At 55.4% G+C, this 57,671-nt stretch carries 50 protein-coding genes and 1 tRNA gene (2 of these 51 cut by a window edge); 24 read left to right on the forward strand and 27 right to left on the reverse strand.

Going from position 1 to position 57,671, the window contains the following annotated elements:
* Together L1065_RS07215 and L1065_RS07220 are read right to left on the reverse strand one after the other, a co-directional pair.
* Window positions 1-363, reverse strand: the 5' portion of a protein-coding gene (locus tag L1065_RS07215; RefSeq protein ID WP_237095180.1) for a response regulator. Its footprint begins 351 nt before the window's first position; only the first 363 of its 714 coding nucleotides appear in the window; it begins with the start codon at window positions 361-363; its stop codon lies beyond the left edge, outside the window.
* Window positions 360-863 carry a MarR family winged helix-turn-helix transcriptional regulator gene (locus tag L1065_RS07220; RefSeq protein WP_237094791.1) on the reverse strand — a complete coding sequence of 168 codons (504 nt, stop codon included), beginning with the start codon at window positions 861-863 and terminating at the stop codon, window positions 360-362. Before L1065_RS07220 ends, L1065_RS07215 begins: the two co-directional genes overlap by 4 nt.
* A gap of 144 nt (window positions 864-1,007) precedes the next feature.
* On the opposite strand from L1065_RS07220, the gene L1065_RS07225 reads away from it, so the two are divergent.
* Together L1065_RS07225 and L1065_RS07230 are read left to right on the forward strand one after the other, a co-directional pair.
* Window positions 1,008-1,874 carry a branched-chain amino acid aminotransferase gene (locus L1065_RS07225; protein ID WP_237094792.1) on the forward strand — a complete coding sequence of 289 codons (867 nt, stop codon included), beginning with the start codon at window positions 1,008-1,010 and terminating at the stop codon, window positions 1,872-1,874.
* Window positions 1,875-1,935: 61 nt separating this feature from the next.
* Window positions 1,936-2,337 carry a hypothetical protein gene (locus L1065_RS07230; protein ID WP_237094793.1) on the forward strand — a complete coding sequence of 134 codons (402 nt, stop codon included), beginning with the start codon at window positions 1,936-1,938 and terminating at the stop codon, window positions 2,335-2,337.
* On the opposite strand, the gene L1065_RS07235 is transcribed toward L1065_RS07230, so the two are convergent.
* The 8 genes from L1065_RS07235 to L1065_RS07270 form a co-directional block, all read right to left on the reverse strand.
* Window positions 2,334-3,245: a DMT family transporter gene (locus L1065_RS07235; protein WP_237094794.1), complete on the reverse strand. Its 912-nt coding sequence runs from the start codon at window positions 3,243-3,245 to the stop codon at window positions 2,334-2,336. The two genes, L1065_RS07230 and L1065_RS07235, sit on opposite strands and share 4 nt — an antisense overlap.
* Window positions 3,242-4,216 (reverse strand): tRNA epoxyqueuosine(34) reductase QueG, encoded by a 975-nt coding sequence (gene queG / locus L1065_RS07240; RefSeq protein WP_370641156.1) that lies wholly within the window; start codon window positions 4,214-4,216, stop codon window positions 3,242-3,244. The genes L1065_RS07235 and queG overlap by 4 nt, the downstream gene beginning before the upstream one ends.
* Window positions 4,217-4,270: 54 nt before the next feature.
* Window positions 4,271-4,936, reverse strand: a complete 666-nt coding sequence (locus tag L1065_RS07245) for a glutathione S-transferase family protein (RefSeq protein WP_237094795.1) — start codon at window positions 4,934-4,936, stop codon at window positions 4,271-4,273.
* Window positions 4,937-4,988: 52 nt separating this feature from the next.
* A complete protein-coding gene (gene mtgA / locus L1065_RS07250; RefSeq protein WP_237094796.1) occupies window positions 4,989-5,726 on the reverse strand; it encodes a monofunctional biosynthetic peptidoglycan transglycosylase in 738 nt (245 codons plus the stop codon).
* Window positions 5,727-5,764: 38 nt separating this feature from the next.
* Complete coding sequence (locus tag L1065_RS07255) at window positions 5,765-6,685, reverse strand: Hint domain-containing protein (protein WP_237094797.1); 921 nt, start codon at window positions 6,683-6,685, stop codon at window positions 5,765-5,767.
* 151 nt (window positions 6,686-6,836) lie between these two features.
* A complete protein-coding gene (gene gltB, locus L1065_RS07260; RefSeq protein WP_237094798.1) occupies window positions 6,837-11,366 on the reverse strand; it encodes a glutamate synthase large subunit in 4,530 nt (1,509 codons plus the stop codon).
* Window positions 11,367-11,369: 3 nt separating this feature from the next.
* A complete protein-coding gene (locus tag L1065_RS07265; protein WP_237094799.1) occupies window positions 11,370-12,062 on the reverse strand; it encodes a hypothetical protein in 693 nt (230 codons plus the stop codon).
* 116 nt (window positions 12,063-12,178) lie between these two features.
* Entirely contained in the window at window positions 12,179-13,612 is a 1,434-nt protein-coding gene (locus L1065_RS07270; RefSeq protein WP_237094800.1) for an NAD(P)-dependent oxidoreductase, read from the reverse strand.
* Between the two features lie 215 nt (window positions 13,613-13,827).
* Between L1065_RS07270 and L1065_RS07275 the strand changes: the two genes are divergently transcribed.
* Window positions 13,828-14,631, forward strand: a complete 804-nt coding sequence (locus L1065_RS07275) for an undecaprenyl-diphosphate phosphatase (protein WP_237095182.1) — start codon at window positions 13,828-13,830, stop codon at window positions 14,629-14,631.
* On the opposite strand, the gene L1065_RS07280 is transcribed toward L1065_RS07275, so the two are convergent.
* On the reverse strand, window positions 14,628-15,608 hold the full coding sequence (locus L1065_RS07280; RefSeq protein WP_237094801.1) for a complex I NDUFA9 subunit family protein: 981 nt from the start codon (window positions 15,606-15,608) through the stop codon (window positions 14,628-14,630). The two genes, L1065_RS07275 and L1065_RS07280, sit on opposite strands and share 4 nt — an antisense overlap.
* A gap of 153 nt (window positions 15,609-15,761) precedes the next feature.
* Between L1065_RS07280 and L1065_RS07285 the strand changes: the two genes are divergently transcribed.
* A tRNA-Leu gene (locus tag L1065_RS07285) sits at window positions 15,762-15,847 on the forward strand.
* A 13-nt stretch (window positions 15,848-15,860) separates the two neighbouring features.
* On the opposite strand, the gene L1065_RS07290 is transcribed toward L1065_RS07285, so the two are convergent.
* Window positions 15,861-18,248: a heavy metal translocating P-type ATPase gene (locus L1065_RS07290; protein ID WP_237094802.1), complete on the reverse strand. Its 2,388-nt coding sequence runs from the start codon at window positions 18,246-18,248 to the stop codon at window positions 15,861-15,863.
* 178 nt (window positions 18,249-18,426) lie between these two features.
* On the opposite strand from L1065_RS07290, the gene L1065_RS07295 reads away from it, so the two are divergent.
* The 10 genes from L1065_RS07295 to L1065_RS07340 all read left to right on the forward strand — a co-directional run bounded on the left by L1065_RS07295 (window position 18,427) and on the right by L1065_RS07340 (window position 28,678).
* Window positions 18,427-19,116, forward strand: coding sequence for a hypothetical protein (locus tag L1065_RS07295; RefSeq protein ID WP_237094803.1), 690 nt, complete (start codon window positions 18,427-18,429; stop codon window positions 19,114-19,116).
* Between the two features lie 13 nt (window positions 19,117-19,129).
* Window positions 19,130-20,551, forward strand: coding sequence for a DNA polymerase Y family protein (locus L1065_RS07300; protein ID WP_370641157.1), 1,422 nt, complete (start codon window positions 19,130-19,132; stop codon window positions 20,549-20,551).
* Between the two features lie 69 nt (window positions 20,552-20,620).
* On the forward strand, window positions 20,621-23,923 hold the full coding sequence (locus tag L1065_RS07305) for an error-prone DNA polymerase (protein WP_237094805.1): 3,303 nt from the start codon (window positions 20,621-20,623) through the stop codon (window positions 23,921-23,923).
* A gap of 58 nt (window positions 23,924-23,981) precedes the next feature.
* Window positions 23,982-24,596 (forward strand): ribonuclease D, encoded by a 615-nt coding sequence (locus L1065_RS07310; RefSeq protein ID WP_237094806.1) that lies wholly within the window; start codon window positions 23,982-23,984, stop codon window positions 24,594-24,596.
* 9 nt (window positions 24,597-24,605) lie between these two features.
* Complete coding sequence (locus L1065_RS07315; protein WP_237094807.1) at window positions 24,606-25,565, forward strand: SIS domain-containing protein; 960 nt, start codon at window positions 24,606-24,608, stop codon at window positions 25,563-25,565.
* Between the two features lie 43 nt (window positions 25,566-25,608).
* Window positions 25,609-26,163 (forward strand): LPS export ABC transporter periplasmic protein LptC, encoded by a 555-nt coding sequence (gene lptC, locus L1065_RS07320; RefSeq protein ID WP_237094808.1) that lies wholly within the window; start codon window positions 25,609-25,611, stop codon window positions 26,161-26,163.
* A gap of 19 nt (window positions 26,164-26,182) precedes the next feature.
* Window positions 26,183-26,662 (forward strand): lipopolysaccharide transport periplasmic protein LptA, encoded by a 480-nt coding sequence (gene lptA, locus L1065_RS07325; RefSeq protein WP_237094809.1) that lies wholly within the window; start codon window positions 26,183-26,185, stop codon window positions 26,660-26,662.
* A complete protein-coding gene (lptB, locus tag L1065_RS07330) occupies window positions 26,662-27,417 on the forward strand; it encodes an LPS export ABC transporter ATP-binding protein (RefSeq protein ID WP_370641149.1) in 756 nt (251 codons plus the stop codon). Before lptA ends, lptB begins: the two co-directional genes overlap by 1 nt.
* A 194-nt stretch (window positions 27,418-27,611) precedes the next feature.
* The gene (hpf, locus tag L1065_RS07335) at window positions 27,612-28,181 is read left to right on the forward strand and encodes a ribosome hibernation-promoting factor, HPF/YfiA family (protein ID WP_237094811.1); all 570 of its coding nucleotides are present in this window, start codon (window positions 27,612-27,614) and stop codon (window positions 28,179-28,181) included.
* Window positions 28,182-28,213: 32 nt separating this feature from the next.
* Window positions 28,214-28,678, forward strand: coding sequence for a PTS sugar transporter subunit IIA (locus tag L1065_RS07340; RefSeq protein ID WP_237094812.1), 465 nt, complete (start codon window positions 28,214-28,216; stop codon window positions 28,676-28,678).
* Between the two features lies 1 nt (window position 28,679).
* Here the strand turns inward: L1065_RS07340 and L1065_RS07345 are convergent, their stop codons facing one another.
* The 7 genes from L1065_RS07345 to cysQ all read right to left on the reverse strand — a co-directional run bounded on the left by L1065_RS07345 (window position 28,680) and on the right by cysQ (window position 36,590).
* Window positions 28,680-30,101 carry a sulfotransferase family 2 domain-containing protein gene (locus tag L1065_RS07345; RefSeq protein WP_237094813.1) on the reverse strand — a complete coding sequence of 474 codons (1,422 nt, stop codon included), beginning with the start codon at window positions 30,099-30,101 and terminating at the stop codon, window positions 28,680-28,682.
* A 2-nt stretch (window positions 30,102-30,103) separates the two neighbouring features.
* Window positions 30,104-31,801, reverse strand: coding sequence for a beta-1,6-N-acetylglucosaminyltransferase (locus L1065_RS07350; protein WP_237094814.1), 1,698 nt, complete (start codon window positions 31,799-31,801; stop codon window positions 30,104-30,106).
* Window positions 31,798-32,784, reverse strand: a complete 987-nt coding sequence (locus tag L1065_RS07355) for a glycosyltransferase family 2 protein (protein WP_370641150.1) — start codon at window positions 32,782-32,784, stop codon at window positions 31,798-31,800. The genes L1065_RS07350 and L1065_RS07355 overlap by 4 nt, the downstream gene beginning before the upstream one ends.
* A 115-nt stretch (window positions 32,785-32,899) precedes the next feature.
* Window positions 32,900-33,925, reverse strand: coding sequence for a glycosyltransferase family 2 protein (locus L1065_RS07360; RefSeq protein WP_237094816.1), 1,026 nt, complete (start codon window positions 33,923-33,925; stop codon window positions 32,900-32,902).
* A 24-nt stretch (window positions 33,926-33,949) separates the two neighbouring features.
* The gene (gene galU, locus L1065_RS07365) at window positions 33,950-34,843 is read right to left on the reverse strand and encodes a UTP--glucose-1-phosphate uridylyltransferase GalU (RefSeq protein ID WP_237094817.1); all 894 of its coding nucleotides are present in this window, start codon (window positions 34,841-34,843) and stop codon (window positions 33,950-33,952) included.
* A 160-nt stretch (window positions 34,844-35,003) separates the two neighbouring features.
* Window positions 35,004-35,804 (reverse strand): 3-deoxy-manno-octulosonate cytidylyltransferase, encoded by an 801-nt coding sequence (locus L1065_RS07370; RefSeq protein WP_237094818.1) that lies wholly within the window; start codon window positions 35,802-35,804, stop codon window positions 35,004-35,006.
* Between the two features lie 3 nt (window positions 35,805-35,807).
* Complete coding sequence (gene cysQ / locus L1065_RS07375) at window positions 35,808-36,590, reverse strand: 3'(2'),5'-bisphosphate nucleotidase CysQ (protein WP_370641158.1); 783 nt, start codon at window positions 36,588-36,590, stop codon at window positions 35,808-35,810.
* A gap of 164 nt (window positions 36,591-36,754) precedes the next feature.
* On the opposite strand from cysQ, the gene L1065_RS07380 reads away from it, so the two are divergent.
* Together L1065_RS07380 and L1065_RS07385 are read left to right on the forward strand one after the other, a co-directional pair.
* Window positions 36,755-37,576: an ABC transporter permease gene (locus tag L1065_RS07380; RefSeq protein WP_237094820.1), complete on the forward strand. Its 822-nt coding sequence runs from the start codon at window positions 36,755-36,757 to the stop codon at window positions 37,574-37,576.
* On the forward strand, window positions 37,573-38,160 hold the full coding sequence (locus tag L1065_RS07385) for an SH3 domain-containing protein (RefSeq protein WP_237094821.1): 588 nt from the start codon (window positions 37,573-37,575) through the stop codon (window positions 38,158-38,160). Before L1065_RS07380 ends, L1065_RS07385 begins: the two co-directional genes overlap by 4 nt.
* Here L1065_RS07385 and L1065_RS07390 read toward each other — a convergent pair.
* Window positions 38,153-38,731: an alpha-ketoglutarate-dependent dioxygenase AlkB gene (locus L1065_RS07390; RefSeq protein ID WP_237094822.1), complete on the reverse strand. Its 579-nt coding sequence runs from the start codon at window positions 38,729-38,731 to the stop codon at window positions 38,153-38,155. The genes L1065_RS07385 and L1065_RS07390 overlap by 8 nt on opposite strands.
* A gap of 212 nt (window positions 38,732-38,943) precedes the next feature.
* Between L1065_RS07390 and dnaK the strand changes: the two genes are divergently transcribed.
* From dnaK to radC, 3 genes are all read left to right on the forward strand, one after another.
* Window positions 38,944-40,860, forward strand: coding sequence for a molecular chaperone DnaK (dnaK, locus tag L1065_RS07395; RefSeq protein WP_237094823.1), 1,917 nt, complete (start codon window positions 38,944-38,946; stop codon window positions 40,858-40,860).
* An 87-nt stretch (window positions 40,861-40,947) separates the two neighbouring features.
* Window positions 40,948-42,099, forward strand: coding sequence for a molecular chaperone DnaJ (dnaJ, locus tag L1065_RS07400; RefSeq protein ID WP_237094824.1), 1,152 nt, complete (start codon window positions 40,948-40,950; stop codon window positions 42,097-42,099).
* Between the two features lie 36 nt (window positions 42,100-42,135).
* A complete protein-coding gene (gene radC, locus L1065_RS07405) occupies window positions 42,136-42,894 on the forward strand; it encodes a DNA repair protein RadC (protein ID WP_237094825.1) in 759 nt (252 codons plus the stop codon).
* 54 nt (window positions 42,895-42,948) lie between these two features.
* Here radC and L1065_RS07410 read toward each other — a convergent pair whose 3' ends face one another.
* Together L1065_RS07410 and secA are read right to left on the reverse strand one after the other, a co-directional pair.
* Window positions 42,949-43,935: a hypothetical protein gene (locus L1065_RS07410; protein WP_237094826.1), complete on the reverse strand. Its 987-nt coding sequence runs from the start codon at window positions 43,933-43,935 to the stop codon at window positions 42,949-42,951.
* 129 nt (window positions 43,936-44,064) lie between these two features.
* Entirely contained in the window at window positions 44,065-46,758 is a 2,694-nt protein-coding gene (secA, locus tag L1065_RS07415) for a preprotein translocase subunit SecA (protein ID WP_237094827.1), read from the reverse strand.
* A gap of 215 nt (window positions 46,759-46,973) precedes the next feature.
* On the opposite strand from secA, the gene L1065_RS07420 reads away from it, so the two are divergent.
* The 3 genes from L1065_RS07420 to L1065_RS07430 are packed head-to-tail and all read left to right on the forward strand — an operon-like array spanning window position 46,974 to window position 49,435.
* A complete protein-coding gene (locus L1065_RS07420; protein WP_237094828.1) occupies window positions 46,974-47,819 on the forward strand; it encodes a peptidylprolyl isomerase in 846 nt (281 codons plus the stop codon).
* A 6-nt stretch (window positions 47,820-47,825) separates the two neighbouring features.
* Window positions 47,826-49,040 (forward strand): bifunctional glutamate N-acetyltransferase/amino-acid acetyltransferase ArgJ, encoded by a 1,215-nt coding sequence (argJ, locus tag L1065_RS07425; protein WP_237094829.1) that lies wholly within the window; start codon window positions 47,826-47,828, stop codon window positions 49,038-49,040.
* Window positions 49,037-49,435, forward strand: coding sequence for a (deoxy)nucleoside triphosphate pyrophosphohydrolase (locus L1065_RS07430; protein WP_237094830.1), 399 nt, complete (start codon window positions 49,037-49,039; stop codon window positions 49,433-49,435). Before argJ ends, L1065_RS07430 begins: the two co-directional genes overlap by 4 nt.
* A gap of 375 nt (window positions 49,436-49,810) precedes the next feature.
* Here L1065_RS07430 and infB read toward each other — a convergent pair whose 3' ends face one another.
* From infB to rimP, 4 genes are read right to left on the reverse strand one after another with little or no spacing between them, the layout of a single operon-like run.
* On the reverse strand, window positions 49,811-52,288 hold the full coding sequence (gene infB, locus L1065_RS07435) for a translation initiation factor IF-2 (protein ID WP_237094831.1): 2,478 nt from the start codon (window positions 52,286-52,288) through the stop codon (window positions 49,811-49,813).
* The gene (locus tag L1065_RS07440) at window positions 52,281-52,916 is read right to left on the reverse strand and encodes an RNA-binding protein (RefSeq protein ID WP_237094832.1); all 636 of its coding nucleotides are present in this window, start codon (window positions 52,914-52,916) and stop codon (window positions 52,281-52,283) included. Before L1065_RS07440 ends, infB begins: the two co-directional genes overlap by 8 nt.
* A 24-nt stretch (window positions 52,917-52,940) precedes the next feature.
* Window positions 52,941-54,620 carry a transcription termination factor NusA gene (gene nusA, locus L1065_RS07445; protein ID WP_237094833.1) on the reverse strand — a complete coding sequence of 560 codons (1,680 nt, stop codon included), beginning with the start codon at window positions 54,618-54,620 and terminating at the stop codon, window positions 52,941-52,943.
* A complete protein-coding gene (gene rimP, locus L1065_RS07450) occupies window positions 54,621-55,202 on the reverse strand; it encodes a ribosome maturation factor RimP (protein ID WP_237094834.1) in 582 nt (193 codons plus the stop codon).
* A gap of 212 nt (window positions 55,203-55,414) precedes the next feature.
* Between rimP and L1065_RS07455 the strand changes: the two genes are divergently transcribed.
* Window positions 55,415-55,606 (forward strand): hypothetical protein, encoded by a 192-nt coding sequence (locus L1065_RS07455; RefSeq protein WP_237094835.1) that lies wholly within the window; start codon window positions 55,415-55,417, stop codon window positions 55,604-55,606.
* Window positions 55,590-56,498, forward strand: coding sequence for a S49 family peptidase (locus L1065_RS07460; protein ID WP_237094836.1), 909 nt, complete (start codon window positions 55,590-55,592; stop codon window positions 56,496-56,498). The genes L1065_RS07455 and L1065_RS07460 overlap by 17 nt, the downstream gene beginning before the upstream one ends.
* Window positions 56,499-56,693: 195 nt before the next feature.
* Here the strand turns inward: L1065_RS07460 and L1065_RS07465 are convergent, their stop codons facing one another.
* Window positions 56,694-57,671 carry the 3' portion of an ABC transporter substrate-binding protein gene (locus L1065_RS07465; RefSeq protein WP_237094837.1) on the reverse strand. Its footprint extends 576 nt past the window's final position, so the window shows 978 of its 1,554 coding nt (coding positions 577-1,554); its start codon lies beyond the right edge, outside the window; its stop codon occupies window positions 56,694-56,696.

Raw genomic sequence — 57,671 nt, forward strand, 5'->3', positions numbered from 1 at the left:
GCGCAAGATTGCATTTATCCGCAGCAACAGTTCCTTGGGCTCGAACGGTTTGGACAGGTAATCATCTGCCCCCGCTTCAAGGCCCGCAATCCTGTCATCGGTTTCGCCTTTGGCAGTCAGCAGCAAAATGGGCGTTGCCATCGTCTTGCGCAATTCGCGCGTCAGGCTGATCCCGTCTTCCCCGGGCATCATGATGTCCAGCACGATCAGATCAAATTCCAAACCACTCAGAACGCGCCGCGCATGGGCTGCGTCACGCGCTGCACTCACCAAAAAACCGCTTTTCATCAGGAATTTCTGCAACAAGCCGCGGATGCGCTCATCATCATCCACGATCAACAGGTGTGCATCATTTTCCATCAGGTCTTCTCTTTCATTTTCTCGTAGTGGCCGCGCATATCCGCTTCCATCATCGCTTCCAGAACCGTCCGAAAGCCTTGTACCGCCTCGGGGCCCGCAGCACGGTACGCAGTACGCATGCGCCCCCGTTGTGCCTCTGACAGTGCCGCCTCCAGCGCACCACCTTTCTCGGTCAGGAAAAGATGCCGTTCTCGCTTATCTTGCGCGCCGACCCTGCTTTCCACAAGACCGTCATCAATCAGTGTGCGCAACACACGGTTCAGCGATTGCTTTGTGACCCCAAGAATATTCAAAAGGTTGTTCACCGTTGTCCCGGGCGCACGGTGAATGAAATGCACAGCGCGGTGATGGGCACGCCCGTAACCATGTTCTGCCAAAATACGGTCGGGATCAGCGGTAAAGCCACGGTAGGCAAAGAACATCGCCTCAATGCCTTTGCGCAACTGTTCATCTGTCAGGAAAAGCAGGCTCTGGCCTGAGGGGGCGCCACTATTGTCGGGCATATATCATCCTTCACGTCTTTCTGTCACAATACGTCAGTGTTGTTGACATTCCAAGAATCAATTGCTAGCCAAGCACAGTTTTTACGCAACTTTATGTCCGTTTCGGTCATTTTTTGCGCAACATTTGAAAAATAGGAGGCTGATATGGCTGGTTACGACGATCGCGACGGTAAAATCTGGATGGACGGCCAGCTGGTCGAATGGCGTGATGCAAATGTCCACATTCTGACCCATGCCATGCACTATGCCTCCAGCGTGTTTGAGGGCGAACGCTGCTATTCAGGCAAGATCTTCAAATCACGCGAACACTCCGAACGCTTGATCACATCTGGCAAACTGATCGACTTCGACATCCCCTACACAGTTGATGAAATCGAGGCCGCCAAACAAGCTGCACTTGATGCCAACGGTCTGAAAGACGCTTATGTGCGCGCCCTTGCATGGCGCGGCGCGGGCGAGGACATGGGTGTCGCATCTGCACGCAATCCCGTGCATCTGGCCGTTGCTGTCTGGGAATGGGGCAACTACTACGGCGACGCCAAGATGAAAGGCGCCAAGCTGGACATCGCCAAATGGAAACGCCCGTCGCCCGAAACCGCCCCAAGTCAAGCCAAAGCAGCGGGTCTCTATATGATCGCCACAATGTCAAAGCACGCCGCCGAGGCCAAAGGCTGTTCGGACGCGATGATGTTTGACTACCGCGGCTACGTCGCCGAAGCGACAGGGGCCAACATCTTCTTTGTCAAAGACGGTGAAGTGCACACGCCTATCGCAGATGCATTCCTCAATGGCATCACACGCCAAACCGTCATCGGCATGCTCCAAGACAAAGGCATCACCGTGCATGAGCGTGTCATCATGCCGGAAGAGCTTGAAGGCTTCCAGCAATGCTGGCTCACAGGCACCGCCGCCGAGGTCACACCTGTTGGCACCATCGGCGACTATAATTTCGAAGTCGGCGCGCTTACCCGTGATATCTCCGAAAGCTACGAGAAACTGGTCCGCTCTTAACCAGATCGTAAAGATCAGCAGATAGCAGGGGCCTCACCGTTTCAGTCGGGAGGCCCCTTTTTTGCGTCAGTCCATCGTTATCTTCGCTGTCATTCTTACACTTGTCACTGCACCTGCGGCGCTGTCGCTTGGGCATTATCTTATAAGCGATTCTGCCACGCGCCCCTTTGATTTTTACAGACAGGCCGGCGCGCGCATCGGCCTGTTTCGCACATCCGACATTCAGGTCACGCTTTATACCAATCGCACGGACACCAAACGCGCCGCCCTTGAAGGCGTCATTCGCAACGCGTTTGAAGCGCGGGATTATCATATCGATGTGGCCCATGCGCCGCGTCAGGCAGGCAGCCGCGAAACATTGGTGATCAAAGTGGGGGCAAACGCTTACGGCCCCTACAATATCAGTCAGGCAAGCTCGGCCATCATGGCGGCACTCACGGCACAAAACATGCGCAACCGCTAGCGGCTGCTTCCCGTCAAAACGCGTTTGTTTTGCATGCCCAACCTGCGCTCTCGCCAGATGATCAAAACACCCGATGCTATGATCAGCGTGGCCCCCGCCACGACCGACCATGTTGGAACTTCGTTGAACCAGACGTACCCAATCGCCACGGCCAGCAGCATCGCCGAATAGTCAAAAGGCGCAATGATAGAGGCAGGCGCATGGCGATACGCCAGCGTGACCATGATTTGCCCTACGCCGCCGATCAAACCGGCCAAAACCAAAAGGGCAATCACCTGCCCGTCAGGGCGCGTCCAGCCAAACGGAATGGTCAACAACGACAAAACGCATGTGGTCATCATAAAGTAGAAAACGATGGCCGCAGGGTTTTCGGTATCCACCAATTTGCGCACAAACATCTGGGCAAACGCCGCAAGCGCGGCACTGATCAACATCAAGCCCGTGGCCAGCACCTCAATACCTGCGCGCGGCGCACCAGATATCTGGTCCCACAAGATCACCAAAACCCCTGCAAACCCCAAGCACACCATGCTGATCCGAAAGGCGCGCACGGTCTCGCCCAAAAACAAGGCGGCCAAAACGGTCAGGACCAAAGGCGTGGTAAAGCCAAGGGCTGTCACATCAGGAAACGCCAAGACCCCAAGGCAGAAAAACCGCAGACTCATGGATGCCGTGCCCGCCAATCCACGCATCACATGTCCCAACGGGCGCTGTGTCTTTAGCCCCTCGCGCAATTGCCCGTGAAACCAAAGCCAGACAAACAAAACAGGCAGGGCGAAAACCGATCTGAAGAAAACCGCCTGTCCGGGCGGCACGTCATCCGACGTCGCTTTGATAATCGCCATAAGCGCCGTAAACAGGCTCACCGCACCGACCTTCAGACAAATGCCCTTTAGGGTATCGCTCATCCCAAACGCCCGACGGCCCAACGCGCCGCGTCTGCGACTGTTTCATCCCGATCATCGCAAAGCCCCTGCGCAACGGCCCGCAACGTGGCATCGCCGGAATTCCCGATGGCATAGAGCACATTGCGCACAAACCGGTTCCGTCCGATCCGCTTGATGGGCGAGCCCGAAAACAAAGCGCGAAAGCCCGCATCATCCAGCGCAGCAAGCTCGGCCAGCTTTGGCGCAACCAAATCGGGACGGGCCGCATATTTCATCTCACGCGCATCGGCGGCAAATTTGTTCCAAGGACAGGCTGCCAGACAATCGTCGCACCCATAGATGTGGTTGCCCATCTTGGCGCGCAATTCCAGATCAACGGGGCCCTTATGCTCGATCGTCAGATAGGAAATACACCGCCGCGCATCCAGTTGGAACGGCGCGGGAAAAGCATCTGTCGGACACGCATCCAGACACGCCCGGCACGACCCGCAATGCTCGGCTTGGGCTGGATCAGTCTCTAATTCAATTGTTGTAAAAATCGCCCCCAGAAAAAACCAGTTCCCCAAATCACGGCTTAAAAGGTTCGTGTGTTTGCCCTGCCACCCAAGGCCAGCCGCTGCTGCCAACGGCTTTTCCATCACGGGTGCTGTATCCACGAACACCTTGATCTTTGCCTCAGGCACCTGCTCGATCAACCAGCGCCCTACCTTCTTGAGCCGCTTTTTGGCCACGTCGTGATAATCACGGTTCTGCGCATAAACGGAAATCGCCCCGCGATCCGCCTGCTCCAGAACGGCCAGCGGATCATGCGCGGGTGTATAGACCTCGGCCAGCATGATCACCGATTTGCACTCGGGCCACAGCGCCGTCGGATCGCCCCGCCACGCCATGCGTTCGGCCATCCAGCCCATCTGCCCGTGATACCCCGCCTGCACAAACGCGGCCAAGCGTTCGGGCAGCTGAGGCACCGCATCAGGCCGACACACCCCCATCTCCGAAAACCCCGCCTCCAGCGCAAAGGCCCTCAGATCCGCCTTCAAACTCAATTAGAAATCCAGATCGGCATAATGCGCAGGCTGCGGAAACCCCGATACCTGATCAGCCAGAATCGATCGGAACGCAGGCCGCGATTTGATCTTGGCATACCAGTCTTTGACATTGGCCGACCGGTTCCAATCAACATCGCTAATGTAATCAAGCGACGACAGATGCGCAGCAGCCGCAAAATCGGCCAAGGTCATCACATCACCGGCCAACCAGCGCCGCTGATCCAGCAGCCATGTCATGTAATCGAGATGGTATTTGATCGCCTTGGCCCCTGCCTTGATGTTCTTGCTATCAGGATAGCCCACCTTCTGGACCTTCTTGTTCACACGCTCATACAGCAGGTTCGAGGTCACCTCATGATGAAACTTATCGTCAAACCACGACACCAGTCGGCGCACCTCAAACCGCGCCTCTGCACTGCGCGGCATCAACGCAGGTTCGGGATGCTTTTCTTCGATATATTCGCAAATCGCAGCGCTTTCCGACATCAAACGCCCATCCATCTTCAGGATCGGGATCTTGGCGGCAGGGTTGCGACGCAGAAATTCCGGGTTCGCCTCCCAATAGCGCTCTTCCACCAATTCGACTTCCAATTTCTTTTCGGCAAGGCTCAAACGAACTTTGCGACAAAAGGGCGACAGGGGCACGTGGTAAAGACGGTTCATCAAAGACTGCTTTTCTTGGTTTCCCCTGTCATGCCCCAAGAGCCGCGCGCGATCAACTCTGGAAACAGGCCGCGCGGCCATCCGCCTGAATTGTTGCAGCCCCGCCTGCGATGCTTGCTGCACGGTTTCGCACAAATTCAGAAGGGCGGCTGGCGCTGCGCGACTTGGGCGCTGGCAAAACAGCCGCAAGCCGCGCCGCCTGCGTCGATGTCAACGCATCGGGTGCGACGCCAAAGTAATGCTGCGATGCGGCCTCTACGCCAAAGATGCCCTCATCGAATTCTACCATATTCAGATAGACCTCGACGATGCGCCGCTTGGACCAGATCAGCTCAACAACAGGCGTCATAACCGCCTCCAACCCTTTGCGCAGCCAAGAGCGACCATGCCATAAAAACACGTTTTTCACGACCTGCTGGCTGATGGTCGATCCACCGCGGTTGCCATCCTCGGCCGCTTCGACAATCGCATCCAGATCAAGCCCCCAATGAAGGCAGAAATTGGCATCCTCTGCCGCCACAACAGACCGTGCCATGACAGGGGCAATTTCCTCAATCGGCACCCATTCACGATCAATATCGCCCAATCGCACGCCTTCGCTGACGATATAGGGGGTCGTGGGCGGGTTAATCACGGCATAGCTGGCAATCCAAAGCAGCGTCAGCGCGACAACCGCCAAAACCGCCCGCAGCACCCATTTGCGCACCCACAGGATCGGGCGCACCAGAACGGGTGGTTTGCGGTCTTTCGATTTGGCTTTGGATTTTGATTTCACTGCTTTCTTCGCCATGGGGCGACAATGCCAGCCCCGCAGCCATGCGGCAACTGCTAAGCGGCCAGCAATGCGCCTGCCTCATAGGATTTGGCAACCATGCGTGCGGCACACCAGCCGCGTGCATCGGCCTGCGCGACCAATTCGGGGTACAGCGTTGTCAGTTCCGTGCGTGTCTCGGCATCTGCACCGGCCACCACATCGCCCAAAAACAGGCTTTCTGTCTTTGCCCCGTTTGAAAAAATCACCGAATGCTCTGGCAACAGAATATGATGATAGACCACATCGCGCTGCGGCACACGGCAGATGCGGTCACCATCCACAAGATGTTTCGCAGCCACCAGAACCTCGCTCTGGCCCATCAGCAATTCGGCGCGCCACCCTGTGATCAAAACGCGGTGGTTGGGCGACAGCAAAAGAGGCTCTGTATTGCCAATCGCATCCGCAGCAAAGCGGATCGGCGCGAAGTTCGCCGTCGCATCCACACGCTTTTGCGCTGTCCACAATACGGGCGCAGCCGTGCCATCGGCCAGCGTCACCAGATCACCGATTTCAAGGTCCTCAATCCTGCGCTCGCCTTGGGGGGTTGCGATAAATGTGCCAGCCACAAAACACGGCGGCCCCAGATCACCCACATCCAGCGGAATGCTGGTCGGCTCCCAATTTGCATTCACCAGCGTGCCCGTTTGCAAAACCTGCCCGTCTGTCGGCGTAAACGCACGGCCGCCACCTGCCAGATAAAAGGTAATCCCCGTGTAGGTCACATTGCCCACACCAGGCACATTCAACGTCACCGTGTCCCCCGGATACGATGCCGTCACATCCAACCCGTTGACAGAATCGCCACCGGCCGCGCCGATGTCGTTGTCGTCGTCCTGATCGGTCAGGGTGTAATTCACCACATTCATCGTCGTCCCAACGGGGGGCGGCGAAAATGGGTCAATCAATAGGAACTGATCTGTATAATTTGTCGGCATAATCCACGCCTTTTGAAACTTTACGTAGGGGTAAAGTGCGCTCCAAAAGTGGCAGGGATTTGCCTCAATTTGTCAGGATTAAGGGTGTTTTTGTGTCCAACCCGGGCCAAATAGGGCACCAGATTGGACACTGTTTCACATGGGGAAACGCTTATTCCGCTGGGACAGCCGTCTCTTCGATGCCCAAAGGCGCAGGCAAATGCGCCAGCATCTCTGTCGAACACACCTGCAGGAAGTTGCCCTTCTCAAGGTCCCAATGCTGCAAGATATCAGCGGCCTTGCGGCTGCCCGTTTCCGCCAGATGCCGCTCGATCAGACCTTTCATCTGGTCCTCCCAATGCTGCACCGTCACAGGGCATGTCACAAGCGTCTCCATGTTCATCAGCGCAGGCGCCTTGCCCTCAGGGTCATAAAGATAGGCCATACCGCCCGTCATCCCCGCCCCGAAGTTGGCACCGATATCGCCAAGGATCACAGCAACACCGCCGGTCATATACTCACACCCGCAGGCACCACAGCCCTCGATCACGACCTTCGCGCCCGAGTTGCGCACGGCAAAGCGTTCACCCGCACGACCCGCCGCAAACAGATAGCCATCTGTGGCACCATAAAGCACCGTGTTGCCGATGATCGTATTCTCGTCCGCCTTCAGCGGGCTGGCCATCGGCGGGCGCACCACAATCGTGCCGCCCGACAGACCCTTGCCCACGTAATCATTGGCATCACCCGACACCTCGATCTTCAGACCAGGGGCTGCAAAAGCCCCAAGCGATTGTCCCGCAGACCCATTCAGCTTCACCGTCAGATGATCAGGCTGCAACGCATTGCGCATCCCGAAGTTCTTGACGATATGGCTGGACGTCCGTGTGCCAATGGTGCGCAACGTGTTCTGCACCGCATATTGCAACTGCATCTTCTCGCCGTCGTTCAGGAAGCGCGCGGCATCCTTCACGATCTGCGCGTCCAGCGTATCAGGCACCGCGTTGCGCGGCTTGGTGCGGTCGTATTCAATCTCGGACGCGCCATCGACAGTAATCAACAACGGGTTCAAGTCCAGATCATCCAGATGCGCCGAGCCACGGCTGACCTGCGTCAGTAGATCGGCCCGACCGATGATATCATCCATCGACCGCGCCCCGATGCTGGCCAGCCATTCACGCACTTCGGTGGCATAAAAGGTAATCAGATTCACAACCTTATCGGCATTGCCCGTGAACTTGTCGCGCAGCGCTTCGTCTTGCGTGCAGACACCGACAGGGCATGTGTTGCTCTGACACTGACGCACCATGATACAGCCCATCGCGATCAAAGCCGCCGTGCCGATGCCGTATTCTTCGGCCCCAAGCATCGCGGCCATCACAATGTCCTTGCCCGTGCGCAAACCGCCATCGGTGCGCAGGATCACACGATCCCGCAGGTTGTTCATCGACAACACCTGATGCGCTTCGGTCAGACCCATCTCCCACGGCAGACCCGCATATTTGATCGAAGTCGCAGGCGACGCACCTGTGCCACCATTATGACCCGAAATCAAAATGACATCGGCCTTGGCCTTGGCCACACCCGCGGCAATCGTGCCAACACCGCTGCTGGCCACCAGCTTGACTGTCACCTTACAGCGCGGATTGATCTGCTTGAGGTCATAGATCAGCTGCGCCAGATCCTCGATCGAATAGATATCGTGGTGCGGCGGTGGCGAAATCAGCGTCACACCTTTGGTCGAATGACGCAGACGCGCAATCAGGTCTGTCACCTTCATGCCGGGCAACTGCCCGCCTTCACCGGGTTTCGCACCTTGGGCGACCTTGATCTCCAGCTCTTCACAGTGGTTCAGGTATTCGGCTGTCACACCAAAGCGGCCAGACGCCACCTGCTTGATTTTCGCAGACGGGTTATCGCCATTCGGCTCTGGCACGAAATGCGCAGGGTCTTCCCCGCCTTCGCCGCTGTCGGACTTGGCCCCAATACGGTTCATCGCCACGTTCAGCGTCTTATGTGCCTCGGGGCTCAACGCGCCAAGCGACATACCGGGTGTGACAAACCGCTTACGGATGCTTGTAATGCTTTCCACTTCCTCAATCGGAATGGCTTTGCCCATCGGCTTGATTTCCAGCAGGTCGCGCAAATGGATTGGCGGGTTGCTTTGCATCTTCTTGGAATACTGTTTCCACATCTCATACGAGGCACGGTTACAGGCCGACTGCATCATATGCATCGACTGGGCTTCCCACGCATGGGTCTCGCCCGACCGGCGCGCTTTGTAAAATCCACCAATCGGCAACACACCTTCGTTGGCAAAGGCCTGCGCATGCACGGCCTCGGCCTTGCGCTGGATACCAATGGTGCCAATGCCCGAAATACGCGACTGCATGCCGGGGAAGTATTCCGCACACATCGCACGTGACAGGCCCACCGCCTCAAAGTTCAGACCACCGCGATAGCTTGAGATTACGGAAATCCCCATCTTCGCCATGATCTTCAACAGACCTTGGTCAATCGCATTGCGATACCGCGCAATCGCTTCGGTCAGGGTGCAGTCCAGCAGACCCTTCTGGATGCGGTCATTCAGGCTGTCCTCGGCCAGATAGGCGTTCACGGTTGTGGCACCACAGCCGATCAGAACCGCAAAATAATGCGGATCAATGCACTCAGCCGACCGCACATTGATCGAACAGAAGGTGCGCAGACCTTTGCGAGTCAGCCAGCTATGAATGGCACTTGTTGCCAAGATCATCGGCATCGCAACCTTGTCAGCACTCACATGCTGGTCGGTCAAAACGATATGGCCCGCACCACTGCGCACGGCATCCTCGGCCTCGGCGCGGATACGCTCCAACCCTTCGCGCAGCGCGTTCTGGCCCTTGCCAAAGGTGCAATCAATCTCGACCAGCTTGGCGTTGAAGTTGCTTTTCAGCTCCTCCCACTGGGCATTGCCCACAAACGGGCTGTCCAGAACAAGGATTTCGGTCTGGCTGCTGTCCTCATCCAACACGTTCTTGAGGTTTCCAAAACGTGTTTTCAGGCTCATCACGCGGTATTCGCGCAAACTGTCGATGGGCGGGTTGGTGACTTGGCTAAAGTTCTGGCGGAAGAAATGGCTCAGCGGGCGGTATTTTTCCGACAACACCGCGCTGGGGGTGTCGTCGCCCATTGATGCCAGCGCCTCTTTGCCGTCCTCCGCCATTGGCGCAAGAATTTGCTCCAGCTCTTCCACGGTGTAACCCGCCGCAATCTGACGCTGGCGCAGTTCTGCGCCCTCAAACATCGGCTTTTCCGTCACGCCCTGCATCTTGGGTTCCAGATCATTGATCTTGCCCACCCAGTCACTGAACGGCAGCGCACGCGACAGCTTGTCTTTCATCTCTTCATCGTGGAACAGCGTGCCGTTTTTCATATCAACGGCAATCATCTGCCCCGGTCCCAAAGCGCCCTTTTCGATCACGGTCGCTTCATTGACAGGCACCATGCCAGCCTCCGATCCCGCGATCAGCAGGCCCTCACCCGTCACAACATAGCGCATCGGACGTAGACCATTGCGGTCCAAACCCGCGCAGACCCAACGGCCATCAGTCATCGCCAACGCAGCAGGACCATCCCATGGCTCCATCACCGAGTTGCAATAGGAATACATATCGCGCCACGCCTGCGGCAATTCCACCGCCTGCTTGGACCAGCTTTCAGGCACCAGCAACGTCTTGGCCATCGGCGCCGAGCGCCCCGAGCGCACCAGCACCTCAAACACCGCGTCCAGCGCCGCACTGTCGCTCGATCCACCCGGCACAATCGGCTTGATATCGTCCGCCATATCGCCAAACGCACCCGATGCCATGCGGATCTCGTGGCTCTTCATCCAGTTCAGGTTGCCCTTCAGCGTGTTAATCTCGCCGTTATGGGCCAACATTCGGAACGGCTGCGCCAACCACCACTGCGGGAAGGTATTCGTCGAATACCGCTGGTGATAAATCGCAAAAGCGCTTTCAAACCGCTCGTCCTGCAAATCGGGATAGAACTCGGCCACCTGCTCGGCCAGCATCATGCCCTTGTAGATGATCGAACGACACGACAGCGACGCCAGATACAGCTCTTTGACACCCGCAGCAGCCGCCGCCTTCTCAATACGGCGGCGGATCACATAAAGCTCACGCTCAAACGTTTCTTCATCCACGCCCTTGGTGTTCGACAGAATGATCTGCTCAATCTCGGGGCGGGTCGCATTGGCCTTCTCGCCCAGACATGAAATATCCACGGGCACATGGCGCCAGCCATAAATGTAGTAGCCCATGCGCAGCACTTCGGTTTCAACAATCGTGCGGCATGTCTCTTGCGCACCGAAATCCGTGCGCGGCAAAAACACCTGACCCACGGCAACCAATTCATCCTTGCGCGGCTTGTGGCCTGTGCGTTCAATCTGGTCATAGAAAAACGCCACGGGGATTTGCACGTGAATACCCGCACCATCGCCGGTCTTGCCATCGGCATCCACAGCACCGCGGTGCCAGATCGCTTTCAGCGCAGTAATCCCCGCCTCAACAACCGAACGCGACGCAGTGCCATCAACAGACACAACCAGACCAACCCCACACGAAGAATGCTCTTCTTCGGTGGAATAGAGACTGTTCTCGTCCATCCATTTGCGCTTTTCTTCCTCGGCACGCGCCCAAGCAGCATCAAAATTGGTCATGGATTAAGTCTCCTCTAATGGCAGGGACGACAACATCGCCCCGCAGTCATATTTCGGTGCGTCCGCAAAGAACCCCTGGTCCCCCGCACGCAAGATTTCAGCAGGCATATGGCTTGAGGGCGCAGACCCGTCAGGCCCCGCACTTTCACCAAACAAAAAGATACGAAACTCGGGGTGGATAAACTGCCGCCCGCTGCGTTCGTCCAGCAATGTGCCATCAGGCGCAAAACTCTGATAGGCATATTCAGTGTTCAAAAGGGTTTCACCGCTCACAACCGTGGTGGCCCCTGTCAGGCGGTCAAAGCCTTTGTAGCGACGTGGCTCTTGGCCCACGTATTGCTTGGAAAACTCGTAGGTGTCGATTTTGTCGGCCAGCAGGTCCGTCACACTGGCAGGATCAGGCGCTGGCGTCAGCATGATCTCTGGCACAGGGCTTTGCGAATAGTGGGTCTCAAGCCATTGGAATTCGTGGTCCACCTTGCGCAACCGCAGCAGCCCCAAATCCGTAAACAGGGCCATCCATTTGTCACCTTCAGGCTCACCCTGACAGGTCCACAAATTCATCATCAGACAGCCGCGATACTGCACCGTCAGTTGACCTTCGCAGCCCTCGGGCGGGGTGAAATCCCCCGCAACAGCGCCAGCAGGGGCCAAAAGCCCCGCCACAAACGCGCCGATGATGGCTGTTCTGATCATCTGTTAAAACTTCCTTACTCATCCGTTCGGGTCAGAAGGGCTGACCAATCATGCCAGCCCGTGTCTGACGCATTGCCATACGCCCAGCAGACGCTAGGCCATACATCGATTTTCGGTTACTCCGCCGCCACTGTTGCGCTGGAATTTAAATATTCTAGCATCGCTTCGGCCGCATCACGCCCGTCCTTGATAGCCCAGACAACCAGCGACGCACCGCGCACGATATCACCCGCTGCATAGACGCCCTCAAGACTGGTCGCACCTGTCTGGAAATCGGCTTTGATGGTGCCCCAACGGGTCACTTCCAAACCGTCTGTATCCCACAGCTTCGGCAGATCCTCGGGGCTAAAGCCCAGCGCCTTGATGACCAGATCCGCGTCTTCCACGTAATCCGCGCCTTCAATCTCTTCGGGCATCTGACGGCCCGAAGCATCAGGTGCGCCCAGACGCATCTTGCTGACCATCACACCTTCAACCTTGTCGCCCTTGAACCCTTTTGGCGCGCTCAGCCAGACAAATTCAACGCCTTCTTCTTCGGCGTTCTGAACCTCACGTTGCGATCCGGGCATATTGGCGCGGTCGCGGCGATACAGGCATTTGACGCTCTCGGCACCCTGACGAATAGACGTGCGCACACAGTCCATTGCGGTGTCACCGCCACCGATGACAACCACCTTCTTTCCAGCGGCATTCAGCGTGCCATCGTCAAATTCTTCGACGTCATCGCCAAAGCTTTTGCGGTTGCTGGCCGTCAGAAAGTCAATCGCATCCACAATGCCATCGGCACCCACGCCGGGGGCCTGCAAATCCCTTGTTTTATAGACGCCTGTGGCGATCAGAACCGCATCATGCTTGCCGCGAATGGCGTCAAAGCTGATGTCCTCGCCGACCTTGCAATTCAGCACAAACTCAACGCCACCTTCGGCCAGCTGTTGGTTGCGGCGCATGACCACGTCCTTCTCCAGCTTGAAGCCGGGGATGCCATAAGTCAGCAGGCCGCCTGCGCGGTCATAGCGGTCATAGATGGTCACTTGCACACCTTGGCGGCGCAGCACATCAGCCGCGGCCAGACCACCGGGGCCCGCCCCGATGATGCCTACGCTCTCAGTGCGTTCATGGGCAGGTTTAATTGGCTTGACCCAACCTTCTTCCCACGCGGTATCCGTGATGTATTTTTCGACCGATCCGATGGTGACAGTGCCGTGGCCCGATTGCTCGATCACGCAGTTGCCTTCGCACAGGCGGTCCTGCGGGCAGATGCGGCCACAGATTTCGGGGAACTGGTTGGTGGCTTGGCTGACCTCATAGGCCTCTTGCAAGCGGCCCTCTGCGGTCAGGCGCAGCCAGTCGGGGATGTTGTTGTGCAGCGGGCAGTGCGATTGGCAATAGGGCACACCGCATTGGCTGCAGCGGCTGGCCTGCTCTTCTGCCTTGGCCTCAGCGTACTCTGCATAAATCTCTTTGAAATCTTCTTTGCGTAGATTGGGCGGACGCTTCTCAGGCATGTCCCGCTCAACTTGCGTAAACTTCAACATCTTCTGCTTGGCCATAGGAACCACTCCATTCATCCCACCCGCCCCGTCTATGCCAAGCTGAAGTCGAAGAAAAGGCAGAAATACTGACCTATTTGCAGAAAGTTCATTGGGGCCGCGCACAGCAGGCGCAACATATTGAGTATTAAAGGTCCGTATCGGCCATAAATTAGGACGTTACCTTGTGAATCCAATAAGTTATGGTCCGCGCGAAAAACATCGCTTGGGGTCGCATGTCTCTGTTCCATCTCTTTCTTGTCGCCGTCATTCAAGGCGTGACAGAGTTTTTGCCCGTTTCGTCAAGCGGTCATCTGATTCTTTTGCCTGCTCTGACAGGGATGCAGGATCAGGGCCAGACGATCGATGTTGCGGTCCATGTTGGGACTCTTGTCGCCGTTGTCTTGTATTTCTGGCGCGATGTGAAACTGGCACTTGGCGGAATCCCACGGTTGCTTGTGGGCAAGATCGACACCCAAGGCGCGCGACTGGCCTTTCTTTTGTTGATCGCCACCATTCCCGTTATCGTGATTGGCGCTGTGCTCCATGCCACTGAGCTTGATTTGATGATGCGTGGCGTGGCCCTTGTCGGATGGACAATGATCATCTTCGGGGTCGTGCTTTACATAACAGATCAACGTGGCGCTTCAGTGAAAACCGATGCTGACTGGAGCGTGAAGGACGCAATCATCCTTGGCCTTTGGCAGGCGCTTGCGCTTGTGCCAGGCACGTCGCGGTCTGGCGCAACAATCAGCGGCGCCCGTATGTTGGGCTACACCCGCGAAGATGGCGCAAAGCTCGCTATGCTAATGTCTATCCCCACAATCATCGCAAGCGGCACGCTTTTGGGCGCAGAGGTCGCGGGCCACGCAAATCTTGCGCTGGCGCGTGATGGTGCGATTGCCGCCGCGTTCTCTTGTATCGCGGCGTTACTTGCGCTTGTGCTGATGATGCGACTGCTCAAAACGGTTAGCTTTACACCTTACGTGATTTACCGTTTAGCGCTTGGCACGATCCTTCTGGTCTACGCTTATGCCTAGGCCTTCAGGTTCTTTGCGCTTTCTTTGATCGCGTCATACTGACCGGACGGACGGAAGCGCCACAAGTATTCGGGCAGAACTGATTCAAGCGCTGTCGGTGTAATGCCCAACGTATCAAAGCCCATCATATCGGCTCCGACCACATTATCATTGCGCAAATTGCGCACCTGATCGCGTGTGATCTGCGCAGGGATCAGACCAAGCGAAATCTTGTTCAGCACATCGAAACCAAAGCCCATGACCATCGCCATTCCAAACGGGATGTTCAAAATAAGCTTACGCCGGCGAATGACCTGCAGCATCTGCTGCATCAGTGCACGGAACGCGCTGACATCTGGCCCACCCAGTTCATAGACGCCGGCTTTGGCTTGACCTGTTGCCGCCAAGACCGCTGCTTGGGCGACATCGTCCACATATACCGGTTGGAACTTGGTGTCTGCACCAACGACAGGCAAGATGGGCCCAAGCCGCGACATCGCGGCAAAACGGTTAAAGAATTGGTCCTCTGGCCCAAACACAATGGATGGACGCAGGATCGTGGCTGTCCCAAAATGCTCAAGGACACCTTGTTCGCCCAACGCCTTGCTGTGCGCATAGTCACTTTTAGAGCTGTCGTCCGCACCAATCGCAGAGATATGGACCAGCTGCCCAACACCTTGCTCTGCTGCGATACGTGCGACCCGTTCTGCACCTTCGTGCTGCACAGCATCAAACTTGTTTTTGCCCGCTTCGGCCAAAATACCGACACAGTTGATGACAGCATCCGCGCCATGCATCACCGACGCAACGGACGCATCATCACGAATGTTGCACAAAACAGGTTCGACCTGCCCGACCACACCGTAAGGTTTCACAAAAATCGCCTCATTGGGGCGGCGCACCGCGACTCGGACGCGCCAGCCTTCCTTGGCCATACGACGCGCGATATAGCGCCCAACAAACCCAGAACCGCCATAGATGGTGACGAGCTTTGACATGTGAATACCCCTAAGTTCCCTTGGCTACATGGGGATGTAGCGGGGTGGGGTCATACAGACAAGGTGCATTTCGTCACGCATTTATGCGTAGTGCTGCCAAACCCCTGTTGACAGGCTGCGGGAGTCCTTCTAAATGCCCATCCATCGACACCTGCCCAGGTGGCGGAATGGTAGACGCGCTAGCTTCAGGTGCTAGTGTCCGTATGGACGTGGAGGTTCGAGTCCTCTCCTGGGCACCAAATCCCCAAAATGTCAGGCGCGCTTCAGGCGCAACGCATTCGTTACAACGAAAACGCTTGAAAGCGCCATTGCCCCTGCGGCTAGTGCAGGTGACAGCAGAACACCGATAAACGGGAATAACACGCCAGCCGCCACGGGGATCAACAAGGTGTTGTATCCGAAAGCCCAGATCAGGTTCTGGCGAATGTTGCGCAAAGTCGCATGGCTAATGGCAAATGCATTTTGCACAGCGCTTAGGTCATGGGACATCAACACCACATCGGCGGCTTCAATAGCCACATCTGTCCCGCTGCCAATTGCAATGCCCACATCCGCGCTGGCCAAAGCTGGCGCATCGTTAATACCGTCGCCAACAAAAGCAATTTTACGACCTGCAGCCAGATCTTTGAGTCCAGCAACCTTTCCGTCGGGCATCACATCGGCCACCACATGATCAATGCCCAACTCGGCACCAACTGCCTGCGCAACGCCAATCGCATCGCCCGAGATCAATGCCGTTTGAAGCCCTTGGTCTTTAAGACCTTTGATCATCTGTCGCGCGCTTTCGCGGATTGGGTCAGCAACGGTGATTGCGCCGATCAGCCTGTCATTTTGCGCCACCAAGACGACCGTATGCACGCTTGGCGCAGGCGCGTTTTTGAGGTCGACGCCCTTGTCACGCATTAAGCGGGCATTGCCCACAAGCAACCGATCCTGGCCGATATAGCCTTCAATGCCCATACCTGTGATGGATTGAAACTGCGTAACGGACGGCAGCTTTTGTCCCTTGGCCTTTTCCACGATGGCACGCGCGATGGGATGTTCGGATTGCCCTTCCAGTGCTGCGGCGAAAGCAACTACTTCATCAGTCGGAACAGTGTCCAAAGCGACAACATCCGTAACTTTGGGTGTCCCTTCCGTAAGGGTACCCGTTTTGTCGAAGGCAACGATGTTCACCCCCTGCAGGGCCTGAAGCGCATCCCCCTTGCGGAACAAAACCCCCTTCTGCGCTGCCCGCCCCGTGCCGACCATGACCGAAGTTGGTGTGGCCAGACCCATGGCGCAAGGGCATGCGATGATCAAAACGGATACCCCTGCCACAAGCGCATAGGACAGCGACGGACTTGGCCCCCAGATCAACCATGCCGCAACCGTGAGGCTTGCGACGACCAGAACAGCAGGGACAAACCATGCCGTCACGCGATTGACCAAATCCTGAATAGGCAAACGCGCACCTTGGGCTTCGCTGACCATGGTAATGATCCGGGCCAGAACAGTATCCTGGCCGATGGCCGTTGCGCGATAGCGTAACGCACCTGTTCCGTTGATTGTGCCTGCGGTGACCTTGGCGCCTTCATGTTTGAAGACGGGCAACGGCTCTCCGGTCAGCATACTTTCATCAAGCCAGCTTTCGCCGCTTTCAACGCGCCCGTCGACAGCCACACGGGCACCGGGGCGCAGTTGCACCACATCACCCAACACCACCTCGTCCAGAGGGCATTCAATGACGTCTCCGTCGCGTTCAACCCATGCTGTGTCAGGCCGCAGGCCCACAAGTGCACGAATGGCAGCGCCTGTTTGCCCCTTTGCGCGCGCTTCCAAAAACCGCCCCACGAGGATGAGTGTGACGATAACGGCCGCCGCCTCAAAATAGACAACACGGCTGGCGGTTGGCAGAACCTCGGGTATGAAAAGCGCCACAAGTGAATAAAGGTAAGCGGCACTGGCACCAAGCACGACAAGCGCATTCATATCGGGGGCGAAACGCATGAGGGACGGCACCCCTTTTTGATAAAATATGCGCCCCGGCCACACCAATACGATCGTGGTCAAAATGCACTGGATCATCCAACTGGTTTGCATACCGATGGTTTGATGAATGAAATGGTGAAACGCGGGAAACACGTGCCCCCCCATCTCTAGAATAAAAACGGGCGCCGTCAGCAAAGCGGAAATAATCGCGGCACGCTTGGCTGTTTGCGCTTCGTCATCATGGGCAGCTTGGGTCGTATCGCTGGTAACGCTTGCAGTGTATCCGATACTGTCCAAGGCATCCAAAACTGTCTTTGGGTCCGATGCAAGGCTTGCGATCTGTGCCTGCCCCATTGCCAGATTGACCTGTGCATCGATCACCTCTGGCACAGCTTGCAAAGCGGCCTCAACGCGGCCAACGCAAGAGGCGCAAGACATGCCTTCAATCGCAACGGCATAACGATGCGCGCGCGCAGGCTTGCCCGCTTTTTCGAGTGCGGATTGTAAGGCCACTACATCCTGAGGCGAGGTAATCTGAACCCGCGCTTGTGAAGTGACAAGATTAACGTTGATGTCTTGAAGGCCTTTTACGGTTTGCAAAGCAGCCTCAGCCCGCCCCACGCAAGAGGCACAATTCAGTCCATCAATTTCAAACGTCAGAGCAGTCATTTGCAGGCAGCCTTTGCATATATCCCAATCGACATAAGGTGATCACAGCCCAGAAGGTCAAGATGGCCACCAGCCGCACCACAAAAATCAGAGTTAATCGAAATTGACTCAACGCCGATGAACGCGCTAGAACAAAATAGGAACATTAAAAAGAGATTCGCTAACCTGGGGGTTATCGGTGACGTGTTTAACACAGCACTCTGCCATCACGCGGCTGTCATACGGCGGCCGCGAACGGAAGGTATTATCGCAGGACGCCACCCTGTCAGAGGTCTTTGCGGGGGCGGCAGCCGACGCAAGTGCCCTGGGATTTGTCTTGTCACAACTTCCCGAAAAGGATGCACCTATCCTGTGGGTGCAGGACCGTGTGACGCGGCTGGAATCTGGCGTGCCTTATTTACACGGGATGTCGAATGTTACGCTGATCCAGATCAGCGTTTCACGCGCCCAAGATGCGTTATGGGCCTTGGAAGAAGGGCTGCGGTCTTCCGCGTTGCGTGCCGTTGTCGGCGAAATCTGGGGCGACCCCAAGGCTTTGTCTTTTACAGCAACCAAACGTCTGGCGATGCGCGCCGAGGCCAGTGGCGTGCCATGCTGGTTGGTGCGCCGCGCTGCTGCCGCAAATCTGAGTGCGGCACGCGACCGGTGGCGGCTGAATTCATTGCCCTCAGCCCCAAATCCACACGACAGCCACGCCCCCGGCGATGCACGCTGGCAAGCAGATCTTTTCCGCACGCGGCGGGGCAAACCCACCCAATGGGTTGCCACCCATGAGCGGGCGACGGATCGTGTCTATCTGTCTGCCGCATCTGTCGATCAACAGATGGCAACGGGTGATGGAGCGCACAGGCAACGCGCCGCCAGATGATATCCCTGTCGCATTGGTCACAGAAGGCACGCACGGACCTGTCATACATGATGTGAACCGCGCGGCGCGGCTGGCTGGTATTGCACCTGGCGCGCGTGTCACCGACATGCGCAGCCTTTGCCCGAATCTGCAGATTGAATACGCTGATATCGCGGGCGATCGGGTGACATTGCAAAAACTGATGCTTTGGGCACGGCGCTGGTGTCCTTGGACAACCACTGATGGTGAAAACGGGCTGGTCATGGACACCACGGGGTCTGATCATCTCTGGGGCGGCGAAACCGAAATGCTGCGCGATATCGAAGCAAAGCTTGCCCTGCTTGGGCTAGATGCGCAGCTTGCGCTGGCCCACACATGGGGGGCGGCTTGGGCGCTTGCCCGCTTCGGGGGCGTACGTCAAATCAGCAGGCCCGAAACGCTTGGCCATGATCTTGCGTCATTGCCTGTGGAAAGCCTGCGGCTGAACAGTGAAACATGCCTGTTGCTCAGCCGATTGGGCTTGAAAACGGTTGGTGCGCTGTCTGCGGTGCCCCGCACATCACTGGCCCGCCGTTTTGCGCGCGCCAAACCTGATGGCAACCCCCTGCACCGTCTGGATCAAATCAACGGGCATTTGCCCGAACCTGTGAGCAGCCCCTCTGATTTGCCGCGTTTTGAGGTGCAAGCAAACCTGCCTGAGCCGATTCAGGACCCAAGCCCCTATCTGCCCGATCTATGCCAAGCGATGTGCACACGGCTGGCCGATCAGGGTTATGGGTGTCGCAGCCTGATCCTGACCGTGTTTCGCACCGATGGCGAAATCAGCCAGCTGAGCGTGCGCACCTCAACCCCGAACCGTGATGCAGACCATTTGCAAAAGTTGTTTGGCGACCGCCTCGAACGGATTAACCCCGGGTTCGGGTTTGATTTGATTTCGCTGGAAGCGGGAGACGTGACGCTGATTGATACGGTCCAAACCACACTGGATGGCACAGCAGAAGAGGCGCTCGCCCTTCCACGTTTGATCGACAGGCTGACGGCACGGCTTGGACCGCGCGCAGTGACACGGCCCCAAATCTTTGAAAGCCACGTGCCTGAACGCGCGCAGGGCCAGCTGGCTGCCTTGGCCGATATACCGCCGCAGTCTGCCAAGATCAGAAACACCCGCCCCATTACCCTTTTGCCCACGCCGGAAGAGGTAAAGGTCCTTTATGCCGTGCCAGAAGGGCCGCCTGTGCAATTCACCTGGCGCAAGCAAACATTGCGGATCACGCGCTATGCAGGACCAGAGCGCATCGCCCCTGAGTGGTGGCACGACCGCCCGAATGCACGCCTCAGGGATTACTTCAGAATTGAAGTGCAGGACGGCCGTCGCATCTGGCTTTACCGCGAAGGGCTGCACGGTGACGGGCGCGGCGGCGATCCGCGTTGGTTCATTCACGGGTTTTTCGCATGAGGCAGGGAGACGTTTTCTTGAAAGAAAACGCACCAAGACTTTTCGAAAAGTCTTGGTCGCGGGTGGCCAATGCCTGACGCTGGTCCCACCCACCCCAAGCGACGCTTGGACGGCGATGGCTTCACACCCAACGCCAAGACAGATTATGTCGAACTGGGCGTGACGACCTGCTTTTCGTTTCTGCATGGCGCATCCGATGCTGTTGATCTGGTGCACACCGCATGGGATCAGGGGCATCATGCCATAGGTGTGGCCGACCTGAACACAATGGCAGGTGTCGTGCGCATTCATGCCGAAGCGATCAAGGCACACATGCGGCCCATCATTGGGTGTCGCATCACCCTTGTGACGGGCGAGGCATTTCTGGCCTACCCCCGTGACCGCGCGGCCTATGGGCGGCTGTGTCAGCTACTGTCGAAAGGCAAAACGCAAAAGCTGGATGGCAGCTGGCAGGACAAAGGCGCCTGTGATCTGAACCTTGATGATCTGGTGCAATATGCAGAAGGGGTGCAACTGATTGCGATCCCTTCGGATAATCTGGATCATTTCGAAGCATATCTACCGCGTTTGAAGCGCGCCCTGCCGACGCTCAAACATATTGCGGCCAGCTACCTCTACCGCGGCGATGACCGTGCCCGCATCAATCGCCTGGACCAGATGGCACACGCCAATAACCTCTCCATTTTGGCAACCAACGATGTGCAGTATCACGCGCCCGACCGTCGCCCGCTTCAGGACGTTTTGACCTGTATCAGACACAAAACCACCATCGACAACGCAGGCTACCTACTGGCCGCCAATGCCGAGCGACACTTGAAATCTCCGCAAGAGATGGCGCGCCTTTTTGCCGATTGGCCCCACGCAATCCGCGCCACCCGCGAGGTCGCTGATGCATGCAATTTTGACCTGCGTGAGTTGGCATATGTCTACCCGCGCGAGGTTGTGCCTGAGGGCATAACCCCAATGGCCTATTTGCGTGAACTGACGTGGGAGGGCGCTGCAAAATACTATCCCGACGGGATCCCGCCCAAGACGCTGCAAACCCTGAACAAGGAACTGGCGTTGATCGAAAAGCTGGACCTGCCCCAGTACTTCCTGACGATCCATGACATCATCCGCTTTGCCCGTGAGGAGTGCAACCCGCCCATCCTGTGCCAAGGGCGCGGATCGGCGGCCAACTCGGCAGTGTGCTATGTACTTGGGATCACGGCCGTGGACCCTTCCAAAAACGATCTGCTGTTTGAACGGTTCATAAGCGAAGAACGCAAGGAACCACCAGACATCGACGTAGATTTCGAACACGAACGCCGTGAAGAAGTGATCCAGCACATCTACCGTAAATACGGACGGCACCGCGCAGGACTATGCGCAACCGTCATCCATTACCGCCCGCGCATGGCGATCCGTGAGGTGGGTAAGGTGATGGGTCTGTCCGAGGATATCACCTCGGCCTTAGCCAAAACAGTCTGGGGGCAATGGGGCCGCGAGATGGGGCTGGAACAAGCGCGTGAGGCTGGACTGGATACGAACGACCGCCATCTCATGCGCACCATCAAGCTGGCCGAACAACTGATCGGCATGCCCCGTCATCTGGGCCAGCATGTCGGCGGGTTCATCCTGACCGAAGACGCGCTGACCACAACGGTACCCATTGGCCACGGCGCCATGGCAGACCGCAGCTTCATCGAATGGGACAAGGACGATATCGAAGAGCTGCGCATCCTGAAGGTGGATGTGCTCGCGCTTGGGATGTTGACGTGCATCCGCAAAGCCTTTGATCTGATCGAAGGGCACCACGGGCAACGCTTTGATCTGGCCAGCGTGCCGCAAGATGACCCCGAGACCTATGCGATGCTACGAAAAGGCGACAGCCTTGGGACATTTCAGGTCGAAAGCCGCGCGCAGATGAACATGCTGCCGCGCCTGCGTCCGCGGGCGTTTTATGATCTGGTCATTCAGGTCGCCATTGTGCGGCCAGGCCCTATTCAGGGTGATATGGTGCATCCGTTTTTGCGACGCAGGCAAGGTCTGGAAGAGGAGGTCTATCCGACTCCTGGCCCCGAACATGACCAAGACGAGTTGAAAAACATTCTGGGCCGCACCCTTGGCGTGCCGATCTTTCAAGAGCAAGCGATGAAAATCGCCATGGTCGCCGCCGAGTTTTCACCAGCCGAGGCCAACAAGTTGCGCAAGGCGATGGCGACCTTTCGCTCCAAGGGGTTGGTGAGCGAGCATAAACAAAAGATGGTCGAGCGTATGGTGCGCCGCGGCTATGAGCCCGAATTCGCCGCGCGGTGTTTCAGCCAGATCGAAGGCTTTGGCGAATACGGATTTCCCGAAAGCCATGCCGCCAGTTTTGCGCTGCTGGTCTATATTTCCAGCTGGATCAAATGCCACTACCCCGATGTGTTCTGCGCCGCTTTGCTGAACTCACAACCCATGGGGTTTTATGCCCCCGCCCAGATTGTGCGCGATGCGCGCGAACACGGCGTCACGGTGCGGCCTGCGGATGTGAATTTCTCGGACTGGGACAACACGCTTGAACCGCTCGACGATGGTACGTTCGCTGTGCGTCTGGGGCTGCGGCAAGTTGATGGTATGGGTGAGGCCGCGGCCCACCGTGTGACGGATGCACGCGATATGCCGTTTCATGATCTGGAGGATCTCAAACTGCGTGCCCGTCTGGATGCAGGCAGCATCAAAAAGCTGGCCGCCGCAGATGCGTTCCGCTCTATGGGGCTGGATCGGCGTGCAGCACTTTGGCAATCCAAGGCCATCAAGGACGCGCCTGATCTACCCCTGTTCCAAGACACCCGCGACGAGGGCGAGGATACACCTGTGCAGCTGCCGGTGATGCCACGCTGCGAGCATGTGGTGGCTGATTACCAGACGCTGCGCCTGTCGCTCAAGGCACACCCGCTGTCATTTATGCGCAAGAGCATGACCAAACAGGGATTTTCCAACACGCTGGATTTGCAAAATATGCGCAATGGGACACACCTCAAAATGGCAGGGATTGTGCTGATCCGTCAGAAACCTGGCAGCGCCAAGGGTGTATGTTTCATCACGCTTGAGGATGAATTCGGCGTAGCCAATGTGGTGGTCTGGCCCAAGATGGTCGAGCAATTCCGCAAGGTGGTGATGCAAGCCCGCCTGCTGCAAGTGACGGGTTATGTGCAACGCGACCATAATGTGATCCACGTTGTTGCCACGCAGCTTGTGGATCGCACCGATGCGCTGGACCGCCTGAGCCAAGATCCGATGCAAGTGCCTCTTGCCCGCGCCGATGAGGTCGTTAAACCGATCGTAGGGGATAGCCGGCGTCACCCTCGCAACGTGCGCGTCATCCCCAAAAGCCGCGACTTTCACTAACTTGCCCCAATCGCGCAAACCGCCTATGCCCTTTTTGACACCGCAAAGAGGCTGACACGTGACAAATACGCTTTACCAAAACGACCTGCCCGATGATCTGGATCTTGGTCCGATCGTGGCCATTGATTGTGAGACCATGGGGCTGAACCCCCACCGCGACCGCCTCTGCGTGATCCAGATGTCGGGCGGCGATGGCAACGCCCATCTGGTGCAGGTGGAAAAAGGCCAGACCGAGGCCCCCAACCTGTGCCGTATGCTGGAAGACCCCAACGTTCTCAAACTCTTTCACTACGGTCGCTTTGACATTGCTGCGATGTATCACGCCTTTGGCGCGCTGACGGCCCCTGTCTATTGCACCAAGATCGCCAGCCGTTTGATCCGCACCTACACAGATCGCCACGGCCTGAAAAACCTGCTGCAGGAATTGCTGCAGGTCGATATCTCGAAACAACAACAAAGTAGCGATTGGGGCGCGCCTACGCTGACCGATGCACAGCTTGACTACGCGGCCAGCGATGTTCTTTATCTGCACCGCCTGCGCGAAGAGTTGAACATCAGGCTGGAGCGCGAAGACCGCATGGACACAGCGCAGGCCTGTTTCGATTTCCTGCCCACACGTGCCAAACTTGATCTGGCGGGCTGGCCAGATACCGACATCTTTGCCCATTCCTAAGGACACATAATGACCGATTTCAAAGTGATGGGTCAGGACGTGATCCGTGAAGAAGCCAATGCGCTGGACACGCTGGCAGATCACCTTGGCGACAGCTTTGCCGACGCGGTCAACCTGCTGCTGGAAACGAAAGGTCGTGTGATTTTATGCGGCATGGGCAAATCGGGGCATATCGCGCGCAAGATCGCCGCGACCTTTGCAAGCACGGGCACGCCCGCGCAATTCGTGCATCCCGCCGAAGCCAGCCACGGTGATCTGGGTATGATGGCGCAGGGCGATGTTGTTTTGCTGCTGTCCAACTCGGGCGAAACGCCAGAACTGGCTGATGTCATTGCCTATACCCGTCGCTTCCAAATCCCCCTGATTGGGGTGGCCAGCCGCGCGGATAGCACACTGCTCAAACAATCTGATGTGGCTTTGGTCCTTCCAAAATTGGGGGAAGCCTGCGGCACCGGGGTTGTGCCCACCACATCAACCACAATGACCCTGGCGCTTGGCGATGCGCTGGCCATCGTCTTGATGAAACACCGCCAGTTCACGCCCGCCAACTTCCGCGATTTCCACCCTGGCGGGAAACTGGGCGCACAATTGTCGAAAGTATCCGACTTGATGCACCACGGCGACGCGATCCCGTTGACGGAATTCAATACCCCGATGAGCGATACCTTGCTGACCATCAGCCAAAAGGGGTTCGGTGTGGTTGGCGTGACGGATACGGATGGCTACCTTGTTGGCATTGTCACCGATGGGGATTTGCGCCGTCACATGGACGGCCTGCTGGATTTAACGGCAGGGGATGTGATGACCAAAGCGCCCAAAACAATAGAACCCGACGCACTGGCCGAGGAGGCCGTAAGCCAGATGAATGACCGCAAAATCACCTGTTTGTTTGTTGTGGATGAAGCCCGCGACAAAACACCGATGGGCATCTTGCACATTCATGACTGTCTGCGGGCGGGTCTGGGTTAAAGTGGCCACCTACGACAATAGCTATTCAAGACTTGTCGCTTGGATGAAAATCATCCTGCCTGTTTTCGCGATTGCCCTGCTATCGCTGCTCTTTCTTTTGGCAAAACCGTCTGAGCCGATCAGCAATGTGCCATTCACGGACGTTGATGTAGACAGCATCGTTGCGGATCAGCGCATCTCGTCTCCGTCTTTTGCGGGGCTGGCAGAAGACGGAACCTCTATTCGTATTGAGGCCGCAGACGCCAAACCCGACACAAACATGAACGGGGCGTTGACCGCACGCGATCTGACCGCGCGTATCGATTTGATCGGGGGCACGTCTATCGAAATGGAAGCGGCCATAGGCCAGATAAATAGCACAGAAAATACTGCGCTGTTTGGTGGTGGCGTGATCGTCGAGACAACCAGCGGCATGCGTCTGACCACTCTAACGCTTATCGCGGGATTGGACAGCGGCTTTGTCGAAACCCAAGGGGCCGTCGAGGGGACCAGCCCGATGGGTACGGTGAACGCAGGAAAAATGCGACTGGAGCGCGCGTCCAACGGGACACATCTTCTGGTTTTTCAAGATGGCGTTCGCCTGATATACCAACCATAGTTTTGGGGATTCTTTTGTTTTGAAACGTTTTGCTGCCATCTTGTCTGCCGCGCTTTTGTTCGCGCATCCGTCCTTCGCCCAACAAGTCGCGTTTGGAGGTATTGCAAATGATCCATCCGCACCTGTCGAAGTGACGGCCGACCAGCTGAGCGTTGACCAAAACAATGGGTCAGCGATTTTTGAAGGCAACGTTATCATTGGTCAGGGTGCCTTTCGGCTGAGCGCGGGGCGCGTCGTGGTGATCTATGCCGCTGGCAGCCAGAAAATCGACCGGATGGAAGCAACGGGCGGTGTCACACTTGTCAACGGCGGAGAAGCAGCCGAAGCGGACCGCGCGGATTATTCGATTACAAACAATTCGATCACCCTGCGCGGCAATGTTTTGGTAACGCAGGGCCAGAATGCACTGACGTCGGATTCGATGGTGCTGAACCTCGCAACCGGAACGGCCCAAATGGATGGGCGCGTCAAAACCCTGTTGAACACGGGACAGAATTGATGCCTTTGGATCTACAAGTGACCGAAGGAAGCGCGGGACTACAAATCAAGAACCTGCGCAAAAGCTACCGTAAAAAGGTGGTCATCCGTGATCTGACAATGGAATTAGGCCGTGGCGAGGTTGTCGCCCTTCTGGGCCCGAACGGGTGTGGCAAATCCACCTGTTTTTATTCCATTGCGGGCCTTGTGACACCCGAAGGTGGCCAGGTCATGATTGACGGACGCGAGGTGACCAACCTTCCGATGTATCGTCGCGCCAAACTGGGCATAGGCTATCTGCCCCAAGAGATGTCAATTTTTCGTGGTATGAGCGTTGAGGACAATATCTCTGCCATCTTGGAAATTTCCGAACCAGATCGCCATAAACGGCGCGAACGGCTAGAAGAGCTGTTGTCTGAATTCTCGATCGAGCACTTACGCCGCGCCTCTGCATTGGCGCTGTCGGGCGGCGAACGGCGCCGCGCCGAGATTGCACGGTGCCTGGCTGCAGACCCGAAATACGTTTTGCTGGACGAACCTTTTGCAGGCGTTGATCCCATCGCAGTTGGCGAAATCCGCAGCCTTGTTGCTGACCTCAAAACACGCGGCATTGGGGTTCTGATCACCGATCACAACGTGCGCGAGACGCTTGAAATCGTTGATCGTGCCTACATCATGCATGACGGTAAAATCTTGATGAGCGGGACAGCCGAAGACGTCGTAAATGATGAAAATGTGCGCCGCGTCTATTTGGGCCAAAACTTCCGAATTTCGTAGCGCGACGTTGAAATGGGTTGACAGTTGGCCCTTGTCTGACGCCAACTGATATCGATGACAGCGTTACTCACCACTACGAGACGACAGTATTCGATGGCGACACAACGCTGCCTATCGCCCTCACCCTAGCAGGTTGAACACAAACGTCCTTTGGGGCGTTTTACGATCTGCTGCGACTCATTTTTGGAGGACATATGCGCTATCAAATCTCAGGCAAACAAATTGACATCGGTGATGCTTTGCAAACCCACGTAAAGCAGGAACTCAATGGAATTGTTCAGAAATATGCGGAACGACCGACCGATGCGAATGTGGTATTTTCAAAAGATGCCCATGAATTTGTCTGCGAAGCGACAGTTCATCTGTCGACGGGTTTGACAGCGCAAGCCAGCGCACATGCGACGGAAATCTATGCTGCTTTTGACGGATGCGGCGAAAAGATGGAAAAGCAATTGAGGCGCTACAAACGGCGGTTGAAAGATCATCACAACGCTCGTCGTGAACCTGTTGAACAATTCGGTGCTTCCTCGTATATCCTCGCCGCAAGCGAGGGAAATGACGACGCAGAGCCAGAAACGCTCCAGCCTATGATCATTGCCGAAACAGAGACCAAAGTTGCGTCTTTGTCAGTTGGTGAAGCGGTCATGCAGATGGAGCTGTCTGGTGCGCCAGTTGTTGTTTTTCAAAACGAAAAGAATGCGGCCCTGAATGTGGTGTATCGCCGGGATGACGGCAACATCGGATGGATCGAGCCCAAAACATAAGGACGCTGGCGGTTTCCGTCGGCATACACGCGATGGACCTTTCAACTATCCTCAAGCCGGAAGCCGTTAAGGTCGTCTCTGCGATTAGCAGCAAGAAACGCCTGTTCCATGATCTGGGTGATATCGCAGAGTCCTGTTATAACCTTTCGGCATCCAAACTTGTGGATGCCCTACAAGATCGTGAAGCGCTTGGACCGACTGGTGTGGGGGGCGGCGTCGCCCTTCCCCACGCCCGCCTTGATAACATCGAAGATGTTTTGGGTGTTTTTGTGAAATTGGAAAAGCCGATCGACTTCAGTTCGGTCGATCGCCAGCCTGTCGATCTGGTCTTTGCGCTATTTGCGCCACAAGATAGTGGCGTATCTCATCTCAAGGCGCTTGCCCTTGTGTCACGCACGCTGCGCGAACCATCCATTTGTGCAAAACTACGCGCAAATGCAGATGCGTCCACGCTACACGCAATTCTGACATCCAGCCAGAACAGCCAAGCTGCCTAAGCTAGGTTTTGGCCCAAGGGCCGTAGCCAAAGCTCATATAGTCGCGCTGATAGGCATCCCGCGCTTTTCGCTCAATCTCTTCGTCATACACCTCTTCGAGGGAAAATGGTGCGTCCACGCGGTCGTCGTGAAGCATCGGCGCCGTGCAGCCTGTCTGCGCGGCAAGACCGGCCAAACCCTCCTCCAGACTGTCTTCACGCAAAATGGCGTCGGGCGGTGCAAATTGCGCGAACCCCTGGATTATATTGATCTGCGATGCCCAGTTGGGATCGATACGAACACTTGTTTGCCCGTTTAGGTTGGCTTTGACGAACTCCAGAAAAACACCAAAAGCGGTCTTATGCTGCGCCAAATCATAGTTTGCAGGATCGTCCGGTATCGACAGATCAAACACCTTTTCCAAGGTTGCACGAATGGCGGGAAAACTGCCATCCCCTGCACCAATAATGCGATCACAAAACGCGCGGTGTGCACGCACAACGGGATGCCGAACCACAGTAAATGTGCGGTGTCCTTTTTGATTTCGTTTCCATTGGCGCAAGGTCTTTTGGCTTAGGTCTCGCAATAAATCACCACGGGTGACACCGTCCAAATCAGCAAGCCATTGATTGACGGCCCGATGCGGCCCACTGGCAATCGGCATATAAAGCAACGGCGATTTGGAAGACCCGATATAGCTTGGGATGGCCGCAGGGCGGCGTGGCTCAAAATTTGGCGTCTGACCCAGATTGAAGTGATCAACCCGCGACAAAGCCGCTTGCATTTCGGGATAGTTTTCAACCTTATCCTCCAACGCCGCGGGGTTTTGTTTTTTCAGCGCTTTTGACAACGCTTCAAGCTGATGGTCAGACCCAAGGAACCGACCAAGTCCATTGACCACCTCAAGAGAATTTATGTCCTCATAAGCGATATAGAACGCGGTTTGGCCCGTCGTCTGAAGGCCGTTTTGCAAATGCAATTGAAAGGCCCGAAGCTGTTCAAGATGATCTTCAAATTCGGCGCGGTCAAAGACAGCCTTTGCTTTGCGACGATGCGATACGTTGGTGAGTTTCCATTGCCCCGTCGTTTTCGCAATTTTCCACGACACATAGCTTTCGAGCGGATTACGGGTCAGGATGATTTTCGCCACCGACGGATCATTTAGCACCGTTTCAAGGATGCGTGGATCATGGTCGTGAAAGTAGCGAAACCCGTTGATCCCTTCCGCATCACGCACCGCATCAAGAAGCTTTTGGGGATCTTTCTCGCGCTCGCGCTGGTTGACGCCAAGGATGCTCGGTTCGTTCGGATACCCGATAAAGTGGGGATTGAACGCTTCGCCGTGACAGCTGATATCCTCGAACAAATTCAGGTTTGTTTCGAGAAAGTTAGACCCTGTGCGCATCTCTGCAAAAAGGACAAACGACGAAAATCGACCAGTCATAGTTATTTCACCAAGTACGGTTTGCGCGACTTAACGCTGGAAGGTGGTTCAACATCCGTCACAGGAAAATCGCCCATCAAGTAGGGGTGCATTCCTTGGTTCTTCAAGTTTTGCAAAAACTGTCCAAAACCAGTCATATCAACCATGCGCGGCACTTCGGTTAGGCGCCGTGACGGTTTCTGCCCCATCTCGTCAATGATCGCCTGAAGCGGCTCCATCGGTGCTTCGATAAATTCGGCCAAGGTCCAAATGCGCACTCGCGCTTTGGCCCACTGGCATTTGAACACCTCAAGATATTTGCTTTCAATTTTTTGAAACTCTGCCGCTTCTTTGCGGATTTCACTGAAATTTCGGTTCGAGGCAAAAAGCGGTAAGGCCCACGCGCCCGAGATCACCGAAATCTGGGCATTCGGATCAAGCGCCAGCTTCCAATTCAGATCCTGGGTATCGGCGGGACCGTATTGAAAGCATTGCCGTTCGCCACGCGTGTTCCAGATCAAACTCGTTAGAAAGTCCTTTGGCGCGTAATCGCGCACGATTGCACTGTCGCTAAGTGCTCCGGTAAACGCGGTTTCCCCGTTCGCAAATTCTACCCGATCCGGGCCAAAAAGATGGCCATGTGCGCGGACATTCGTTGCACGCTGAAGCCAATCTTCGAAATCTTCAAAAAGCTCTGTGAACCCTGAAAAAACTGAATAGGGGCTGGATGTGATGCTCCCGTCGGCACCATCAAAGGGGAAGCGCCCCTGCATATAAAGCCCTTTGCGCCCACGCGTCCGACGCTCAACCGCTTTGGCGAAAATACGATCAATCTTTGCGGGCGCAGGCTCTGCCCGCAGGTTCGGGTCCTCAGGCGCGTTCAGAAATGTCTCGTAAAGCTTATCGGCAAACGGCCATATCTTGCGCGCCACAAAGCAATCGGAGCGGCGCAACAATTGCAAATGATCATCATAGAAAATATGTGGCTTACCTTGAAAATCGAACTTCGAAAGGGTGAGCGAGCGGCTTTCGATTTTGCGCGAATAGATACGCGCAAGCGTTTGAAAATAGCTTTCGTCGGGAATCCAAACGCGCTTGAAAAACCTGTCATACGTCCCGCGCTCTGGGTCTTCGAGAATGGCCGACAGCGTCTGGCGCGTCAAACACCACCACTGTGATCCCATATGCGGAATCAATCCCTTGGGTATCGGGCGCTTCAGCCGCAGCTTGCGCTGCACCCAAACATAACGATCAAAGAGGTATCTTTGGTTTTTCCACGAAAACGGAAACCGCAGCGTAAACCGTTCAGCGCTCAGCCCCCCCACCGTCCATGGCACGTCTTGGGTGGTGGCACTTTCAATGAAGTCCGTGTTTGGGCGGTCTTCAAGATAGCTGACAAGTTCGGAAATCGGGCGCAGCGGCAGGCATGACCCTGAGGCCAGATAGACGTGGCGCACCTGTTGATGCGTGTCCAAAAGCTGGCGTGAGGCAAGCTGTGTTGCCTGCACAATACCCCAAGTGCCCCACTCACAGCGTTTGCGCTTGCTGAAAGAGATTTGATCAAGGTCGCCCAGATTTGCTTTGAAAGCCGCAAAGTCCGAAGCGGCGACACTTGCATCAACATGGATGACAACAGGGCATCCGCCCTGAACCCAATGGCGCGCAACTTGCTCGGCCCGATTAAGGGCTGTGTGCACAAGCATGACAACACCGACGCTCATGCCCAGTTTCCTTTGGACATCAGACCCAAAATCTCAAGCTGTCGCCAGTTGATGTATTTTTCGGACCACTTACACCACAAATCAGGCTCGTCCTGCATTTGTGCGGCATATGCTTTGTATTCATGGCTGGCCGCATAGTGCTGCTTGCGCTCCAGTTCTTCGGCGGCTTTTTCGCCAAAGCTATCCAGAAACTTCGCGTGAAGAAGGATGCCCGTTGCCTTTTCACCGCCCCTTTCGTCGTAGGTCAGGTTCAAGCCCCGTGGCAGCAGCATATGGGTCGAGCTGACATAGGCGTAATGCCTGCGCCATTTGACCAGCGGTGTCTTGTTCAAAGCAGGTGCGCGTTTAGGATTGTCCGCAAAAAACATGCGCATCCTGGGACCACCCTGAATCCAGAGGTTTCCAAATTTCTCGTTTTTGGAGATCGTGTAATTGCCCGCATCAAACCAGTTCAAAACCTCCATCGGGTCTTGCCCCTCGCTATAGCGCGAATGGTTCAGCGGCCCTTTGGGATACATATCAAGCAACATTGTGCTGAAAGAACGAATTGATGATGCATCCAGCCAGTCTGTCAATGCGCGGATCGGGCGGGTGTCGCAGAACGGATAGATAAAGAATTCATCACTATCCACCGTCAGGCACCAATGTCCCGAACCGTATTTTGATTGCAGATAGTTCAACCAGTCGACACCAAAGCGCGCACGCTTGTAGCTGGCGTTGGTTGTCCAAAGCGAGACATCCGGCTGCGTTTCAAGATATTCGCGACTGCCATCGGTGCTGCCGTTGTCGACGATCACAAAATGGCTGATGCCTTTGTCGCGGTAGTAATTCAGGAAAAATGGCAGTCTTCGCTTTTCGTTGCGCAACGTGGAAAACAACAACACATCGCCAGATGAAATCGCTTTGGTCCGGTTTTGAACAGGTTTCAGCTCGCGTCGCTTCCGAAGCGCGCGAATACGCCAACGTTTCCGCTGAAGTCGCAAACGATATGACTCGAGTAAGCCCAATTCCTGCCTTTACCAATCGTTTACAAAACGCAAACAGACCGTTTCCATAGATACTAGTCTGTCATTTCAATTTGGTAAACGAAAAGCTGTTTTATTGCAGCCACTTGCCCCCAAACATCAAACCCTGTTGCACCATATCCTCCCACCCCCTGTAATGGGCAGAGGTTTCGCACCACAGATCGGGTTGCTGCGTGATATGATCATAGTAATCACCATATCTCTCGCTATGGGTGAAATGTTCTGCGCGATGTTTTTCGCTAGATGATTTTTCGATGACTTCAGGTAGAAATTTTGAATGCAGCAATACACCTGACGGAAGGCCAAGACGGGCATCAAGACCACGATTCAAGCGCCGGGGCAGAGCAATGTGCATTGAGCTGAGGTAAGCATAAGACCGGTGCCAGAAAATCAACGGTGTCTTGTCGAGATGAGGGGCATGATCTGGCGTATCGGCAAAAAACATACGTTTGCGTGGCCCGCCGCGCACCGAAATATTACTGAATTTGGCAAGACGCTCGTAGGTGTAGGTGTCCGCATCATACCATGCCAAAGCTTCTGTCGGATTCTGGCCCGCGCGGTAAGGCACGCTTCCGATGGGCCCTTTTGGATAGAGGTCCAGCATCACGGCAGCGAAACACTCCGCTTTATTTGCGGCCAGCCATTTCGTCAGTTCCTTGAGTCCCCGTTCCCCCCAATGGGGATAAATCAGGCATTCATCGACATCCAAGGTCAGACACCAACGCCCGTGGCCATGAGACCGCAAAAGCCAGTTCAGCCAATCCATGCCGAACCGAGACCCCTTATAGCTGTGATCTGTCCGCCAAACCGAAACATCGTCCTGCTGCGCCAAATATTCGGACGTTCCATCGTCGCTGCCATTGTCGACAATCAGAAAGTGCGCAACGCCAAGCTGCCTGTGGTGTGCGAGGAAAAAGGGAAGCCGTGTAATTTCGTTTCGGACTGTGCTGAAGGCCAGAATTGCATCTGATGGCAATTCATTGGTTCGGTCAGTGACGCATGAAAGCTCTCGCCGCTTTTGAAATGCGCGCCAAAGAAGGCGACGGCGTTTCCATCTCAGCTTGTAGGCGCGCCACGGGTCTTGCAGGTCAACATCCATCACAAGACCCTTTCAGGCCACTGCTTATTGGGCTGCGCGCTGCGTTCCCACAACATGCGAAAGATAGTCTGAAAACTCGTCGCGCAGCTCTTCACGGGCCAGCCCAAAGGCGACTGTCGCCTGCAAAAACCCTGCTTTAGAGCCACAATCATAGCGCTGCCCACGAAAACGGAAGCCGTAGACACCACGATCTTTTTCGATCTCACGCGCGATTGCATCGGTCAGCTGAATTTCGCCGCCAGCGCCAGATTTCATCTGGTTCAAGTTCTGCAAAACTTTTGGCGACAGGATATACCGGCCAATCACAGCCAAATTCGATGGCGCTTTTTCGGCTTCGGGTTTTTCAACCATGCCTTTTACGGACACCATCGATCCCATGTCTTCCTGAATATCCAAAACGCCGTAAGAGCTTATGGCTGTCTTGGGCACTTCCATGGCAGCCACCATCGACCCGCCTGTTTCTTCGTAGGCTTCCACCATCTGTTGTAGGCATGGTTTGTCGGCGGCAATCACGTCATCGGGCAAAATCACGGCGAAAGGCTCGTTGGCAATCAGACGGCGTGCGCACCAGACCGCGTGGCCCAGACCAAGTGCTTTGTGCTGACGGATATACGCAATCGCGCCACTGTCCATGTTTGTGTTCTTCAAGGTTTCCAGAAGTTCGTCTTTGCCCTTCTTGCGCAACTCTTGTTCAAGGGTTGGCGAGTGATCAAAGTAATCCTCAAGCGCACCCTTGCCGCGCGACGTCACAAAGATGAATTCCTTAATGCCTGCTGCACGCGCTTCATCGATCGCATATTGGATCAACGGGCGGTCAACCAATGTCATGATTTCTTTCGGCACCGATTTGGTCGCTGGTAAAAACCGCGTCCCAAGTCCCGCCACAGGAAAAATCGCCTTTGTAACCTTTTTTCGCATCTCAAATCCCACCTAACACTCTTTAGAACTCTGTCGGTTCTCTACAATTTGGATTGTTTACAATTAAGGCAACAATAAGGCATTTTTTCTGATCTGTCGAAAAGGGGAAATATTCCTGCGGATTGTCGCTAGATGGTTGCGTTTTTTGTTGACCCCCGCGTCAAGCCAAACCCATCTCTGCCATCATTTTTTCCAGCTTCGGAACGTCTTCGGGATTGTTCAATTCCCAAAACTGGCGACCGCGTGCTTGGACTTCCACACATAGCATATGGCGCCCACGCTCAAGAAACCGAAGCTGCTCTAACCCTTCGAGCGTTTCCAGCGCTCCGGCTTGCCACGTTGGATAGGCGGTCAGCGCATCTGGCCGATACCCGTAGACCCCCACATGATGATAAACAGGCGTCGGCATATCATCGGCGTAATTGACACTGGTAAACGGGATCACTTCTTTACTGAAATAAAGCGCGTTTTTATCCGTCCCAAACACCGCGGTTGTGCCGCCTACGCGGCCCTCTTTGCGATCATTCATAAGGTCTTTGTGCATGGCTCCATCACAGCGCAAAACCGGCGTTGCGACCTCTGCGCTTGGGTTTGCCTCAAGCCCTGCAATCAGATCCTCAATGAACCATGCAGGGGTCAGCGGTGCATCGCCCTGCAAATTCACCACGATGTCATATGGCTCGGCCAACGTCGAATAGGCCTCAGCACACCGTTCGGTGCCGTTTTGGCACTGCTCGGACGTCATGACGACCTCCGCGCCAAAACCCTCAGCCGCTGCCTTGATGCGATCATCATCCGTGGCGACCACCACGCGCGCTACACCTTGCACCTCCATCGCCGCGCGCCATGATCTCTCGATCAGGCTTCGTTTTTCACCTGTTGCACCAGTCAGGGCGACAAGTGGTTTTCCAGGATAGCGCGTGCTGGCAAACCGCGCGGGGATCAGGATCAAAACAGACACTAATCAGGCCTTTTTCAGCTCTACACCCGGGGCATAGGCAATAAAAAACGGATTGGCGTAGTCAGGCTTTCCGTATGTCAGGGGTGTATGATCGTCAAAACGGATCACGTGCCCGCCAGCACCGTTCAAAACAGCATGACCCGCCGCCGTATCCCATTCCATCGTCCGACCGACGCGGGGGTAGATGTCAGCTTCACCTGTGGCGATTAGACAGAACTTCAGCGACGATCCCGCGCTTTTCATATCGGCGACGTTGTATTTGCCGATGTAATCATCCGTCGCTTGGTCGCGGTGCGATTTCGACGCGACGACCAAAAGCGCAGAATTGTCTGGATTAGACACTGATATGGGCGTGGTTTCGCCGATGGTTTCTTTGGCAAAAGGTGCAGCTTCTTCCACTGTCGTTCCATCCGCTTGTGTAAAGAACAAACGATCTTTGGCAGGCGCATATACAACGCCGCGCACGGGAACGCCGTTTTCGACATACGCGATGTTGACGGTGAAGTCGCCACGGCGGTTAATGAACTCCTTGGTGCCATCAAGCGGGTCAACGATGATGAACGTATCGGCCTTTTGCGTATGGGTGCCAGACTGTTCTTCGGTGATCAAAAGCGTGTCGGGAAACGCGGCGCGCAGTCCTTCGGAAATGATCGCATCGGCCGCTTCATCCGCGGCTGTGACGGGGCTGTCATCGGACTTAACTTTGACGTCAAAATCATCCGCATCGTAAATTTCCATGATCTTGTCGCCCGCCTTCAGCGCCAATTCACGAAACACCGTTTCCATTTTTTGATAATCCAAAACCCTGCACTCCTGTCCGGTCACCCATATTCAATTGAAAAAATCCGCATCTCGCGTATTTTGATCCACGAGCGTTATGCGTCTGTGGTAACAAAACAGCAAGATAGCTGTGATCAGATGCGACCAAAGTGTAGCGAAAGCAGGAAGCCATGTTCCAATTTGAAGCAAAGCCCGCAGGACGGCGCCGCGCCGTCGGTATGCTTGAGTTGATCTACTACGGCATCGTTCGTGATGTGCGCAAAAGCCACGGCAATGCGCTGATCGGGCTTTTCATGAATGTCATGCAAACCATCATCTTTGTTGCAGCGTTCTATTTTATGTTTTCCATCTTGGGCATTCGCGGTTCTGCCCTGCGCGGGGATTTCCTGCTCTACATCATGACGGGGATTTTTCTTTTTCTGACCCACACAAAAGCGCTCAGCGCGGTCGTAGGCTCTGAAGGCCCTGCATCTCCGATGATGAAACATGCGCCGATGAATACAGCGATTGCGATTTGTTCGTCAGCGCTCGGGTCACTCTATATCCAGATTTTGTCGCTGTTTATCGTTTTGTTTCTCTATCATGTGATCATGACGCCCGTGCACATCGAAGACCCTATCGGGGCAATGGCGATGCTTTTGCTATCCTGGTTTTCTGGGGTGGCGATCGGGATGGTTTTGTTGGCGCTCAAACCGTGGATGCCCGGCGCGGTGCAGATGATTACCCAGATTTACAGCCGCGCAAATATGATTGCGTCCGGCAAGATGTTTGTGGCCAACACACTTCCAAGTTTCATGCTTGCGATGTTCGACTGGAACCCCCTGTTTCACTGCATTGATCAGGCGCGCGGCTATACATTCATCAATTACAACCCCCGCTATAGCAATTGGGAATACGCGATGATCGTGGCGATTATCTTTCTCATGGTTGGCTTGATGGGAGAGTTTTATACGCGCAAGAACGCGTCGGTGTCGTGGAGTGCGCGGCGTTGATCCGTATCTTTTTGGTGCTTCTGGCCCTTGCCTGCCCCGCATATGCCCAGAATTTCCCCGCGCTCTATGATGTCGATGGGGTGGGTGATGGCGATACATTGAATGTGCGCCGCGGCCCTGCCTTTGATGCAGAGGCTTTTGACGCGCTTGCAGCAGATGCCAAACGCATCGAAGTGGTCGAACAGAACGGCAAATGGTTTCGGATCAACCGCGGCGAGCAATCGGGATGGGTGGCCAGCCGCTATATGACCCCCAATCAGGGGGAGCCCGCCCAAATTGCCTGCGGCGGGACCGAGCCGTTTTGGTCACTCACAAAAACGGCAGAAGGCCCCTATCGCTTGCGGATTTTAGGCGATTACAACATGGCGTTCACACCGCTGCCCACAATTCGCTCGGCCAATGATACCCGTGTGATGACCACATTGGGCAAAGGTAACCCTGGTCAGCTTCAGGTCATTCAGCGACAGCAATCATGCAACGACGGAATGAGCGATGCGAAATACGGACTGGCCATTGATCTTATTCTGACCCGCACAGAACAAAGCGAACAACAGCTTTATTCGGGATGTTGCGCGCTTAGGTAACGACCCGAAGGGTCAGATTTATCCGCCCGCCCTTGGCCAACAAGGTCGAACTGTTCGGCTTCAACCGATCAATCCCGTGATACAAAAGCCGCGCCTGCCCGCCCATCACAACCACATCACCAGATTGCAGCCAGACGCTTTCTGTCTTCCCACCGCGCGTCTCATGGCCCACCCGAAACAGCGCATCATCCCCAAGCGACACAGAAACCACCGGCATCTCGAAATTGGCCTCGTCACGGTCTTGGTGCATCCCCATTTTCGCATCCGTACCGTAATAGTTGACCAAACAACATTCCGGTGGCCGATCGACACCCGCAACCGTGGTCCAGATGCCCAAAACAGACGGCGGTATCACAGGCCAGGGCGTGCCGTTGGGATGGCTTTGCGCATAGCGGTATCCCTGCCCGTCGGTCACCCAACCAAAGCGGCCAGCACTGGTCATCTTAACACTCATCGCTTTGCCAGATGGTGTTACGGGGGTCACAAAGGGGGCCTGTTTGGCAATGGTACGCACGTCCTCTACCAGCGCCAGTTGCGCATCCCGATCCAGCATATCTTTGTAGACCTGCATCCCTCTCAAATTCAAACTTGGCCGCACCTGAAAAAAATCCTTCGATTTAGGCAATTGAATCTCACTCGTGCGCTTGCAGCACCTCTACCCCCTCCTTATATACGGCGCACACTGGAATTGTCCCCTCATGGGGACGCTCAAATGGGATTGGGGCTTGGATGCCGGGCAATTGGGTCCGCGCCCCACGACATCGCCGATAAAGGAGCACACACATGGCCAAAGTAATTGGTATCGACCTCGGAACGACAAACTCCTGCGTGGCTATCATGGATGGCTCGCAACCCCGCGTGATCGAAAACGCAGAAGGTGCGCGCACGACCCCTTCGATCGTTGCATTTACAGATGATGAACGCCTCGTTGGCCAGCCGGCCAAACGGCAGGCTGTCACCAACCCGGACAATACAATTTTCGGCGTAAAGCGCCTGATCGGCCGTCGGTTTGACGACGCTGATCTGGAAAAAGATAAAAAGAACCTGCCATTCAACGTCGTCAATGGCGGCAATGGCGATGCTTGGGTAGAAGCCAAGGACGAAAAATACAGCCCTTCGCAGATCTCGGCCTTCATCCTGCAAAAGATGAAAGAAACCGCTGAATCGTATCTGGGCGAGGACGTCAAACAAGCCGTCATCACCGTGCCTGCATACTTCAACGACGCACAACGCCAAGCCACCAAAGACGCGGGCAAGATCGCAGGCCTCGAAGTGCTGCGCATCATCAACGAGCCGACTGCGGCTGCCTTGGCCTATGGTCTGGACAAAAAAGAGACGCAAACCATCGCGGTTTATGACCTTGGCGGCGGTACATTCGACGTCACCATCCTCGAGATCGACGATGGCCTGTTCGAAGTGAAATCCACCAACGGTGACACGTTCCTTGGTGGTGAAGACTTCGATATGCGCATCGTCAACTACCTTGCGGACGAGTTCAAAAAAGAAAACGGCGTTGATCTGACCAAAGACAAAATGGCCCTGCAGCGCCTGAAAGAAGCCGCTGAAAAAGCCAAGATCGAACTGTCCAGCGCCAGCCAGACAGAGATCAACCAACCGTTCATCTCGATGGACGGATCGACAGGTCAGCCTTTGCACCTTGTGGTCAAGCTGACACGCGCCAAGCTGGAAAGCCTTGTGGGTGATCTGATCAAAGCGTCGATGAAACCGTGCCAAGCCGCGTTGAAAGACGCTGGTCTATCCACTGGGGATATCGACGAGATCGTCCTGGTGGGCGGTATGACCCGTATGCCCAAAGTGATCGAGGAAGTGACAAAGTTCTTCGGTAAAGAGCCAAACAAAGGTGTAAACCCTGATGAGGTTGTCGCCATGGGCGCGGCCATCCAAGCAGGCGTTCTGCAAGGCGACGTCAAAGACGTGGTTCTTCTGGACGTGACACCCTTGTCGCTTGGCATCGAAACCCTTGGTGGCGTGTTCACACGTCTGATCGATCGCAACACGACGATCCCGACCAAGAAGTCGCAAATCTTCTCGACTGCTGAAGACAACCAGAACGCCGTGACGATCCGTGTTTTCCAGGGTGAACGCGAAATGGCCGCCGACAACAAAATCCTCGGCCAGTTCAACCTTGAAGATATCCCGCCGGCACCACGCGGCATGCCTCAGATCGAAGTAACTTTCGACATTGATGCCAACGGTATCGTATCGGTTGGCGCGGCTGACAAAGGCACTGGCAAGGAGCAGAAGATCACGATCCAAGCTTCGGGTGGCCTGTCGGACGCAGACATCGACCAAATGGTCAAAGACGCCGAAGAAAATGCAGAGGCCGACAAAGAGCGCAAGGAATTGGTGGAAGCCAAAAACCAAGCGGAAAGCCTGATCCATTCGACTGAAAAGTCGATGGAAGAGCATGCCGATAAGGTGGACCCGACCACAATCGAAGCCATCGAATTGGCGATCGCCGCGCTGAAAGACGATCTGGAAACAGAAGATGCCGGCAAGATCAAAGGCGGCATCCAGAATGTCACCGAAGCGGCCATGAAACTGGGCGAAGCCATTTACAAGTCGGCACAAGAAGAAGCCGCTGGTGAACAGCCCGCTCCGGAAGATGGCCCTGCAGGCGTAGACGACGATATCGTCGACGCTGACTTCGAAGATCTGGACGAAGACAAACGCGCTTAACCCGCGCATCTGGAACCAATGACGCCAGCCCATTTGTCCCGTCAAACGGACGGGGCTGGCGTTCACGTTCCAAAAGGGGAGTAACCCATGGCAAAACGTGACTATTACGAAACGCTCGGTATCTCGCGCGGGGCAGATGCTGCCGAAATCAAAAAAGCGTATCGGACAAAAGCAAAAGAGCTTCACCCCGATCGCAACGCCGACAACCCAGAAGCCGAAGCCCAATTCAAAGAAGCCAACGAAGCCTACGAAGTCCTGAAGGATGCAGACAAAAAAGCGGCTTACGACCGCTACGGTCATGCTGCGTTCGAAGGCGGTATGGGTGGCGGACGACCCGGTGGTGGCATGGGTGGCCAACAAGGCGACTTCGCCAGCGCGTTTTCGGATGTGTTCGACGATCTCTTTGGTGACTTCATGGGCGGCCAGCGCGGCGGCGGTGGACGCACCCGCGCCAGCCGTGGCTCGGACCTGCGCTACAATTTGCGCATCTCTTTGGAAGAGGCCTACGCAGGGCTGCAAAAGACGATCAACGTCCCGACCTCTGTGGCCTGTGATGTTTGCAATGGCTCAGGTGCGGAAGGCGGCGCAGAACCAACCACCTGCCCAACCTGTTCGGGTATGGGCAAAGTCCGTGCGCAACAGGGCTTCTTTACGGTAGAACGCACCTGCCCCACCTGTTCAGGTATGGGTCAGATCATCAAGAACCCCTGCAACGCCTGTGGTGGCGCAGGGCGCACCGAAAAGGAACGCGCGCTTTCGGTCAATATCCCTGCGGGGGTCGAAACGGGCACACGTATCCGCCTGGCTGGCGAAGGCGAGGCAGGCATGCGCGGTGGTCCAACGGGCGATCTGTATATCTTCATCGAAGTCTCGGACCACGAGATTTTTGAGCGCGAATCGACAAATCTCTTCTGCCGCGTTCCAGTCTCTATGACATCTGCCGCAATGGGTGGTGATATCGAAGTGCCAACCATCGACGGTGGTCGGAGCCGCGTGAAAATCCCTTCAGGTAGTCAATCAGGGCGCCAGATGCGGTTGCGCGGCAAAGGCATGCCTGCCCTGCGCGGGGGCGGGACAGGTGATATGTTTATCGAACTGGCCGTCGAAACGCCCGTGAACCTGACCTCCAAGCAAAAAGAGCTGCTGCGCGAATTTGAAAAGCTGTCCGAAGACAACAACCCCGAGTCGTCCAATTTCTTTTCAAGCGTTAAGAAGTTCTGGGATTCGATGAAGGGTTAACCAAAAATTTAGGGAATCGGCGCAACGTCGGTTCCCATGACCGCCCTAGATCGTTTCAGTGAAAATCCCCTGCCGCTCTTTGAAGGCCAAGAGCTTTTGATCACGGGGCCCAAAGGGGCCGACCCTGCGTATATCAAAGATCATCGGCGCCGTTTACGCGACCGCTTTTGCGGTGGCGGCGCTGCATCGCTTCCCGACTATGAACTGCTTGAACTTATTCTGTTCCGCTCACTTCCCAAATGCGATGTGTCCCCGGTCGCGCGCCGTCTGATCGACACCTTCGGCGATCTGAATGCCGTCCTGTCTGCCAGCAAAGAACGCCTGATCGAAGTCCGCGGTGTCGGTGATGTTGTCGCAACCGATCTCAAAATTATTGAGGCTGCCACCCACCGCATGGCCCGCGCCAAGGTGATGGACCGACCCGTCCTGTCAAGCTGGCAATCCCTGATCGACTATTGCCACACAGCCATGTCGCATCAGCAAACCGAAGTGTTCCGCGTTTTGTATCTTAACCGCAAAAATGTGCTGATCGCGGATGAAGAACAGGCCCGTGGCACGGTTGATCACGTTCCCGTCTACCCGCGCGAGATTATGCGCCGCTGTCTTGAGCTTAACGCAAGCGCCCTCATCCTTGTTCACAACCATCCCTCTGGCGATCCCACTCCGTCCCAATCGGATATCGAGATGACCCTGAACATAGAAACCGCAGCACAGGCTTTGGGTCTGGTCCTGCATGATCACCTCGTGATCGGAAAATCCCGCGAAATCAGCATGCGCAGCGATGGCTACCTATAGCAAAAGGCGCCCCCGTTTCCGAAGGCGCCTTAAAGCAAACTGTCTGTCAGAGTATTAGCGTTGTGCCAACGTGATGTCGGACACCATATCGTTCAAAACAATAAGGTCACCAACGGCATCACAGGCTGGCATCTCGACAACAAGGTCTAGCACCGTTTTCTCACCGCTTGCTGTGCGTTGCAGGCTTTGCGCTTCGACCTGTGTGCCACAGTTGCGTGCTGTCACCTCAGCTTCAACACTCAGATCAATGTCCCCTTCCGTGCGGGGCAATCCCGACGGAAATGTATAAACTTCGGCCTGCAAAGCATCGGCGACACCAAGCTTTGTCAAAAAGCCACCTGATCCGCTGGCAACCGCACTGACATCGCGTGGCGCATCACTCCACACGTGTCCATCCGTGCCGTAATCGGCACCGAACTCAAGCGCGTGAATGGCCACGCCTGCATCGCCGCGCCATTGTAAAACAACGCGGTCATACATGCCCATGCTATCAACAGTGGTGGTCGCAACTGCACCTTCTTCATTGGGGAAGGCCACAATAAACACCGCTTGTTCGTTTAGGGCAGGCGCATCAAACCTCGCCTTGCCATCTGTGTCCGTTGCAATGGTGAACATCATGCCTTCGTGATGGATCGTTGCCCGTTCATTGGCCAAACATGGCGCGTGCAGATCCAGCGTAACCATCGCGGCGGCCGCGGGCGTTGCTGTCATCGACACGCCGCAATCCGCAACCGCCAAAGGTGCTGCTTCGACGTCGGGGGATACAAGGACATCTGGCGCAGCAACAAGTGTTGGGGCTGGTGTCTGGATCATCGTTTGGTCTGTCGCAACCGCTTGGGTTGGCGTGACAGGGGCAACAGGGGTCGGCACAATGACACCCGCCTGAACAGGTTGTGTTGTCGCAACAAAGCTAACCTCGCCACTCGATGCATCTTGCCCGATCCGCGACGCTGTCGCATCGCTGTTCTGCATAAAAAACCCAATCGCAGCGGCTACAAAAATAGTGCCGCCCGCAGTGGCATAGCGTTTAATATCAACCATGTTCGACTCCCGTCCCGATGGAATTCTGGGAACGGTATGACAGTCGATTCGGTTAGCGCCGTGTCGCAATCAAGGTCATTTGCGGACAAGACTGCCCGATTTTTGCCTTATCTCCGACAGCTTGGACCATTAAGCCAACCTGCCGTGGCAGTGTTTGAACTTCTTGCCAGACCCACAAGGGCACGGATCGTTTCGGCCGGGATTACCCCATGTGGTCGGATCGCTTTCGACAAACCCTTCGATCGCATTTTCGTTGGGCGCCGGCATCTGTTCTTCCGCCGCACCTGCCATCTGGGCGCGCTGCGCCTCAATCTGGGCCATCATCGCCTTTTGCTCTTCTTCGGTCATGGGGCGAATTTGCGACAGTTTTTGTGTCACATCTTCACGCAACCCATCAAGCAAGGCTTCAAACAGCTGAAAGCTTTCCGTCTTGTATTCGTTCAAAGGATCACGCTGCGCATATCCGCGGAACCCAACGACCGAGCGTAGATGCTCAAGCGTGACAAGATGTTCGCGCCACTTGGCATCAATTGTATTCAGCAGGATTTGTTTTTCGATCCCGCGCATCACGTCATCGCCGAAAGCGGCGGTCTTTTCCGCCATCAGCTTATCACCCGCTTCTTCAAGACGTTCGATAATGACTTCGTCATCAACGCCTTCTTCTTCGGCCCATGCAATCACGGGGACATCAAGGTTCAACCGCTCGATGGTGGCCGCGTACATTTCCTCGGTGCGCCATTGATCGGCATAGGTTTTAGGCGGCATGAATTCGTATACCAGATCATCGATGACCTGATCGCGCATATCCTTTGTGATTTCGGATACATCGCTACTTTGCATGATCTCCATCCGTTGACGGAAGATCACCTTGCGCTGCTCATTCATGACATCGTCATATTTCAACAGCTGCTTACGAATGTCGAAGTTACGGCCTTCGACTTTGGCTTGCGCTTTCTCAAGCGATTTGTTGACCCAAGGATGCACAATCGCTTCGCCTTCTTTCATGCCAAGCTTGGACAAGACCGCGTCCAACCGCTCTGACCCGAAGATGCGCATCAAATCATCTTCAAGGCTCAGGAAAAAGCTGGAGCGCCCAGGATCGCCCTGTCGCCCCGAACGGCCACGCAACTGGTTATCAATGCGGCGGCTTTCATGACGTTCCGTTGCCAGAACATACAGCCCACCGGCGTCTTTGACCTTTTGCTTTTCTTCCGCGACGCTGGCTTCAATGCGGGTGCGCACAGCTTCCGGATCAGCTTCGGGGTCAGCGGCCAAGGCCTCCATCACCTGCATCTCGACATTGCCGCCAAGCTGAATGTCCGTGCCCCGACCCGCCATATTGGTGGCAAGGGTCACAGCGCCCAAACGGCCCGCCTTGGCGATGATTTGGGCTTCCTGCTCGTGCTGGCGCGCATTCAGCACGTTATGCTCAATGCCTTCTTTGGTCAGAACCTGACTGATGTATTCCGATTTTTCGATCGAGGTCGTGCCAACCAAAACCGGTTGGCCCTTTTCATTCGCCTCTGTCAGCGCCTTGATGACAGCACCATATTTTTCATCAGCCGTGCGGAACACCTGATCATGTTCATCGATACGCGCAATGGGCTTGTTGGTCGGCACTTCAACCACACCAAGACCATAGATTTCGGCGAATTCTTCCTCTTCGGTCTTGGCCGTGCCCGTCATGCCAGACAGCTTGTCATACAGGCGGAAGTAGTTCTGGAATGTCACGGACGCCAACGTCACGTTTTCGGGCTGGATCTGGACACCTTCTTTGGCCTCGATCGCTTGGTGCAGACCATCTGACATGCGCCGCCCTGGCATCAGGCGACCTGTATGTTCATCCACAAGGATCACATCACCGTCACGCACAACATAGTGCACATCGCGCAAGAACAGCTTATGCGCCGAAAGTCCTTGGTTCACATGGTGGACCAGCGTAACGCTTTCGGGGTCATAAAGGGTCTGCCCGTCTTCCAGCAGCCCTTCGCGGTGCAAACGCTCTTCCAGCCACTCGTTACCTTCTTCCGAATAGGTCACGTTGCGGGTTTTTTCGTCCAGCTTGTAATGCTCTTCGGTCAGATCAGGGATGATCTTGTTCACGATGGTATAAAGCTCTGATCGATCTTCGGAAGGGCCTGAAATGATCAACGGCGTCCGCGCCTCATCAATCAAGATACTGTCCACCTCATCCACAATGGCAAAGTTGTGGGGGCGCTGCGCCATTTGCGACAGCTCTGATTTCATGTTGTCGCGCAGATAATCAAAGCCCAATTCGTTGTTGGTGGCATAGGTGATGTCTGCTGCATAAGCCGCTTGTTTTTCACCGTCAGGCTGCTGCGGATAAACCACCCCTGTGGTCATCCCAAGGGCCGCATATACCTTGCCCATCCACTCGGCATCCCGCTTGGCCAGATAATCGTTCACCGTCACGATATGCACGCCCTTGCGGGTCAGCGCATTCAGATAGGCAGGCAAGGTGGCCACAAGGGTCTTGCCCTCGCCTGTTTTCATTTCTGCGATGTTGCCTTGGTGCAGGAAAATCCCGCCCATCAACTGCGTATCAAACGCCCGTAATCCCAATGCACGTTTGCCCGCCTCACGACAGTTGGCAAACGCCTCGGGCAACAGATCATCAAGGCTTTCACCCCCGATCGCACGTTCAGACAGCTCCTTGGTTTTTTCGATCAGACCCTCATCGCTAAGCGCCTCAAACTCGGGTTCCAACGCATTGATTTTCTCGATCGTGGCGCGGGTCGCTTTGACTTTGCGATCATTGGGGGTGCCAAACACTTTTTTGGCAATGGTTCCGAAACCGAGCATGTCTTTTCCTAAGCCTCATCCGCTAAAAGCGGCCTATACAATTTTGTCATCGAACAGGTGGTTGCCCGTCCCGACTGCGCCCCATACATATAGGTTCAACCAGTCGTCCCAGACCCTGTCGGCCCAGTGCTGAATTTGATGTAAGGGCCGCCTATCACAGTGTCAACGGCGTGGCCCTGCCAGCCAATAGTCTTGCTCCTCGAAAGGACATTTTCATGCAAAAACCACTTAATTTCCTTGGCGCCGTGGCGCTTGGCCTTACTCTCGCCCTGCCAGCAACGGCACAAGAGGCAGATGTGAATACCGTTGTGGCCACCGTGAATGGCACTGACATCACCCTGGGTCATATGATTGCTGCACGCGCACGTCTGCCGCAGCAATACGCCCAACTGCCCCCAAATGTCCTCTATGATGGCCTGCTGGACCAGCTGACACAGCAAACGCTGCTGTCGCAAAGCATGGACGAGGTGCCCAACCGCGTGGCCATCACTCTTGAAAACGAACGCCGCTCTCTTCTGGCTGGTGAAGTCATCACCGCCGCAACAGAAGGCGCAGCATCTCAAGAAGCCCTGCAAGACGCCTATAACGCCCGCTTTGCAGATGCCGAACCAGAGACAGAATACAGCGCCGCGCATATTCTGGTCGAAACCGAGGAAGAAGCCGCAGAGATCAAAACGATGATCGAAGACGGTGGTGATTTCGCCGAACTCGCCCGCGAGAAATCTACAGGACCATCGGGTCCCAACGGCGGTGATCTGGGTTGGTTTGGCAAAGGTATGATGGTCAAACCTTTTGAGGATGCGGTTGTCGCCCTTGAAGCAGGTGCCGTGTCCGATCCCGTCCAGACACAATTTGGCTGGCACATCGTAAAGCTGAACGAAACACGCCTGAAAGATGCGCCTGCTTTTGAAAGCGTCCGCGCCGAACTTCAGTCAGAGCTTGAACAAGCCGCCGTCCAGGCCCGCATCGACGAATTGGAAGCCGCCGCCGAAATCACCAAAGCCGAAACAGGCGCAATCGACCCTGCGGTTCTGACAAACTACGACCTCTTGAACCAGTAAGCACCGATGACAAAATCACCCCTCGCCCCCGCTGATTTCCCGCTTCTTCCAATGATCGGCGGGGTCAAATTTGCCACCGCGCAGGCGGGGGTGAAATACCGTGACCGAACCGATGTAATGCTGGCGGTGCTTGATGAAGGCACCTCTATTGCGGGCGTATTCACAAAATCGGCAACGCGTTCGGCCCCAGTGCTGGACTGTCAGGAAAAACTGGGCGGCACATCAGGTGGTCCGGCCGCGTTTCTTGTGAATTCGGGCAACTCCAACGCGTTTACAGGGCGGGCTGGCACAGAATCGGTGCAGGCGATTTGCGCGGCTGTCAGCGCGCAAACAGGGATCAACCCGTCCCGCATTTTCACATCCTCCACCGGCGTCATCGGCGAACGTCTGCCCCACGACCGGATCACCGCAAAGATGGCCGAACTTCATGACGGTCTGTCGCCTGGCAAAATCAAAGGCGCCGCAGAAGCGATCATGACAACCGATACCTTCCCCAAAGGCGCGGGGACCGAGGTAGAGGTGAACGGACAGACCGTGAAAATTACGGGCATCGCAAAAGGATCTGGCATGATTGCGCCTGATATGGCTACAATGCTGGTCTATATCTTTACCGATGCCGCCATTCCGCAACCTGATCTGCAAACGCTGGTCAGCGATCTGAACGAACGCACCTTCAACTGCATCACCGTTGATAGCGATACCTCGACCTCGGACACGCTGCTGGTTGCCGCAACCGGCACAAGCGGCGTTGACGTGACGGATAGTGCAGAGTTCCGCGACGGGTTGCACGATGTCATGCAAGACCTCGCCAAACAGGTGGTGCGCGATGGCGAAGGCGCAACAAAGTTCATCACCATCAAGATCAGTGGTGCCGCCAATGACGCAGAGGCCAAAACCTGTGGGCTGGCGGTGGCAAACTCGCCCCTCGTGAAAACAGCCATCGCCGGAGAGGACCCCAATTGGGGCCGCGTGGTCATGGCCGTGGGCAAAGCAGGTGTGCAAGCAGACCGCGATCTGCTGTCCATCACCTTTGGCGATGTCCTCGTGGCCGACAAAGGATGGGTCAGCGAAAACTATACCGAAGCAGATGGTGCCGCCGTGATGAAAAAACCCGAAATCACCATTGGCGTTGATCTTGGCATCGGATCAGGGACAAGCACGGTTTGGACCTGCGACCTGACACATGGCTACATCACCATCAACGCGGATTACCGATCATGAAAACCGTTCTCGTCTCTGCCGTGGCTCTGATTGATCCCGATGGTCGTGTCCTGTTGGGGCAACGCCCCGAGGGCAAATCAATGGCAGGCCTATGGGAATTTCCGGGCGGCAAAGTCGAAGATGGCGAGACACCCGAAGTGGCCTTGATCCGCGAGTTACAAGAAGAACTTGGGATCGACACATGGGAAAGCTGTCTGGCCCCGCTGACGTTTGCCAGCCACAGCTACGAAAAATTTCACCTGTTGATGCCGCTCTTTGCCTGCCGCAAATGGGAAGGCACACCACAGTCGCGCGAAGGCCAGGCGTTGAAGTGGGTGCATGCCAACCAGATCAAAGACTACCCCATGCCCGCGGCCGATATTCCCCTCATACCGATTCTGCGCGATTGGCTCTGAGTCGAATTGTGTCAAGAATTGGGCGGATGCGGCTTCTATATTTCCGCATGTTTACTAAATTTTAACTAAATATTGTGCAGATGACGCGGGATGCGTCAAAAATGTGGCAAAATTAGGACTGGTTTTGTCACAAAACGCCGCTATTGTTTCTTAAGTAACAACTGAGGTCTGCAGAATGCTTAAAACAATCATCATCGGAAGTTGCGTATCTGTTCAAGGGATCGTTGAGAAAACCCTTTCAAACGGGATGGTGCGCGTGCGCGTCGGCAATAAGACCTTTGAAGGTCGGCCTGTCTAACCACCCTTTTTACCGAACCACGAAAAAAGGGCGCTGATCATCAGCGCCCTTTTTCTATTTTTTGGCGATGGACCGGTTTAGTCCAAAGACCGCTCGACCTCTTCACGCTCGAAGATTTCGATCACATCATCAGGGCGGATATCGTCGTAGTTCTCAAACGCCATACCGCATTCCTGACCTGACTGAACCTCGGGCACCTCGTCTTTGAACCGCTTGAGCGTTTTCAAAGTGCCCTCATGGATCACAACGTTATCGCGCAGCAAACGCACACCAGCCGAACGGCGGGCCACGCCTTCCGTCACCAGACACCCTGCCACCTTACCAACATTCGACACCTTAAAGACGTCCTTGATCGTGGCGTAACCGATGAAGTTCTCTTTGATCTCGGCAGACAGCAGGCCACTTGCCGCCGCTTTCACATCATCCACCAGATCATAGATCACCGAATAATAGCGGATCTCGACACCCTTCTGGTTGGCTACATTACGTGCCGTCGCATTGGCACGCACGTTAAAGCCAAAGACAGGTGCGCCGCTGGCTTCCGCCAGACCAATGTCGCTTTCTGTGATGGCGCCAACGCCCGAATGCAGCACGCGCACGCGCACCTCATCGTTGCCGATCTTCTCCATCGCTTGCACGATCGCTTCTGCAGACCCCTGCACATCGGCTTTCACCAGAATAGGCAGTTCGCTGACGTTTTCGTCGGCTTTGGCATTCGCCATAAGCTGTTCCAACGTCGTCGCAGCGCCAGCCGCCGCGCGTTTGTCCTTGGCGGCCTGCGCGCGGTATTCCGCAATCTCGCGGGCCTGCGCTTCGGTGTCGGTCACGTTCAGAACATCACCCGCTTCGGGCGTCCCGTTCAGGCCAAGCACCTCAACAGGCACTGATGGCCCCGCTTCTTTGACGCGCTCACCTTGGTCATTGACCAGCGCACGGACTTTACCCCACTGCTCACCAACCACAAAGATATCACCTTGCTTCAGCGTGCCTGTTTCAACCAACACAGTTGCAACAGGACCGCGGCCAACGTCCAGCTGCGCCTCAATCACGGCACCTTGGGCGGCGCGATTAGGGTTCGCTTTCAGTTCAAGCAATTCGGATTGCAGCGCAATCGCTTCAAGCAATTCATCAAGCCCGGTGCCATTGATGGCAGACACTTCAACATCCTGCACTTCACCAGACATCTTTTCGACGATGACTTCATGCTGCAACAGATCGGTGCGCACTTTGTCAGGGTTGGCCGCGGGACGGTCGATCTTGTTGATCGCCACAATCATCGGCACTTCTGCCGCTTTCGCGTGGTTAATCGCCTCAATCGTCTGTGGCATCACCGCGTCATCCGCAGCCACCACAAGGATAACAATATCCGTCACCTGCGCACCACGGGCCCGCATCGACGTAAATGCCGCGTGACCAGGTGTATCGAGGAATGTCAGCTTTTTGCCGTCCTGATCTACCTGATAGGCACCAATGTGCTGCGTGATCCCGCCAGCTTCGCCCGCGACAACACGCGCATTGCGGATCGCATCCAGAAGCGAGGTTTTACCGTGGTCAACGTGCCCCATCACAGTGATGACAGGGGGACGCGGCAACAGATCCTTGGGATCGTCTTTAATCTCGGAAATCACGTCCTCGACGTCAGCATCCGACACACGAACAACCTTGTGACCGAAGTCTTCAATGATCAGTTCGGCTGTATCAGCATCAATCGTCTGCGTTTGCGTCGCCATGATACCGTTTGTCATCAGGGCTTTTACAACATCAGCTACTTTTTCTGACATACGGTTGGCCAGCTCCGATACCATGATCGCTTCTGGCAACTGCACGTCACGCACAACCTTTTCACGCTCGACCGAACCACCCATCGCCTTCTGGCGTGCACGTTCTTGTTTGCGTTTCATCGCAGCCATAGAGCGTTGACGCCCGCCTTCACCACCCGAAAGGGCCTGGTTCAGCGTCAGCTTGCCAGAGCGGCGGCCGCCGTCATCGCCACGGCCTTTGTTGCGTTTTTGATCGCGGTCATCTTCCTTGCGGGGCGCAGGGGTCGCCTTGCCGCCACCGCGTGGGCCACTTGGTGCCGCAGCAGGCGCTGCCGCGGCCGGCGCCGCTGCGCGTTTGGCGGCTTCTTCGGCCTCGCGCTTTTTGCGAGCGTCCTCATCAGCCTTCGCTTTCAAAGCCTCTTCGCGTTCACGTTCTTCGCGCTCTTTGGCTTCTTGTTCTTCGCGCCGTTTCTGGCGGTCTTCCGCACGGGCCTTCTCTTCGGCCTCGCGTTTTGCTGCATCCTCGGCTTCGCGCGCCTTGGCTTGCTGCAACGCCTTCATGCGGCGTTCCATTTCAGCATCAGAAATGCCCGCAGGGCGCTTGCTTGGATCACCAGCAACAACGCCGGATCCTGCTTTCGTCTGCGTTCCGCCACCAGGCTTGGGCACCATCACGCGCTTGCGTTTGGTTTCCACAACAACGCTTTTTGTGCGTCCATGGCTGAAGCTTTGCTTCACATTGCCAGGGCCGCCGCGTCGAATACCGAGTGTCTTTTTACCGTCGTCTTCACTCATCGAGTGTTTTTCCTTTCCGACGTGCCTTCACGCCGTTCCATTCGCGTATCGCTTCCAGTTTGGAAGCAGTCTCTACAATACCGTTTGTGAGTCCACCAGCCGCGAGTGCGCCGTGTATCACACTTTCGCGGCCAAATGCCAAACCCAATTCATTTGCGGTCAAGCAACCGATAAACCGCCCCATATATGGGGTGCTCAGCTTTGATTTACCACGTTCCGACCCGTCAGAAGCCTGAAGCAGCACCTCCGCATAGTCCTTGACCAACCAGTCTTTGACCTTCTCATATCCAGCAACCGCATGCCCCGCCTTGCGCGACAATGCCATAAGGTCACTAAACCGCTTTACCAAAAGCACATCAATCTGACCAATCAGCGCGGGGTCAGCGGTGACCTTTTGCTTGGCCGCCTTGGAAAACAGCCCCTTGGAAATCGCTGTCGCAAGCGCAGATTTTTGCGCCGACACCCAGATGCCCCGACCAGGCAGCTTTTCCATAACATCGGGAAAAACCTGCGCATCAGGCCCCACCACAAAACGGATCAGGCCGCCTTTTGGCTGCACCTCACCTGTGGCAATGCACTTGCGTTCCGGACCGTCCAAGCGATCTTTGGTTGCGCCACCGCGACCCATGTCAAAGACCCCGAGGTCTGAAAATCAGACCTCGGCCTCCTCTTCTGTCTCAGCGTCGTCAGCATCGGCTTCCAACTCGGTGGGGTCGACCCATCCAAGCATCACACGGGCGGTCATGATCAGGTCTTGGGCCTCTTCCAGCGTAACACCAAAGCCCTCAAGCACACCGTCATCCTTGACGCGCTCGCCATCAACCGATGTCCAGCCACCCGCCAATTCCCAGTCAGCGCAGGTCGCAAAGTCTTCCAGCGTTTTCACGTCGTCCTTGGCCAGCGCTTCGATCATCTGTGGCGTCAGACCTTCGAAATTCACAAGGCTGTCCTCAACACCCAAGGCACGGGCTGTTTCCAGGGCCTTGGCGTTTTGCGCCTCAAGGAAGTCACGCGCACGGGCCTGCAATTCGCCCGCGGTCGCTTCGTCAACACCGTCGATCACCAGCAGCTCGTCAACCTCGACGTAAGCCACCTCTTCCAGCGAGGTGAACCCTTCAGACACCAGCAACTGCGCAAAGAATTCATCCACATCCAGCGTGTCCATGAACAGCTTGGTGCGCTCTGCGAACTCGGCCTGACGGCGCTCTGATTCTTGCGCCTCTGTCAGAATATCAATGTCCAGATTGGTCAGCTGCGAGGCCAGACGCACGTTCTGACCACGACGACCAATCGCCAGTGACAACTGCTCGTCAGGGACAACAACTTCGATGCGCTCGGCTTCTTCATCCAGAACAACCTTGCTGACTTCAGCAGGCTGCAACGCGTTCACAAGGAACGTCGGCTGATCTTCGTTCCAAGGGATGATGTCGATCTTTTCACCCTGCAATTCATTCACAACAGCCTGAACACGGCTGCCGCGCATACCCACACAGGCGCCCACAGGATCAATGGAACCATCATAGGAAATCACGGCAATCTTGGCGCGCGAACCGGGGTCACGGGCAACCGCCTTGATCTCGATAATACCGTCATAAATCTCTGGCACTTCCATCTTGAACAACTCGGCCATGAACTCGGGCGCGGTGCGGCTCAGGAAAATCTGGGGGCCACGCTGTTCGCGGCGCACATCCTTGATGTAGCAACGGATACGATCATTCGGGCGATAGCTTTCGCGGCCAATCTTTTCATTACGGCGCAACACAGCTTCACCACTGCCCACGTCAACGATGACATTGCCGTATTCCTCACGCTTGACCAGCGCGTTGATGATGGTCCCAGCGCGGTCTTTGAATTCTTCATATTGGCGATCGCGCTCGGCCTCACGGACCTTTTGTAAGATAACCTGCTTGGCCGATTGTGCCGCGATGCGGCCCATCTCGACAGGGGGGACCACCTCAACAAAACGGTCGCCAATCATCGGCTGATTTTCTGTGGGGTCGATCACACCCACCTCATCACGCTCCCAATGCTCCTGACGGCCTTGGCCCGCAGCCGTGAAATACGGCTTGGCCGTTTCAAGCGTGAATTCGGCTTGGTAGCTCTCAAGCTCTTCTTCGTCCACAATCGTGCGAACGCGGGTAAATGTGGCGCGACCTGTCTTGCGATCAATCGACACGCGAATGTCCATCTCGCTGCCGTAACGCGACTTGGCGGCACGGGCCAGGCTCTCTTCCATCGCTTCAACAACCAACCCGGGGTCGATCATCTTTTCGCGGGCTACAGCCTCGGCCGTTTGCAAAAGCTCCAGCTGGTTTGCGGATGTAATCGCCATTTATTCGCTTCCTTCTTCTTGCCCGTCGATGATGGTTTCCACCTCATCGAACTGTGTCTCGTCAATTTGTCCCGCGTCTTTGCGGCCCTTCAGGACCTCGCGGATCAATTCATCGGTCAGCACCAGCTTGGCATCCGACAGCCAGTCGAATTTCAACCCAATGGTGCCCTCTTCAATCGTGATAAGGACTTCTTCGTCCTCAACACCCGCCAGCTCGCCCTTGAAACGGCGGCGGCCATCAATCATTTCCGTCGTCTCGATCTTGGCCTCATGGCCCTGCCACAGATCAAAGTCTTTCAAACGTGTCAGCGGACGGTCAATGCCGGGGCTGCTGACTTCCAGCGCATAGGCATCAAGGATCGGGTCCTCGACATCCAAAGTTGCACTCACTTCGGTGCTGATGCGCGCACATTCATCGACCTCGATGGTGCCATCTGGCTTTTGCGCCATAATCTGCAAAGTGGTCTGCTTGCCGCTCATCAGGCGCACGCGCACCAACTCAAACCCCATGTCTTCGATGACAGGGGTGATGATCTCGGCAAGACGGCGATCAATCGCAGCTTTGGCAACAAGGTCGTTCATCGTGGTCTTTCACTCAGGCACAAAAAAACGGGCGCGCGGCCCGTTACGTCGTTTCGGTGGAGGTTAGGTTTGGACCCCAACATCGCGCTGTTGGGATGGATATAGGCAGGTCAGGGTGAGTCTGCAAGCCTCAAAGTTTCCCAAAAAATCTTTCTGCTCTTGAAAACTTGACTCTATCATGGGAATTTGTCTCATCAAACGGGAGTGATTCGATGGCGCAATTCTCTGATCTAGAGGAAAAGTTAAGACAGCAGTCCTTGCTGGTGGACAAACATCAACAAACTGAGCAACCCTTCAATTCGCTCAGCAGTGATTACTCAGCCCCGTCTTTTTCAAAATATGGGGAGTTCACCCCTATCACGGTGCGCTCCTACTCCTTGGCCAAAAATGCCGACATGGAATGAAGTCGATTTAGAGATCGACCGACTAATTAATAGTGAAGGCAAAGCCGTTCAGGAGGCCTGCGACACCTACCGAGCCAATTGTTTAAAAGAGATGGACGCTCACACCGGACGCCCCGTTATTGCCTATTACTCGGGATTTCTACAGAAACCAGGGCATCCTACATTAGCGATAAACGATTTTGACATTAATGGCTTTATGGCAGTGATCCACAACATGCGCCGCGATGCGGGTCTTGACCTAATTCTCCACACACCTGGCGGGGAAATTGAAGCAACCCGTGCGCTCGTAGAATATCTTTACAGTATGTTTGGCAAAGACATCCGCGTTATCGTTCCTCAACTCGCTATGTCTTGCGGAACAATGATTGCATGCGCAGCCAAGGAAATCATATTGGGTAAGCATTCAAGCCTTGGTCCTACGGATCCACAGGTTAATGGCGTTCCCGCTATGGGGGTCATTCACGAAATTGAAAAAGCACTCAAAGAAATCGAAGCAGACCCAATTAAACAAGTGTTCTGGCAGGAGGTGTTTAGAAAATATTCCCCAACGTTCATTTCAAACTGCGAAAGATCAATTGCGGGTACAAAAAATATGGTGAGCCGTTGGTTAGAGGAAAATATGTTCGAAAATGAAAAAAATCCGAATGCCAAAGCAAAAGAGGTATTTGACAAGCTTGTCGAATACAAAAACACAACTGAACACGGTCGCCACTTCTCCGTCTCTGAGTGTTTGGAATTCGGGTTAAATGTAAAGAAACTCGAAGACGACCAAGACCTTCAGGAAAAGGTTTTGACCATTCATCATTCGTTTGTTGCAACTTTTGCACGTCTTCGATCAATGAAGTGCATCGAAAATTCAATCGGAGCGAGCTGGAACGTCTCATCGGGTTAGTGGACTAAATCTATTTCGGAAAACGTCTCTCAGCGAAATGCAAGTTTTCCTTTTACCTTGCGCAACACCCACCGAACGTCTGACGCATTGCCATACCGTGAGCAGACGCTAGGCCATACACCCGTTTTCGCCCCGAAAAAGACAAAACGCCCCACCTTTCGGCAGGGCGTTTCTATACCGTTTAGGCTGCGTGATTTACGCGAACCACCAGCGTTCAACCAGACGCGAGCTATCCATCTGGAACACGTTACCAATGGTGCCCGAGTTGGTCAGCTTGGTGTTATGCGCATCCACATAGTTGGCATACATCGGAACAACCGTGCCGCCATCTTTGGACAGGATCATCTGCATTTCGCCATACATCGAACGGCGTTTGTCGCTGTCCAGTTCAGCACGCGCTGTCAGCAAAAGCTCTTGGAAACGTGGGCTGTCTTTGTCATCCCACTGCGAGTCATTCCACGGCACGCCTGTTTCATAGGCGGTCGAGAACATCCAATCCTCTGTCGCACGGCCCGACCAGTAGCAAGCACACCATGCCTTTTTCAGCCAGACATTCGACCAATAACCATCAGCAGGTTCCTGGATCACGTTGATATCAATACCGGCTGCCTTGGCAGAGGCCTGATACAACTGCGCCGCATCAATCGCGCCCGAGAACGCTGCGTTGGACGCCGACAGATCAATCGTCGTGCCTTCCAGACCGGCTTCGCGGATCAGCGATGCTGCCTTGTCAGGGTCATAGGCATTCTGCTCCAAATCGGCTGCATAGTATTGGTTTGCAGGACCAATCGGGTGGTCGTTGGCAACTTTACCGTGGCCCAGAAGGATCTTGTCGACCATTTCCTGACGGTTGACCGCATGCTTCAGCGCTTGGCGCAGCTTCAGGTTCGAGAACGGATCAAGATCCGTCAACATCGGGAAGGTGTAGTGCTGGTTGCCCGTCACCTCGAAGATGTTGATCATCGGGTTGGCGCGCAACAATGGCTCTGTTTTGAAATCAACACGGTTCACCGCATCAACCTGATTGGTCATCAGGGCATTCATACGGGCTGTGGAATCGTTGATGGCAATGGCCTCAACACTGTCGAACCAGCCTGAATTTCCGTCTTTGTAATGGCCATCCACGCGGCTCAGAAGCAGACGCACACCGGGGTCAAAGCTCTCGACCTTATA

It is taken from the genome of Nereida sp. MMG025, assembly GCF_021654165.1.
Lineage (GTDB): Bacteria > Pseudomonadota > Alphaproteobacteria > Rhodobacterales > Rhodobacteraceae > Nereida.

Coding starts and splice junctions, on each gene's coding strand:
- radC (WP_237094825.1), top strand. CDS start 42,136: ATGACCGCCCTAGATCGTTTCAGTGAAAATCCCCTGCCGCTCTTTGAA.
- L1065_RS07280 (WP_237094801.1), bottom strand. CDS start 15,608: ATGTCAAAGCTCGTCACCATCTATGGCGGTTCTGGGTTTGTTGGGCGC.
- L1065_RS07420 (WP_237094828.1), top strand. CDS start 46,974: ATGCAAAAACCACTTAATTTCCTTGGCGCCGTGGCGCTTGGCCTTACT.
- nusA (WP_237094833.1), bottom strand. CDS start 54,620: ATGGCGATTACATCCGCAAACCAGCTGGAGCTTTTGCAAACGGCCGAG.
- rimP (WP_237094834.1), bottom strand. CDS start 55,202: ATGAACGACCTTGTTGCCAAAGCTGCGATTGATCGCCGTCTTGCCGAG.
- L1065_RS07340 (WP_237094812.1), top strand. CDS start 28,214: ATGGACCTTTCAACTATCCTCAAGCCGGAAGCCGTTAAGGTCGTCTCT.
- L1065_RS07265 (WP_237094799.1), bottom strand. CDS start 12,062: ATGATCAGAACAGCCATCATCGGCGCGTTTGTGGCGGGGCTTTTGGCC.
- L1065_RS07305 (WP_237094805.1), top strand. CDS start 20,621: ATGCCTGACGCTGGTCCCACCCACCCCAAGCGACGCTTGGACGGCGAT.
- L1065_RS07350 (WP_237094814.1), bottom strand. CDS start 31,801: ATGAGCGTCGGTGTTGTCATGCTTGTGCACACAGCCCTTAATCGGGCC.
- L1065_RS07360 (WP_237094816.1), bottom strand. CDS start 33,925: ATGGATGTTGACCTGCAAGACCCGTGGCGCGCCTACAAGCTGAGATGG.
- L1065_RS07275 (WP_237095182.1), top strand. CDS start 13,828: ATGTCTCTGTTCCATCTCTTTCTTGTCGCCGTCATTCAAGGCGTGACA.
- hpf (WP_237094811.1), top strand. CDS start 27,612: ATGCGCTATCAAATCTCAGGCAAACAAATTGACATCGGTGATGCTTTG.
- L1065_RS07430 (WP_237094830.1), top strand. CDS start 49,037: ATGAAAACCGTTCTCGTCTCTGCCGTGGCTCTGATTGATCCCGATGGT.
- mtgA (WP_237094796.1), bottom strand. CDS start 5,726: ATGGCGAAGAAAGCAGTGAAATCAAAATCCAAAGCCAAATCGAAAGAC.
- L1065_RS07225 (WP_237094792.1), top strand. CDS start 1,008: ATGGCTGGTTACGACGATCGCGACGGTAAAATCTGGATGGACGGCCAG.
- dnaK (WP_237094823.1), top strand. CDS start 38,944: ATGGCCAAAGTAATTGGTATCGACCTCGGAACGACAAACTCCTGCGTG.
- L1065_RS07380 (WP_237094820.1), top strand. CDS start 36,755: ATGTTCCAATTTGAAGCAAAGCCCGCAGGACGGCGCCGCGCCGTCGGT.
- L1065_RS07245 (WP_237094795.1), bottom strand. CDS start 4,936: ATGAACCGTCTTTACCACGTGCCCCTGTCGCCCTTTTGTCGCAAAGTT.
- L1065_RS07410 (WP_237094826.1), bottom strand. CDS start 43,935: ATGGTTGATATTAAACGCTATGCCACTGCGGGCGGCACTATTTTTGTA.
- galU (WP_237094817.1), bottom strand. CDS start 34,843: ATGCGAAAAAAGGTTACAAAGGCGATTTTTCCTGTGGCGGGACTTGGG.
- cysQ (WP_370641158.1), bottom strand. CDS start 36,590: ATGGAAACGGTGTTTCGTGAATTGGCGCTGAAGGCGGGCGACAAGATC.
- L1065_RS07390 (WP_237094822.1), bottom strand. CDS start 38,731: ATGCAGGTCTACAAAGATATGCTGGATCGGGATGCGCAACTGGCGCTG.
- lptB (WP_370641149.1), top strand. CDS start 26,662: ATGCCTTTGGATCTACAAGTGACCGAAGGAAGCGCGGGACTACAAATC.
- L1065_RS07220 (WP_237094791.1), bottom strand. CDS start 863: ATGCCCGACAATAGTGGCGCCCCCTCAGGCCAGAGCCTGCTTTTCCTG.
- L1065_RS07455 (WP_237094835.1), top strand. CDS start 55,415: ATGGCGCAATTCTCTGATCTAGAGGAAAAGTTAAGACAGCAGTCCTTG.
- L1065_RS07255 (WP_237094797.1), bottom strand. CDS start 6,685: ATGCCGACAAATTATACAGATCAGTTCCTATTGATTGACCCATTTTCG.
- L1065_RS07235 (WP_237094794.1), bottom strand. CDS start 3,245: ATGAGCGATACCCTAAAGGGCATTTGTCTGAAGGTCGGTGCGGTGAGC.
- secA (WP_237094827.1), bottom strand. CDS start 46,758: ATGCTCGGTTTCGGAACCATTGCCAAAAAAGTGTTTGGCACCCCCAAT.
- L1065_RS07315 (WP_237094807.1), top strand. CDS start 24,606: ATGACCGATTTCAAAGTGATGGGTCAGGACGTGATCCGTGAAGAAGCC.
- L1065_RS07440 (WP_237094832.1), bottom strand. CDS start 52,916: ATGGGTCGCGGTGGCGCAACCAAAGATCGCTTGGACGGTCCGGAACGC.
- L1065_RS07270 (WP_237094800.1), bottom strand. CDS start 13,612: ATGGCCAAGCAGAAGATGTTGAAGTTTACGCAAGTTGAGCGGGACATG.
- L1065_RS07460 (WP_237094836.1), top strand. CDS start 55,590: ATGCCGACATGGAATGAAGTCGATTTAGAGATCGACCGACTAATTAAT.
- infB (WP_237094831.1), bottom strand. CDS start 52,288: ATGAGTGAAGACGACGGTAAAAAGACACTCGGTATTCGACGCGGCGGC.
- lptC (WP_237094808.1), top strand. CDS start 25,609: ATGAAAATCATCCTGCCTGTTTTCGCGATTGCCCTGCTATCGCTGCTC.
- argJ (WP_237094829.1), top strand. CDS start 47,826: ATGACAAAATCACCCCTCGCCCCCGCTGATTTCCCGCTTCTTCCAATG.
- L1065_RS07290 (WP_237094802.1), bottom strand. CDS start 18,248: ATGACTGCTCTGACGTTTGAAATTGATGGACTGAATTGTGCCTCTTGC.
- gltB (WP_237094798.1), bottom strand. CDS start 11,366: ATGACCAATTTTGATGCTGCTTGGGCGCGTGCCGAGGAAGAAAAGCGC.
- L1065_RS07345 (WP_237094813.1), bottom strand. CDS start 30,101: ATGACTGGTCGATTTTCGTCGTTTGTCCTTTTTGCAGAGATGCGCACA.
- dnaJ (WP_237094824.1), top strand. CDS start 40,948: ATGGCAAAACGTGACTATTACGAAACGCTCGGTATCTCGCGCGGGGCA.
- queG (WP_370641156.1), bottom strand. CDS start 4,216: ATGGGGGTGTGTCGGCCTGATGCGGTGCCTCAGCTGCCCGAACGCTTG.